Here is a 57,480-nt window from a genome sequence, read left to right as displayed (position 1 = left end):
GGACGCGGTGTCGGCCTCCCTGTCCTCCACGGCGTCCAGCAGATGCGCGAGGCGTCCGAAGAGCCGGCCGGCTTCGGCGAGCGGCTCCGCGTTGCCGGGGCGCCCGGCCAGCACCGCCGTGTGCGCGAAGGCGGCGGCGGTGGCGGTCTCCGTCGGCTCGGTGACGGTCAGGATCGGGGTGCCGGGCCCGGCGAGTGCCTCGATACCCGCCTGCCGGTCCACTGCGTCGACGAGCACGGCGGTGTCGAACCCGACATCGGAACCGGTACGGGCACCGGCTCTGGCCCAACTGGCGGCGACCCGGCGCGCGGCGGGCGCCACCGGTTTGCGCGCCAACAGCCCGTCCCCGTCGGCCATGTGGTCGCGCACCTTGGCGGAGGCGAGCACAAGCGAGACGGCGGCCGCGAGCCGCGCTCCCTCCCCCTGCGCGACGGAGGCGGTGCGCATGCCGCGCAGCGGACAGGGTCCGGCGGTGCGGCGCCATCCGTTGGTCCGCTCGGCCTGAGCCTCCGTCAGAACCGAGATGAGCAGCCCGTCGTAGTTGGTGACCACCCGGGCGAACTGGCCGTGATCACGGCGCAGGGCGAGGCACAGCCCGCACAAGTGCGCCATCCACTGGGTCTTCAGACGCTCACTCAGCCGGTGACGGCAGGGCCTGACCATTCCGAACACGACACTCCCCCGTGCCTCGTACGACGTTGAGCCGCGCCACCGGCCCGGGCGCTCCCGCAGGCACCGGAGAGCACATTATCCGCCACCTCGTTCACCCGTACGCTCCGGCCGTCACCCGTACGCCGCGACAAATCCTATTTCACTCACAGTCAGCAGTGGTTTGCGGCAGAACCCTTGGGACACGCGGGCTCTCGACGGATTCGCTGTGCACCAGTACCGTCACGAAACCCCCGCGCGGCGCCTATCCACTTGGCGCGACATCCGCATCATGGACGACCATGGGGTTGCGGAAGGCATGAAAGACCGCTGTGAGAGGAGGCGTCCATGGGATCGGTGCGCAAGGCGAGTGCCTGGCTCGGCCTCGTCGACGACAACGATGACGAGCGTTACTACGACGACGACTACGCCGAGGGCGGCCAGGAGCAGGCCGACGCCTGGGTGACGGACCCGCGGGTGAAGGTGGCGTCCGACACGGCGGAGGAGAAGGGCCGCCGGATCGGCACGATCACCCCGGACAGCTTCCGGGACGCGAGGGCCATCGGGGAACTGTTCCGGGACGGGGTCCCGGTCATCATGAACCTCACGAACATGGAGCCCTCGGACGCCAAGCGCGTGGTGGACTTCGCGGCCGGGCTCATCTTCGGTCTGCGCGGCTCGATCGACCGCGTCTCCAACCGCGTCTTCCTGCTGACGCCCGCGAACACGGAGATCGTCAGCGGCGAGGCCGCGAACCGGCACAACGACGGCTTCTTCAACCAGAGCTGAGGCAGGGCCGCTCACCGGCCCTGCCCGCTTGGGGTCCGGTCACCGGAAGGCGTCGAGTCCGGTGAGCGCCTTGCCCAGCACGAGCTGGTGCATCTCGACGGTGCCCTCGTAGGTGAGCACCGACTCCAGATTGGTGGCGTGCCGCATCACGGGGTACTCCAGGGAGATCCCGTTGGCGCCGAGGATCGTGCGCGCGGTGCGGCAGATCTCGATGGCCTCGCGTACGTTGTTGAGCTTGCCGAAGCTGACCTGTTCGGGCCGAAGCCGTCCCGCGTCCATGCGCCGCCCCAGATGATGGGCGAGCAGAATCCCCTTGTGCAGCTCGACCGCCATGTCGGCGAGCTTGGCCTGGGTGAGCTGGAAACCGCCGATGGGCCTGCCGAACTGTTCCCTGGTCCTGGCGTACTCGACGGCGGTCTCGAAACACGACCGGGCTGCGCCCATGGCCCCCCACACGATCCCGTACCGGGCGTGGGACAGACAGCTGAGCGGGCCCTTGAGTCCGACGACACCGGGAAGGACGGCGTCGGCGGGCAGCCGCACGTCGTCGAGGACGAGTTCGCTGGTGACGGAGGCCCGCAGAGACCACTTGTGCCTGATCTCGGGTGCGGAGAAGCCGGGGCTGTCGGCGGGCACGACGAACCCCCGCATCCCCTCGTCGGTGCGCGCCCATACGACGGCTACGCCGGCGACGGACCCGTTGGTGATCCACATCTTGCGGCCGTTGAGCACCCAGTCCCCACCGTCGCGCTTGGCGTGGGTGCGCAGGGAGGCGGGGTCCGAACCGTGGTCGGGTTCGGTGAGCCCGAAGCAGCCGATGACCTCACCGGCGGCCATGCGGGGCAGCCACTGCTGCTTCTGCTCCTCGCTGCCGAACCGGTGGATGGCGTACATGGCGAGGGATCCCTGGACGGAGACGAGAGACCGGATCCCGGAGTCGGCGGCTTCAAGCTCCAGACAGGCCAGGCCGTACTGGACGGCGCCGGCGCCGGCGCAGCCGTATCCGCTGAGCGACATGCCGAGGGCGCCGAGGGAGCCCAGCTCGCGGGCGAGCTCCCGAATGCCCGGCAGCTCGCCCTGCTCGTACCACTCGGCGACAAACGGCAGTACGCGCTCCGCCGCCCAGGTCCGCACGGTGTCACGGATGGCGAGATCGTCGGCGTCCAGCAGGTCGTCGATGCCGAGCGGGTCGGCGGGGTCGAAGGACGGCGCCGTGGGGGACGCGGACATGAGCAGCCTCCGTGCACTGGAAACTAGCAGCGCTAATCACACCTGGACGGGCCGACGGTACGACGCGCCGCGCCGCGCGTCCAGTGCCGGGCGCATGTGCCGACCCTGCACCCGTGCGTGTGGGCGCCATTTCCGGCTTACACGGAGACGGGGCAGTCCGCCGGCTCCCGCGGTGCCGGAACCCCGGCGGTCAGGTCCGGCGCCGCCGGCGGCTCGCAGTGCATGGCCCGCGGCAGCCTCAGCGCCATCACCGCGCCGAGCAGCAGCAGCCCCGCACTGACCAGGAGCGTGACATGGAGCCCATGAACGAAGGAGTCGCGTGCCGCGTGGCGCAGGGCCTCGCCCCGTGCGCCGCCGAGGCGGCCCGCCACCTCGTACGCCTCCCCCAGTGAGTGCCCGGCCGCTTTCGACGCCCGCTCCGGGACTCCCGGGACCGACGACAGGCCGGGCGCGTACGCCGCGTTCATCACGCTGCCCAGCAGCGCGATCCCGATGCCCGCGCCCAGCTGGTACGACGTCTCGCCGATCGCCGCCGCCCCGCCTGCCTGCGCCTGCGGTGCCTCGCTCAGCATCGACTCGTACGCCCCGAAGAGCGTCGTCTCGAGACCGAAGCCGAGCAGCACGAAACCGCACAGCAGCAGCGGCGGGTTGTCGTGGCCGCCCATGGCCGTCAGGGTGACGACCGCCGCGGCCGTGAGGCAGAAGCCGGAGACGACCATGAGCCGTGGGCCGAAGCGGTGCAGCAGGTGCGAGCCGATCAGGCCCGCCGCCATCGCCGCGAAGGTCAGCGGCAGCAGCCGCAGCCCCGTCCCGAGTGGCGAGAAGTGCAGCACCAGCTGGAGATACTGCGCCGCGATCAGCTCCAGCCCGACCAGCGCGAGCATCGCCAGCACGATGCATCCGACCGATGTGCTGAACGCCGGGCGCGCGAACATCCGCAGATCCACCAGCGGATGTGCGCGCCGCCGCTGCCGCCGTACGAAGGCGACCAGCAGAGCCGCACCGGCCAGCAGCGGCAGCAAGGTGAAGGGGCCGAGCGGCGACTCCCCGCCGCCGAGCCTCTTGACGCCGAGGACCAGTCCGAAGAGGCCGCCCGCAGCCATGAGCGCGCCGGCCACGTCCCAGGGGCCGTTGCGGTCCCCCTTCGACTCCGGCAGCAGCAGCCGCCCGACCGGCAGGCTGACCAGCATCAGCGGGATGTTGATCAGGAAGACCGAACCCCACCAGAAGTGCTCGAGGAGGAAGCCGCCCAGCAGTGGCCCGACCGCCGCGCCCACCGCGGCCACCGCGCTCCAGATGCCGATCGCCAGCGCCCGCTCGCGCCGGTCGGGGAAGACCTGGCGCAGGATGGACAGCGTCGCGGGCATGATCATCGCGCCGCCCACACCGAGCAGCGCCCGCGCCAGGATCAGCACCTGCGCGTCCTGGGCGAGCGCCGCGACACCGGAGGCGACACCGAAGAGGGCGTATCCGAGCAGCAGGACCCTTCTGCGGCCGATCCGGTCGCCCAGCGTGCCGAAGAGGATCAGCAACGAGGCGCAGACGAGCGGATAGGTGTCGACGATCCAGAGCAGTTCTATCCCGCCGGGCCTGAGGTCCTCGGTGACGGCGGGCACCGCGACATGCAGCACCGTGGCGTCGAGGGCGACGAGCAGCAGGCTGACGCAGAGGACGACGAGGACGACCCAGCGGTTGGTACCGGCCCCGGCCGCCCGACGGCGCAGCCCAGCGGCGGCCGTGGTCGTCCCGGACATGTACGTACCTCCCAGACTGTCCCTCGCTTCGGCGGTCCACGGGTGGGGACGATCCCGCGGCTGCGGCCGGGAGGAGCGGTACTCCCGGGGCTCACGCAACGAAACGAGCAAGCCGTCAGCCTACGCGAGTACCTCCGGCGGTCGCGTGGCGGACCTCTCAGGTTCCCCCCGGAGGAGGTGTGGCGTACGCCACCCTTCCCCCGGTCCACGACACACAAGGGGGGCTTTCGGTTCCGTACGGCGTCGATAATCGAGCGCGTGACCGATCTTGCAACGCGTACGGCGCCGCCCCGCACCGGCGCCGTACGACGCGCCGCCCCCGCCCTGGTGGGCTATGCGGCCGTCCGGGCCCTGGGCCTCGTCGTGCTCGCGCTGTGGAGCGCGGCGCGCGGCACGAGCGCGCACACGCTGCTGACCGCTCGCTGGGACTCGCTCTGGTACACCCGGGTCGCGGCCCTCGGCTACGGCTACGAGGTCCGCCTTCCGAACGGCGACGTGCACTCCAACCTCGCCTTCTTCCCGCTCCTGCCGTGGCTGGAGCGGCTGGGCGCGGCGGTGACCCCGCTGTCGTACGCCGACGCGGGCCTCGTCGTCGCCACACTCGCCTCGCTCGCCGCGGCCTGGGGAATCTTCGCGGTCGCGGACCGGGTGTACGGCCCCCGCGTGGGCGTCGGTGCGGTGCTGCTGTGGGCGGTGCTGCCGGTCGGGATCGTGCAGTCGATGGCGTACAGCGAGTCCCTGTTCACGGCGCTCGCCGCGTGGGCGCTGTACGCGGTCCTGACGGGCCGCTGGGTGACGGCGGGCGTCCTCGCCTCGCTGGCCGGCCTGACCCGGCCGGTGGGCGCGGCCGTCGTCGCAGCCGTGTGGACTTCGGCGGCCGTCTCGTACGTACGGGACCGGCGCACGCCCCCGGCGGACGGCGGCTCCGCCGTCCGCCGGACCGCCGGCGTGCTCCTAGCGCCTCTCGGTGCCGCCGGCTACGTGCTGTGGGTCGGTCACCGCACCGGCAAGGGCCCCTTCGGCTACCTCGACGTGCAGGCGGGCTGGCGCAACGGCTTCGACGGCGGTTACGCCTTTGCCCGCTTCATCGCAGGCAAATTCACCTCGCTGCCCTCGGCGGCGGCCGGCGTGGGGCTGATCGCCGGGGTCGTGCTGATCATCTGGCTGTACGTGGTGTGCGTCCGGCAGGGCCAGCCGCTCCCGCTGCTCGTGTACGCGGGTGCCGTCACCGCGCTCGCCCTGTGCGCGTCGAGCTACTTCGGCTCGAAGCCACGTCTCCTGCTGCCCGCCTTCCCCCTGCTGCTGCCCCTGGCGCGGACCCTCGTCCGGGCGCGTCCGTCCAGGTCGGCGGCGGTCCTGGGCGGTCTCGCCGCGGCGTCGGCCGTCTACGGCGCGTTCTGGCTGAACGGCGCGGGTCCGCCATGATCCACTTGTCACCACATGATCCACTCGTGACCAACAGTGAGCGACCGGGGAATTTCTCCCCAGCATTCGGTGAACGAATAGACAAGCGCCATATAACGCGTACACCTGGTGATCATTGGAATTGACGGAAGTGCGCGGCCACGATTAGGGAATCCATAGTAATAAACACCCGCTGAGAGGAATCCCACATCACATCGTCATCACAACCGCAGTGAATCGGGCGGGTGGGCAGCTCACTCGCTGTAACGTCGATTGAGTGCGTACCGAACGAATGCTGAGCCGTCTGGACCGGGTCTTCGCCCGGTTGGACCGTGAGCCGGGACGGCCGGCCGACATCGATGTGCCCAGGATGAGCCGGCACCGAGTGGTTCTCTTCTCGGCAACGCTGGCCTTCTACGTGGCAATCGTGTGGGCCGTGGTCGTCTCCTCCTGGCTGGTCCGGCTGGACTGGCAGGTCATGTTCTTCCGGCCGTACCAGCAGTGGCCGCAGATTCACGCGTTCCTCGACTACTACGTGGTGCTGGGCCAGCGCGGCCCCACCGCCACGATGATCGCGTCCTGGCTGGGCTGGCGCGCCTGGCGGCAGCACACCCTGCGCCCGCTGCTCACGCTGGCCACGGCCCTGCTCCTGCTCAACATCACGGTCGGCGCCGCCAAGTACGGCATGGGCCGCCTCGGGCCGCACTACGCGACCGTCATCGGGGCGAACGAGATGTGGCGCGGCGGCGATATATTTCCCAGCGGCCACACCGCGAACGCCGTGGTGACCTGGGGCATCCTCGCCTATCTGGCCTCCACGCCGCGGGCCCGGCGCTGGCTGTCCGCGGCCTCCGCGGTGACTGCCCTCGGCGTCGGCCTCACGACGGTCTACCTCGGTACGCACTGGCTGAGCGATGTGCTCCTCGGCTGGGCCGCGGGTCTGCTGATCATGCTGGCGCTGCCCTGGTTCGAGCCGCTGATCGCCCGTGCCGAGACGAGCATCCTCGCGGCGCGGGACCGCCGGCGCAGCCGCCGTGCCACCCCGGTGCCCGCGCCTGCCCCGGTCGGCACGCCCTCACCGGTCGTCGCACCGCCGCGCCCGGCCACCGGCGAGGAGGTGCCCGTCAGGGAGCCGGTGGCCGCCGGCCGGGCGTCCCGTCCGCCGGCCTATCTGGCCCCCGGCCCGCACATGACGCGTGCGGAGCGGACCCCGGTCACACCGGTGGGCAGCCGCCGCCCGCCGCACCCGGACCGAGTGTCGCGCGGCACGGCCTCCGCCCGGCCGCTGGCGGGCGGCTGAGCAACGGACTCGCGGGGAGCGGTACGCACTCCTGCCCGCATGGCGAAGGCCCCGGCTCGCACCGAGCCGGGGCCTTCGCCATGCCCTGGGCCGCCCGGGCGCGTCTGGCCGGTCAGCCCTTCCAGCAGCGCCTGACTCTGCCGTTCTCGACCTCGAAGTTCAGCCGTCCGACGCGGTACTCCATGGTGATGACCGTGCCCGGCGGCAGCGAGCGGACCGCGCTCCAGCCGCGCTCGTGGGCGAGCCGCTCGGCCTGGTGGGCCTCCAGGCCGACGTACGCCTCCGGAGAGTCATCGGGTTCGGCGTCAGGGGTGGGATGGGGAGCCATGCCGCCACGTTAGGCCGCGGGCCCCCGGCGCGGTAGTCCCGGCGCCGCCACCCTGGCCACACATACCCCTCCGGTCACGCTTCTGTCACAGAATCACGACGCCGGTTCGCCTCGACAGGGTCACACGTATGGGCGTTCCGACAGCTGCCCGGCACCGCTTCGAACGCAATTCTGAACCAACTCGTGCGGCCTCCGAAGCGGCTCAGAATAAACCTGCGGAAAGGGCGCCGCGGAGTTCATTCCGAATTCTTTCCCATGAGATTTCGGTAAGCGCCGCACCATCTGACTCCGCATAACACATACACGGCTTCAGCACAGAATCCCCCCGTGCCGACGTGCCCGACCGCGGGACTGCCCATGCCTCACGGTGTGGGGTCGGACGAGCGACGGGCATCACCCGGAGTACGCGCCCGGGGCCGCTCCGTCCGTTCGACGGCCCGGGACAGCCGGTCCCTCGCCGTCCTGATGACGTCCGTCAGTTCGGCGGGCTCCAGAACCTCGAACTCGAAGCCAGTCATCATGACGTGAATCACCATCACATCGAGGTTCGGGGCCCCGGTGCGCAACAGACAGCTCGCGTGGGTCTCCGCCTCCAGCGTCCCCGCCGACGGCGAGATCCGCTCCGCCGCGTCGGCCAGGGGCACCAGCAGCCGTACGACGGCGTGCGCGGCGTACGCGCGGGTGGAGACCCCCTTCGACACATACGCGGCCAGGTCCTCGGCCGGCGGCGTCTGCGGGGTGAATCGGGGACCGTGCGGCGGCTTCGGGGTGATGCGGTCGACGCGGAACGTGCGCCAGTCGCCGCGGTCGACGTCCCAGGCGACCAGGTACCAGCGGCGCTCGGTGCACACCAGGCGGTACGGCTCGACCGTGCGCCGGGTCGGGGCGCCGCCGTAATCCCGGTATTCGAAGCGCAGCCGTTCCGCGTCGCGGCAGAGGTGGGCGATTTCGGTGAGGAGGGCCGGGTCGACGGCGGAGGGCAGGGGGCCGCGCATCATCGGCACGGTGAACGCGTTGAGGGCGCTCACCCGGCGGCGCAGCCGCGTCGGCAGCACCTGTTCCAGCTTGGTGAGGGCGCGTACGGAGGTCTCGCCGATGCCCTCGATGCCCTGCCCGGCCGCTGTGCGCAGTCCGACCGCCACGGCGACCGCCTCGTCGTCGTCCAAAAGCAGCGGCGGCAGCTCGGCCCCCGCGCCCAGCTGATAGCCGCCGCCGGTGCCGGGGCTGGCGTTGACGGGGTAACCCAGCTCCCGCAGCCGGTCCACGTCCCGGCGCACCGTGCGGGGGCTGACGCCGAGCCGTTCGGCGAGATCGGCTCCGGACCATTCGCGGTGGGCCTGGAGCAGGGACAGCAGGCGCAGCAGTCGTGCCGAGGTCTCCAGCATGGCCTCGAGTCTGCCAGCCTTTGCGGACAGCTTGTGTCCGCAAAGGCCGAAGCGGTCAGCCGACGGCGCTGACGGTCACCGACAGGTCGTTGTCGACCGTGTAGTACGGCCGGGCCTCCACCTCGCCGTGCTCGGCGCGCACCGCGGCCTTGGGGTAGCGGAAGACCGGTCTCTTGTCCGCGACGTCGTCGAGGAGGCGGGCGATCCGCACCCTCGGCCCCCGCTCCCCGGCCGGGCGCAGCCACAGGTCCCAGATGCCGGGGGCGAGCGGCGCGTACGGCACGGTGAAACCGAACTCCGTCTCCCGCGCGGTGACATCGGCGCGGAGCACGGACTTGCGGCCGCCGCGCGCGCGGACCTCGGCGTAGGCCTCCGGCGCGAGCCCGGTGCCGTAGACCCGGCCGCTGACTCTCAGCTCGCCACCGTCGATCCGCAGGTCACCCGCCTCGGCGTGCGGGGCGCGCAGCCAGCTGCGGACGGCGAGGGTGCCTTCCCTGGTGGTGTACGGGATGCGGACGGCGATCCTGGCGGCCATGTCGCCGGGCACCCGGTGCCCGAGGGAACGCAGATCGTTGACGCCTGGCACCAGTCGGCGGGGCTCGCCGTCGGCGAACTGCGCGTACGCCTCCCAGCGGCCTTCGGGCAGTTCGACGCTGCTGGGGAGGGCGGCGCGCAGCCGGCCGCTCTCGGCCGGGGCGAGCGGCAGCGCGACCTCCTCGCCGTCGCGGCGGCGCAGCACCAGGTGGGCCGGGCCCGGGTCGCCGGTGCCGCCGATGTCGAAGGTCAGCCCGCCCGCCGCGTCGGCGACGCTGTCGGCGCACAGGGCCGGGGCGGTGCGCTCGTGCCGGGCCCGCGGGGCCTCGGTCATCATGCGAGGTGCCCCTTCGCGCGTGCGCCGCGCCCTGCCTCCCGCACGGCCTGGGCACCGCCGGGCAGGGCCGCCCCGGTGCGCCTCCGCCCGCCACGCAGCCGGCCGCCCCGCGGAACGGTGCCGGCGCACAGGCACCGGTGCCGTTCGGCGATGCGTGCCGGGCGGAGGCGCGCGGAGTCCTCCGGCGCCGCGGCCGCCGTCCGCCGCCGTAGCGCCTCGCCGTCGGCGATATCCAGCAGGCCCGCGGCGACGGCGTCACCGGCCCCGGCGGAGCGTCCGTCGGCACCGCTGCGGATGGTCCCAAGGGGCCCGTGCGGGCAGTCGGTGGAGACGACGGACGGTACGCAGCGCACGGCCCCGACGCTCGAGACGCCGAGCCGCCCGGCCGTCGCCATCCGCTCGGCCGGGCCGTGGGTGGGGACGAGGCCCGGCGCGGGCGCGGGGTGGTACGTAGCGCGGTTCGTCCCTCCGCTCCCGGACGCGTCGTGTACCAGGAAAGAGATGTACATGCGTACCTGGATTCCCTTGGCCGCCCCCGCCGCTCGATTAGACCCGGGGGTGCGGCGGCCGGTTGGGGATCATGGCCATGTTGTGGCGGAACCGTTGTCCCATCGGTAGCCGATCCTGGGAACCTCTCGGCCCTTGAACGCGTCAGGGCTCGTACGCCAGCTGCGGCACGTCGAAGCAGGTCGCGTTCATGTCGCCCTGGCCCACCCAGCCCTTCGCGTCCTCCCAGCGTGCCACGGAGAGGCACGCCCTGCGCGTCGCCGGGGGCGTCGCCAGGCGCTCGAACGTGACGGGGAGCAGCAGCCCGTCGGCCGTGTACGGCTTCCCCGCGTTCATGAAACGTTCGACGCACGCGCGTGTGACCTCCGTGCCGCAGGACCTCGCGGCGTCCGTGAACCACATCGCCGCCGCCCAGCCCTCCAGCTGCCACTGGGAGTGCATGCTCAGGCCCCGGGTCGCGTCCCGGAACGCGCGGACGGCCCGGTCGCCGGTGTCCTCGTAGTTGCGGCTGGAGCCGGTCGCCCACAGAGCGTTGCGGCACCGTGGGGAGTCCTTGTAGTCCTCGGGGACCGTCGACGTCCAGTTCTGCACATTGGTGACCTTGGCGATGATCTTCGCTCCGATCCGGTCGAGGGCCTGGCACAACTGGGCGTTGCCGTGCGTGTCCAGGGCGTCGAAGACCAGGTCGGCGCCCTGCTGCTTGAGGTCGGCGGCGGCCGCACGGAAGTTCGGCAGCGCGAAGTCGACCTGCTCGGTGACGACCTTGTAGCCCTCGGCCGCGAGGCCCCGGGCGACGAGCCGGGCGTACGCGGCCGACGCGGACTGGTTGTAGGAGACGACGGCGGCCGTGCGGGCTCCCTGGCGCTGCTTGAAGTAGCGGTAGACCTCGGTGCCCCCGTACAGCTTCCCGCCCCAGCCCGCCGTGCCGGTGCGCGGCGCGAGGCTGCCGTAGATGCCGTACAGATGCGGATAGGTGTCGTAGGCGGCGCCGATGGGCTGGCCTCCGATGTCGGGCACGGCGGCGGCGGACACACGGGAGGCGCCCGCGTACTCGAGCGAGGTGGTGGCGACCAGGGCGACGACCCTGTCCTCGTCGATCAGCTTGCGTACGCACTCGTTGTTGCCGACACCGCTGCCGCCGTCGTCGCACGTGTGCACCTCCACGCGGCGGCCGGCGATCCCGCCGCGCGCGTCGAGGCGGTCGAAATACGCCTGGGCGCCATCACGCGGACCGGTGAACGCGGAGCTGCCGACCGGGCTGGTGGCGCTGGTGACGATGCCGACCCGGATCGGCTCGGCGCTCTGGTACCGCGACGGCGTCGAGCGGTTCTCGAAGTCGCGCTCGGGCAGCCGGCTGCCGCAGGCCGTGACCAGCAGGACCAGACCCGTGGCGAGGGCGGCGGCCGCCCGGTGAGGTGCGCGCACGGCCGGTCAGCAGCCCGGAGCGGCGCTCGCCGACGCGTTGCCGCTGAGCTGCACCAGTGCGCAGAGCGTCTTGTCGGACACCTTCCAGGTGCCGTTCTGCTCGACGGCCGTGCCGGACGCTTTCGGCAGGGCGGTGGCGCCCTTGAGGGTCAGCGAGTACGTCACGTCGGCGTCGGCCGGGGAGGTGAACTGCACCTTCTGCACGACCGCCTGGACCTGCCGGCCGCGCCGGTCACCGTTGAAGCCCCGCAGCACCGGGCCCATCCGGTCACCGTTCTCCAGCACGGCGGCCTTGTCCTCGAGGGAGACGGACGGGTCGAAGAACCTCGTCCAGTTCCGCCTGATCTGCTGCTCGGCCTCCGCCGGGTCCGAGGGGGCGGTCGGGCTGGGCGGGGCGCTCGTCGGCCGCTCGACCGAGGGTGTGGGCGGGCTGCTGCTTCCGCCACCGCTCCGGTCGCTGCACGCTCCGACGGCCGGGCCCAGGAGCAGGACGGCGACCGCCGCCCACGCCGGCGCCCGTCCGGGGCCGAGCGCCCGCCCCTCGCAGCCCCGCCCGAGGTCGCTCCCCAGAACCATGTGACTCACCACCAGGTGTCGGTCCGGGCCATGTGCGCCCGGCGCTTTCAGGGACAGCTTCCAGAAGGCATAGTGCAAGCCATCGGCTGACATGGACAGACACACGACGTGGGAGCCGCCATGCGGACTGCTCGACTGCGGACTGTGCACCCGGTCCTCTGGGCCGGGTGGGCCGCGCTCGCCGCGGGAGCGGTGCTGTGCGTCATCGGCTGGTACGGCATCTCGGGCGAGCGCTACGCGGAGCGGCAGTTGCCCTATCTGGCTTCCTGCACCGTGCCGGGCGCCGCGCTGATCATCGCCGGTTCGGTGCTCCTCACCCACGGCGGGAACGCGGCGGCCGCCGCACGCCTGGAGGAGCTGTACGCGCTTCTGGTGGCCGCCGACGCGGACGACCCCGCCGACGAGTCCGGGCGTACGGCGGACCTGCCCGTCGCGGGCGGCGGGGAGTTGCTGATGGTGCCGGGCGGCACGCTGTGGCACCGCGCGGACTGTCCCCTGGTGACCGGCAAGTCGGAGGCCGTACCGGTGGGCTCATGGAGGCGGGCGGACGGGCAGTTGAGACCGTGTCCGGTGTGCGAACCGCCCGCGACCGGTCCGGACGGCTGAGGGCGGACGGCTCATGGCCTCGTTCACCTACGACCTCACCCTCGCCGGTCTCTCGGTCGGCAGCGCCGCCGCGCTCACCGGGATCGGGCTGGTGGTCACCTACCGGGCGACCGGAGTGCTGAACTTCGCGCACGGCGCGATCGCGATGCTGTGCGCGTATGTGCTGCGGCAGTTCACCGTGGAGTGGGGCTGGCCGCTCGCGCTGGGCGCGGCGGTCACGCTCCTTGTCGTGGCGCCGGGCATCGGCGTGGTGCTGGAACGCGTCGTGTTCCGGCCGCTGTCGATGCTCGGCGGGGATCCGGCGCGGACGCTGGTCGCGTCCATCGGGGTGTTCGTGCTGCTGGTCGGCGGGGCGGAGCTGGTGTGGGGTCCGGGCGCGCGCGCGGACGCGCCGACGCTGGTGTCCGCTGATCCCTGGGGACAGTTGGCGGTCGCGGTGGTCCTGGCCTCCGGTGTCACGGCGGTGACGCGCTGGACGCGTTTCGGGCGGGAGCTGCGCGCGGTGGTCGACGACCGCTCGCTGGCCGTCCTCGGCGGCGTCGACGCGGACCGGGTGGCAGCGGCGGGCTGGGCGTTCGGCGCGTTCACGGCGGGGCTGACGGGCGTGCTGCTCGCGCCGTACGTGCGTCTGGACCCGTTCGGAATGTCCCTGCTGGTGATGGAGGTGGTGGCGGTCGCGGTGGCGGCCCGGATGCGCAGCCTGACCGTGGCGGTCGTGGTGGCGCTGGGCATCGGCGTCGCGCAGAGCCAGCTGACGCGGCTTCACCCGTCGGGCTGGCGCGAACCCCTGGTGCAGGCGGTCGGTGCCAACCTCTTCGTGGTGGCGCTGCTCGCCGGGGCCCTGGTGCTGCCCGGCATCGGCACGCGCGACGCCCTGCCGCGCACGGCGGCCGTCCGGGTGCCGAGCCCGCCGGGCGCCTGGATCGTGGCGGTGGTGCTGTTCCTGCTCCCGCTCGGCTTCGCGGGCTCGGACCTGCACACGTCGGTCCAGGTGCCCGCGTTGTGCGTGGTGCTGCTGTCCCTGGTGGTCGTCAGCGGGCGCGGTGGCCAGATCTCGCTGGGGCAGGCGGCGTACGCAGGCCTGGGCGCCCTGTTCACGGCGCTGCTCGCGGCGGGCCGCTTCCCGGGCCTGCCCCGGCTTCCCGAACTGGCGGCGCTCGCGGTGGCGGTGGTCCTGATCGCGCCCCTGGGTCTGCTGACCGGCTGGCCCGCGATCGGCCGCCGGGGCCTGGCACCGGCACTGGCGACGTTCGCCGTGGGCGTGGGGGTGAGCCGCTTCGTCTTCGCACAGCCTTACGCGACGTCGGGCCTGTCGCTGAACCGCCCGGCGGGCTTCGACGGGGACCGGGCGTACTACCTGCTCGAACTGGTCCTCCTGGCAGTGGCGTTGTCGGCGGCGCTCGCGCTGCGCCGGGGCCGCACGGGCCGGGCGCTCGCGGCCATGCGGGACCATGAGGCGGGGGCTTCGGCGGCGGGCGTCCGGGTTCCTGCGCTCAAGGTGCTGGCCTTCGTCTCGGGCGCGGCGCTGGCCGCGCTCGGCGGCGGCATGCTCGGCATGGGTCTACGAGCCTTCGACCCCGGGGTGTACGACCCCGTCCGCGGCCTGCTCTGGTTCGCCGCGGTGGTGGTACTGGGCGCGGACAGCGTCCTCGGCGCCCTGGCCGCCGCGGCCCTGCTGGTGGGCCTCGACGCGGGTGCGCGGGGCGGGATCGCGGCGGCGCTGATCGGCGTGCTCGCGCTCCTCGTCGGCCGCTTCCCCGACGGCCCGTACGAGGCCCTGCGCACGGCGACGTCCCGTCTCGGCCCGCGTCACCGCCCGAGGCTCACGCCGTTGGGGGCGCGGGTGCGCGGGAGGCTGCGGGGGCCGCTGGGCTCCCGGGCGCCTGCGGCGCCGGTACCGACCGCCCTCGACACGGGAGACGAGCCGGGGAACCGAACACGAGCCCGCGCGGACCGCACACGGACCGGCTCAACGGACGGGGCACGGGCCGGCGGGACCGGCACGACCGACGTGACCGAAAGACGAGGGGCCGAGGGGCGCGGAACCGGCAGGGCCGACGCAACCGAAGGACGCGCGACCGACGGACGCGAGACCGGCACGACCGACGTGACCGAAGCGCACGGGACCGAGGGGCGCGAGACCGACGGGACCGACAGGGCCGCCGGGACCGGCACAACCGCCGGGACCGGCACGACCGAAAGACACGGCACCGGCACGACCGAACGGCGTGGGACCGGCACGACCGGCAGAACGCAGGCCGGTGCAGCGGGCCAAGCGCCGGTCGGCGTGGTCCACCACCCCCCAGTCCGCCCGGCCGGCCGCCGGGCACGGACCGGTGGGGAGCCCTTGCCCCGCCCCCGCAGCGGTCGCTCCCGGCCGCTGCCCGCCCCCGGCATCGGTTCCCGGGCGGGCGGCGGGAACGGTGCTCCCCTGCTCTCCGCCCGCCGGCTCCATGTCCGCTACGGTGGCTTCACCGCGCTCGACGGTGTCGATCTCGACGTCCGGCCCGGCCTGGTCACCGCCGTAGTCGGGCCCAACGGCGCCGGAAAGAGCACCCTGTTCCACTGTCTCGCCGGGACCGTGCGCCCCGCGCGCGGGAAGGTGCTCCTCGGTGAGCGAGACATCACCCGGCTGGCCGCGCACGCCCGCACCCGGCTCGGCATCGCGCGGACCTTCCAACAGCTGGCGGTCTTCCCTTCGTTGACCGTGGCCGAGAACGTCAGGGTCGGTGCCGAGCAGGGACGCCTCGCCGATCCGGGCGCGGTGGAGCGCTCCCTGCGGCTGCTCGGCCTCGACGGCCGGGTACGGGCGCTGCCGGCGGCAGGGCTGCCGACGGGCACCCTCCGGCGCGTCGAACTGGCCCGGGCACTCGCCGCAAGCCCCCGCGTCCTGTTGCTCGACGAACCCGCGGCCGGACTCGACTCCGCCGAGATCACCGCCCTGGCCCGGGTGCTGCGGGCGCTCGCCGCGGACGGCACCGCACTGCTCGTCGTGGAGCACGACCTCGACCTGGTGGCCGACCTCGCCGACGTGGTCCATGTGATGACCGCGGGCCGCGTCGTCGCCTCCGGGCCCGCCGGCCGCGTACTGGAAGGCGGCGGGTCATGAGCGTCGCCCTGCGCCACGCGCGCGTGCGCTACGGCCCCCTCGAGGCCCTGCACGGCGTCACGCTGATGGCGCCCGGTCCCGGTCCGACCGTCCTGCTGGGCCGCAACGGCTCCGGCCGTACGACCGTGCTGCGCGCCCTCGCCGGTCTCGTCCCGCTGTCCGGCGGGGCCGTCGTCTGGGACGGGACCGAGGTGACCCGGATGCCCGCCTACGAACGGGCCCGGCGCGGAATGTGCCTGGTCCCGGAACGAGGGGCGGTCTTCGGTTCCCTGACGGTCCGCGAGAACCTGGAGCTGGCCGCGCCGGACATCGCCGCTGCCCTCGGCGCCTATCCGCAGCTGGGGCCACTCCTGCCCCGTCGCGCCCGAACGCTCTCCGGCGGCGAGCAGCGCATGCTCGCGCTCTCCCGCGCCCTGCTGGCACGCGCGCGCGTGGTGCTCGTCGACGAGCCGGCCCAGGGCATGTCGCCGGAGGTCGCGGCCCGTACGTACCAGCTGCTGGGCGCCCTCGACGCCTGTGTGGTCCTCGCCGAACAGCGGCTGCCCCCGGCGCTCGGGGCGCCGGCCGGCCGTACCGTCCTCGTCCACGAGCTGCGCCGCGGAACGCTGGTGTTCAGCGGGGAGGCGGCGGAGTTCGGCAACCGTGACCCTGAACCGCGACGACGTGGGCCCTGACGCCGCGGCACGGCGTCAGGGCCCACGATGCACGGTCAGATGGCGAGCCGCTGCCCGGGCACGATCATGTCCGGGTCACCCCCGATGACCGACTTGTTGCGCTCGTACAGCCGCTGCCAGGTGGTGCCGTACCGCTCGGCGATATCGCTGAGGGTGTCGCCGCTGCGGACGGTGTAGTGGCCGTGGCCGCCGCGGGAGGACCCGCGACCGGTGTGGCCCGTCGAGCGCTCCGGCGCCTTCCACGTCTGCTTCGACGGGGCGGATTCGGTGGTCGTGGAACGCGAGGACGAGCTCGAGGCGGCCTCGCCGCCCGACGCGGCGGGCGCGCTGCCGCCCGCTCCGGCGCGCCCCGAGCAGACGGGCCACGCGCCCCAGCCCTGAGCGTTCTGCACCTTGGTGGCGACGGTGATCTGCGCCTGCTCGGAGGCCTGGTCGGCGGTCGGGGCGTAGGCCGTACCGCCGTACGCGCGCCAGGTGCCGGCGGAGAACTGCAGTCCTCCGTAGTAGCCGTTGCCGGTGTTGATGTGCCAGTTCCCGCCGCTTTCGCACTGGGCGATGCGGTCCCACACTCCCCCGTCGGCCGCGGCGGCGTCGCCGGTCGCGGCGAGCAGTCCGAGCGGTGCGAGCAGGGCCGCGCCGGCGAGGACCGCCGTCGTACGAGTCGTACGGGTCTTACGGGTGTTATCGGCACATTCGGACATGTAATTCCCTCTCCACGAACCCGGGATCCCCCAAGGCGGGGCGCATCGGTCCGCGCATGGAGCGCGGTCGTCGCGCGCCGCCCCGTCCACCGGAAGTGGTGCTGCGCGCCGGCTGTGCGGCGCGGCCGGTGGACGTACCCCGGGCGGTGCTCGTTGCACACGGCGGAGGAATCTAGGCAGGTCGGCCGCCTGGCATCAACCAACCCCTTGTCGTTCCAGGCCAGTTCGCCGTTACCGAAGGTATCGTCAATTTTCGGCCACCCATTTCATTCGCCGATTTCGTGATTTGTCGACCAGCAGGTCCGACGATCTGTGAGTCACCTCACGGAGGCAACTTCCCTTGGTCTCATACACGTTGGCGTGGAGTGACAGATTCCGCGCAAGGCCTCACCCTGCGCATCGGATGGTTCGATTCCGTTCGCTCCCGGGCGTGACTCCGGCCACAGATCGCCCGTTGTCATCTTCATGAGCCGGGGACCGCCGGGCTCATGGGCCGGGAGCCACCCGGCACCGTCACGCACCGCATCCCGAGGGAGCCACCCGTGCCGCGCATGCTCGACGTCAGCGACGCCGTACGCGCCGAGATCGGCGACGAAGAAGCCGATCGGCTGCTCGCCGGAGAGAACGCCCCGGGCAGTTACGACTGCACCTCCTGCCGCACCCCGGGCGACTCCGAGCAGGAGCGCACCAGCACCGTTCTGTTCATCGGCGAGGAGACCGCCGTCCTCGCCTTCGCCCACGCCACCTGCCTGCCCTCCCAGGTCGTCCAGGTCACCGAGGAGCAGTTGCAGGGCGCCGTCCGTTCCATCGCCGCCGACGAGGGAATGGCCACGGCCGTGCCCGAGCAGGCGGTGCTGGGGGTCACCAGCGGACTGGTCCTGATCGCCGGGGAGTTGCACCCGGCACTCGTGGTGGAGCCGACCGCTCCCATCGTGCGCCCGGGCACGACCGGAGCAGGCGACGACTTCCTGCCCCTGCTCATCGAGCAGGGCTTCATGCCGCTGCCCGCGATCGAGTCGGTGCCGCCCGTGCTGCACGGCTGGTCGGTGCTGCTCGCCATGGGCCAGCTGCACGCCGTGCTGCAGCCCGGCAGCAACGGCGGGCAGCCGGTCGCCTGGTGGCAGGCGCACCAGCCGCTCCAGGTCACCGAGGGGTGGCGGGCGGCCGCCAACAAGCACCAGCAGGTGCTGATGTTCGCGGCACCGGTCGGTTCGATCGGCCGCCAGCCGCGCGAGGACCTGCTGCGTGACGCCCTGGACAAGGCTGCGGCGAACGGGAAGCTGGTGGCCGCCACCCTGCCACTGGCAGGCACCTGAGCCCCGCGGGGCGCACGGTCTCCGGGAGCGCTGGGCCGGCCTGCTGAACCGGCGTATCCGACCGCATCCCCTGGGCGGCGGGGTCGTTGGCACCTACGTGCACGCATATGACGTCCCCCGCCGCCAGTCCTATCAGCCCATCCCCTCCCGGCGAGTGGGCCAGGACCCCTCGGGCTGCTCATCGGCCACACCGATCTACGACGAGCTCTACGCCGAGTACGTCAAGTCCTTCCGGGCGTTCCCGGGCGACCGCAGCGGCGAGGAGGACATGGGCTTCACCGCGTTCTCCAACCCGCGGCACGACGCGGGCTCGTACGGCAGCGGGACGTACGGCACACACCACGGCACCCCCCAGCACGCGACGGGCCACCTGGCCGCCCACCATGGTCACTCGGCCGTAGCGACCGCCGTCTGGCAGCAGGTGGCGCAGCAGGCCAGGGGCATGCACCACGTCCCGGCGCTGCCGCCCGCGCCTCGCAGAGGCCTGTGAGCAACCCTCGAGGAGAACCTGAAGAGCACGGAGGAACGCGGAAGAGCGTGGAAGAACGCAAGGGGGCGGCCTCCCCGGAGGCCGCCCCTTTCGCGCTTCCCTACTTCTTCCTGCCGCGCTTCTCGCGCACGCGCACCGAGATGTGGATCGGCGACCCCTCGAAGCCGAACTCCTCGCGCAGCCGGCGCTCGATGAACCGGCGGTAGCTCGCCTCGATGAATCCGGTGGCGAAGAGCACGAACCGCGGGGGCTTGGTGCCCGCCTGCGTGCCGAAGAGGATGCGTGGCTGCTTTCCGCCGCGGACCGGGTGCGGGTGCGCGGCGACCAACTCGCCGAGGAAGGCGTTGAGGCGGCCCGTCGGAACACGGGTCTCCCAGCCGTCCAGGGCGGTCTCGATCGCCGGAACCAGCTTCTCCATGTGCCGTCCGGTGCGCGCCGACACGTTCACCCGCGGCGCCCACGCCACCTGGCCGAGCTCGGTCTCGATCTCCCGCTCCAGGTAGTAGCGGCGCTCCTCGTCCAGGGTGTCCCACTTGTTGTAGGCGATGACGAGGGCCCGGCCCGCCTCCACCGCCATGGTGATGATGCGCTGGTCCTGGACCGAGATGGACTCGGAGGCGTCGACCAGCACCACGGCGACCTCGGCCTTCTCGACAGCCGCCGCGGTGCGCAGCGAGGCGTAGTAGTCCGCGCCCTGCTGGAGGTGCACCCGCTTGCGGATGCCTGCCGTGTCGACGAACTTCCAGGTCTTGCCGCCCAGTTCGATCAGTTCGTCGACCGGGTCACGGGTGGTGCCCGCGAGTTCGTTGACGACGACGCGCTCCTCGCCGGCGACCTTGTTCAGCAGCGAGGACTTGCCGACGTTCGGGCGGCCGATCAGCGCGATGCGGCGCGGTCCGCCGACCGCGGTGCCGAAACTTTGGGCGGGCGCCTCGGGCAGGGCCTCCAGAACGGCGTCCAGCATGTCGCCGGTGCCGCGGCCGTGGAGGGCCGAGACGGGGTGGGGCTCGCCCAGGCCGAGGTTCCACAGGTACGCCGCGTCGGCCTCGCCGCTCGGGCCGTCCACCTTGTTGGCGGCCAGCACCACGGGCTTGCCCGCCTTGCGCAGCAGCCGCACGACGGCCTCGTCGGTGTCGGTCGCGCCGACCTTTGCGTCGACGACGAAGACGACCGCGTCGGCCGCCTCGATCGCGTACTCGGCCTGCGCGGCCACGGAGGCATCGATACCGAGGACGTCCTGCTCCCAGCCGCCGGTGTCGACGACCTTGAAGCGACGGCCCGCCCACTCGGCCTCGTAGGTGACGCGGTCGCGGGTGACCCCGGGCTTGTCCTCGACGACCGCCTCACGGCGGCCGATGATGCGGTTCACCAGAGTCGACTTGCCTACATTGGGGCGGCCGACGACCGCGAGCACGGGCAGCGGGCCGTGCCCGGCCTCCTCGATGGCGCCCTCGACGTCCTCGAGGTCGAAGCCCTCTTCCGCGGCGAGCTCCATGAACTCCGCGTACTCGGCGTCGCCGAGCGCCCCGTGCTCGTACGCGTGCTCTGCCGAGCCGTCGGGCTGGATGTCGTCGTTCATGAAGTCCGTACCTCGTTCATCGTGGTGATCGGTGGACACCGCACCGCGGTGATCCACTACTCAAGTGTCGCCTAGCGCCCGGTGAGACGCCTGGCGTCTTCCAGGTGCGCGGCGAGCTGCTTCTGGATGCGCACGGTGGCCTCGTCCAGTGCCTTGCGCGTACGGCGTCCGGTGCCGTCGCCCGCCTCGAAGGGGTCGCCGAAGACGACGTCCACACGGCTGCGCAGCGGAGGCAGCCCCTTTGTCAACCGTCCCTGCCGCTCGGAACTTCCCAGCACCGCGACCGGGACGATCGGCGCCCCGCTGCGGACCGCGAAGTATGCGAGCCCGGCGCGCAGGGAGGCGAAGTCGCCCTCGCCACGGGTGCCCTCGGGGAAGATGCCGAGCACTCCCCCGTTGCCCAGCACACCGAGGGCCTGGGTGACGGCCGCGCGGTCGGTGCCCTCACGGTCCACCTTCAGCTGGCCGATGCCGCGCAGGAAGAGGCCGAGCGGACCGACGAACGCCTCCTTCTTGATCAGGAAGTGCGTCGGCCGGGGTGCCACGCCCATGACCATCGGCCCGTCGATGTTGTGGGAGTGGTTGACCGCGAAGATCAACGAGCCGGTCGCAGGCACCTTCCAGGCGCCCAGCACGCGCGGCTTCCACAGCCCGTACATCAGGGGGACGCCGATACGCCGCCCGATCTCGGCGTTGCGGACAGACGGGGCGCTCACTTCCCCGCCCGCTTCTCCTCGACGAGGGTGACGACGCACTCGATGACCTGCTGCAGGGTGAGGTCGGTGGTGTCCACCTCGACCGCGTCGTCCGCCTTCGCGAGCGGGGACGTCTTGCGGCTCGAGTCGGCCGCGTCCCGCTTGATCAGCGCCTCACGGGTGGCGTGGATGTCCGCGCCCTTCAGTTCGCCGCTGCGGCGAGCCGCCCGCGCCTCCGGGGAGGCGGTGAGGAAGATCTTCAGATCGGCGTCGGGCAGCACGGTCGTGCCGATGTCACGGCCCTCGACGACGATGCCGGTCCGGGCGGCGGAGGCGAGGGAACGCTGCAGCTCGGTGATCCGGGCCCGCACCTCCGGCACCGCGCTGACCGCACTGACCCTGGAGGTGACCTCCTGGGTGCGGATCGGACCGGAGACGTCCGTGCCGTCCACGGCGATGGTCGGCGCCGCCGGGTCGGTGCCGGAGACGATCTCCGGCTTGCCGACCACCGCCGCGACCGCCGTGGGGTCCGTTATGTCGATGCCGTTGTTCACCATCCACCACGTGATCGCCCGGTACTGGGCGCCGGTGTCCAGGTAGCTCAGCCCGAGCTGTGCGGCCACGGCCTTCGAGGTGCTCGACTTGCCCGTGCCGGAAGGGCCGTCGATGGCGACAATCACTGCCTGGGCGGTCCGGGCGGAGCCGTTTTCCACGGTGGGGACACCTTCCTGGTGCAGGGTGGCGGGTGCGGGCGGGACGCACGGGCGCCCCGCACAAGGTTACTGGCTCGCCGGACCCGGTATGACTGGCGGACGGGCCGCCGGGCTGCCCGGCCGGCTTCGGCCTACTGGCGTATCGTCCAGCCGCGCTCCCGCAGCGCCACGCTCAGCGCCGGGGCCGCGGACTGCTCCACCATCAGCTGGACCAGACCCTCCTGGCGACCGGTGGCGTGTTCGATGCGGACGTCCTCGATGTTGATGCCGGCCACGCCCGCGTCCGCGAAGATACGGGCCAGCTGGCCGGGCTGGTCGTCGATGAGGACGACCACGGTCTCGTACGCCCGCGGGGCGCTGCCGTGCTTGCCGGGCACCCGGGTCTGCCCGGCGTTGCCGCGGCGCAGCACGTCCTCGATGCCGTCGGCCCCCGCGCGCCGCTTTGCTTCGTCGGAGGACTGCAGGGCGCGCAGGGCCCGTACGGTCTCGTCCAGGTCGGAGGAGACCTCGGAGAGCAGATCTGCCACCGGGCCCGGGTTCGCGGACAGGATGTCGATCCACATCCCGGGGTCGGATGCGGCGATGCGGGTCACGTCCCGGATGCCCTGGCCGCACAGTCGTACGGCCGCCTCCTCCGCGTGCTCCAGGCGCGCGGCGACCATGCTGGAGACCAGGTGGGGCATGTGCGAGACGAGCGCGACGGCGCGGTCGTGGGCGTCCGCGTCCATGACGACCGGCACGGCACGGCAGTGCGAAACCAGTTCCAGGGCGAGGTTCAGCACCTCGGTGTCGGTGTCCCGGGTCGGGGTGAGCACCCAGGGCCGGCCCTCGAAGAGGTCGCCGGTGGCCGCCAGCGGGCCCGACTTCTCACGGCCCGACATGGGGTGCGTGCCGATGTACTGCGACAGGGCGGTTTGGTCGAGGCCGAGCGCCTCCAGCTCGCGGCGCGGCCCGCCCTTGACGCTCGCCACGTCGAGGTAGCCGCGGCCCAGGCCGCGCCGCATGGCATCGGCGAGCGTGGCGGCCACGTGCGCGGGCGGTGCCGCCACGATCACCAGGTCGACGGGTCCCTCGGGCGCCTCGTCGGTGCCGGCACCGAGCGCGGCCGCCGTACGGGCCTGCTCGGGGTCGTGGTCGGCGAGGTGCACGATGACACCGCGCGAGACGAGCGCGAGGGCCGCCGACGTGCCGATGAGTCCCGTACCGATGACGAGTGCGGTCCTCACTGGGCGATGTCCTTGCGGAGGGCGGCCGCGGCGCCGAGGTAGACGTGCGCGATGTCGGCGCGCGGCTTGTCGGACTCGATGTGGGCGAGGATGCGGACGACCCGGGGCATCGCGCCCTCGATGTCCAGTTCCTGGGCGCAGATCAGCGGTACGTCGAGGATGCCGAGCCCCCGGGCGGCGGCCGCCGGGAAGTCGCTGTGGAGGTCGGGCGTGGCGGTGAACCAGATGCTGATCAGGTCGTCGGCCGTGAGGCCGTTCCGCTCCAGCATGGCGGTGAGCAGGACGCCGACCTGCTCGTCCATGTGCCCGGCCTCGTCCCGTTCCAGTTGGACGGCGCCCCGGACCGCTCGTACCGCCACGGTGATGCTCCTCGCTGATGTACGGAAACGTCTGCCCACCAGCGTAGTCAGCCTGCGACACACGGATGCACGCCGCCCGCCTGACGAGACGCCACCTCCTTGCTTCGCCTTCCGGACATTCAATGCAAAAATGCCCAGGTGTCACATGGAGTGACGACCCGGTTGAATGGAGTGACGACATGGTGATCCGCTCGACGCGGCGCACGGTTCTGGTGACGAGCGCGGCTGTGCTCGTGGCCGGATGCGGCAACAACGGCAAGGGCACCAGGAGCGACAGCTCCGCGACGGCGTCCGTGTCGGGCACGGCATCCGGCAGCGCCACCGGCGACCCGTCAGGGAGCCCTTCCGGCGGCGCGACCGGAAGCCCGTCCGGCAGCGCGACCGTAGGGCAGGAGCTGGCGAAGACGAGCGAGATCCCGGTCGGGGGCGGCAAGATCTTCAGGGAGCAGAGGGTCGTGGTGACCCAGCCGACGCAGGGCGACTTCAAGGCCTTCTCGGCGATCTGTACGCATGAGGGCTGCACGGTCGGCACCGTCGCCGACGGCACCATCGACTGCTCCTGCCACAACAGCAGCTTCCGCATCGCCGACGCCTCGGTCGTCCGCGGCCCCGCGTCCGGCCCGCTGCTCCCGAAGAAGATCACCGTGGAGGGCGGCACGATCCGGCTGGTGTGAGCGGACCCGGACACATCAGGCGTCCCAGAGCGCCCCGAGGGTCTGCAACTCGCCGCCGTACTCGATGCGGTCCGTCCACTGCCGCGGCCAGGCCCCGGCACCGAGGTGTGCACCCGCGAAGGCGCCCGTCAGGCAGGCGATGGAGTCGGAGTCGCCGGAGGTGCAGGCGGCCCGGCGCAGGGCGGTGACGGGCTCGTCGGGGAAGAGCAGGAAGCACAGCAGACCGGTGGCGAGGGCCTCCTCCGCAATCCAGCCCTCACCGGTCGCCAGACACGGGTCGACCTCGGGCGACACTGTCCGCACGGCCGTTTGGAGGCGTTCGAGGATCTCCAGGCATTCGTCCCAGCCGCGGGCGATGAAGTGCTCAGGCGTGGGGTCCTGGGCGCGCGTCCACAGATCACCGAGCCACCGCTCGTGGTAGTGGCCGCGGTTCTCGTACGCGTACGACCGCAGCAGTCCCAGCAGGGCGGTCGGCTCGGCGCCCTGCACGAGCAGGCGTATCGCATGGGCGGTCAGGTCGGACGCGGCCAGCGCCGTGGGGTGGCCGTGCGTGAGCGCGGCCTGCAACTGGGCGGCCCCGGCCCGCTGTTCCTCGCTCAGTCCCGGCACGAGACCGACGGGCGCCACACGCATGTTCGCCCCGCACCCCTTGGAGCCGATCTGGCTGGCGTCCTGCCAGGCGCGGTGCTCGTCCTCCAGCAGGTTGCAGGCGACCAGACAGGTCCGGCCGGGTGCCCGGTTGTTGTCCGGGGACCGGTACCAGTCGGCGAACTCCTCGCGCACCGGCCGTTCCATCCGCTTCGGCGCCAGGACTCCGCGGTCCATGGCCGTCCGAAGCCCGCGCCCGAGCGCCAGCGTCATCTGTGTGTCGTCGGTGACGATCGCCTTCCTCGGCAGCTCCATCTCCCGCCACGGTCCGCACTTGGCGAGGATCGACGGCACGTCGTTGAACTCGGTCGGGAAGCCGAGCGCGTCACCGAGGGCGAGCCCGAGCAGGGATCCGGTGGCGGCGCGCCTGGCGAGGGCCGTGCTGGTCATGAGGGCCGTCCTTCCGTGGTGGGGCGGAGCAGGGGTGGGCGCAGGACGGTGGCACCGCCCGCGCGGTAGAGCGCTGCGGGCTTGCCGCGCCCTCCGGTCAGCCGGGCGGCGTCGGGGACCTGTGCGACGAAGCCCGGAGTGGCGAGGACCTTGCGCCGGAAGTTGGGCCGGTCGAGCGCGGTGCCCCACACGGTCTCGTAGACCTGCTGCAACTCGCCCAGGGTGAACTCGGGCGGGCAGAACGACGTGGCGAGGCAGGTGTACTCGAGCTTGGCGCCGACACGGTCGTGGGCGTCGGCGAGGATCCGGTCGTGATCGAAGGCGAGCGGCCCGGCGGACTCGTACGACACCCAGCGCGCCTGCGCCGCGTCGCCGCCGCCATGCGGTTGCGGAGGGTCGGGGAGCAGCGCGGCGAAGGCGACGGAGACGACTCGCATCCGGGGGTCGCGGTCGGGGTCGCTGTAGGTGCGCACCTGCTCGAGGTGGAGGCCGGAGACGTCCGCCAGACCGGTCTCCTCGGCGAGTTCCCGCCGGGCCGCGTCCTCCGCGGACTCCTCGGGCCGCACGAAGCCGCCGGGCAGCGCCCAGCGGCCCGCGTACGGCTCCTGTCCACGCTCGACGAGCAGCACGTGCAGCGCGCCCCGGCAGATCGTGAGGACGGCGAGGTCGACCGTGACGGCGGAGGGCTCGAACGCGTGCTTGTCGTAGCCCCGCACGGCACCCACCACCCTTAATAGTCGTATCGACTATAACTGGAGCGAGGTCCAAGGACAACAGCCCACGGCAGCGCGCACACAACACGTGCACAAAGAATGCGCGCACCACGGCGCGCGACGAAGACGGCCGGCCCCGGAGCGATCCGGGACCGGCCGACGCAGGACGCCGTCCGGCGGCCTACAGGTCCACCTCGCGCATCAGCATGCCGACCTCGGTGTTCGACAGGCGGCGCAGCCAGCCCGACTTCTGGTCGCCGAGCGTGATCGGCCCGAAGGCCGTGCGCACCAGCTTGTCGACCGGGAAGCCGGCCTCGGCGAGCATGCGGCGCACGATGTGCTTGCGCCCCTCGTGGAGGGTCACCTCCACGAGGTAGTTCTTGCCGGTCTGCTCGACCACCCGGAAGTGGTCGGCGCGCGCGTACCCGTCCTCCAGGCGGACGCCGTCCTTGAGGCGCTTGCCCAGGTCGCGCGGGATGGGGCCCACGATGTGCGCGAGGTAGGTCTTCCGCACGCCGTACTTGGGGTGGGTCAGCCGGTGCGCCAGCTCACCGTGGTTGGTGAGCAGGATGACGCCCTCGGTCTCGGTGTCGAGCCGCCCCACGTGGAAGAGCCGGGTCTCGCGGTTGGTGACGTAGTCGCCCAGGCACTGGCGCCCCTCGGGGTCCTCCATCGTGGAGACGACCCCGGCGGGCTTGTTCAGGGAGAAGAACTGGTACGACTGCGTGGCGACGGTCAGCCCGTCGACCTTGATCTCGTCCTTCTCCGGGTCGACCCGCAGCCCCTGCTCGACGACGATCTCGCCGTTGACCTCCACCCGCGCCTGCTCGACCAGCTCCTCGCAGGCACGCCGGGAGCCGTACCCGGCGCGCGCGAGCACCTTCTGCAGCCGCTCGCCCTCCTGCTCGGCGCCCGGGAAGGTCTTGGGGAGCTTGATGTCCTTCTTGCCCGCGTACCGTTCGCGGTTGCGCTCCTCGGCGCGCGTCTCGTACTCACGGGAGCGCGAGGGCGCCGTACGGCCGCCACCGCGCTGCGGGGACTGCTTGGGGCCGCCCTTGGCGCCGCCGCGCGCGTCCGAGCCACGCCCGGACTTGGGGCCGTCCTGTGAGGCGCCGGGGCCCACGTCGTAGCGGCGCTCCTCGGGGCGGGGCTTGCGGGGACGGCCCTGCCCCTGCCGCTCGTCCCTGTTGTTGCCGGCACCGCGGTAGTTACCGCGCCCGCCGCTCTTGCCGCTGCCGCTGCTTCGCATCAAAGTTCCGTCGTCGTGTTCGTCGTGTGGTCGTCGTCTGCGTCCGGAGCATCCAGAGCGTCCGGGTCGAACGACGGAACGCCCTCCTGGGTCTCGGCCTCGATCGCCTCCGCCTCCGGGAGGAAGGGCGCGAGTTCCGGAAGCTCGTCCAGACCGCGAAGGCCCATCCGCTCCAGGAAGTAGTTCGTCGTCCTGTACAGGATCGCACCTGTTTCGGGTTCCGTGCCCGCCTCCTCGACCAGGCCGCGCTGCAGGAGCGTGCGCATGACACCGTCGCAGTTCACTCCGCGCACCGCCGAGACGCGGCTGCGGCTGACCGGCTGACGGTACGCGACCACCGCGAGGGTCTCCAGGGCGGCCTGGGTGAGCCGGGCCTGCTGGCCGTCGAGCACGAATCGCTCCACGGCAGGGGCGAAGTCGGCCCGGGTGTAGAAGCGCCAGCCGCCCGCCACGAACCGCAGCTCGAACCCGCGCCCCTGCACGGTGTACTCGTCGGCGAGTTCCCTGAGCGCATCGGCGATCTGCCGCCGGGGACGCTCCAGGATCTTCGCGAGGTGCTCCTCGGTGGCGGGCTCGTCCACGACCATGAGGACGGCCTCCAGGGCGGGCTTGAGGTCCAGGCCGGCCACGGCGTTCAGGCCGGCCGGAACCTCGGCGGTCTCCTCGCTCATGCCTTCTCCTCCGTCTTGGCGGCACTCCGGTCCACGGCCTCGGGCGGCCGGTCGAACTCGTCCGTGACCTGCGGTGTCTCGTCCCCGTCGCCGCCCGTCCAGCGCACGGTCAGCTCCCCGAGGGCGGCCTCCTGCTCCAGCGTCACGGCCTTCTCGCGGTACAGCTCGAGCAGCGCGAGGAAGCGCGCGACGACCGTAAGGGTGTCGTCCGCGTCCTCCACGAGTGCACGGAAGCTGGCCTCGCCGAGTTCCCGCAGCCGCTCGACCACGATCCGGGCCTGCTCCTGGACGGACACCAGCGGGGCGTGGATGTGGTCGACGTACACCTGTGGTCTGGGCTTGGGCTGCATCGCCTTGACGGCGAGCCGGGCGAACCCCTCGGGCCCGATGCTGATGACGACCTCGGGCAGCAGCTCGGCGTGCTGGGGTTCGAGGCCGACGGTACGGGGATGGCGCCGCGCCTCGTCCTCGTTCCGCCGGTTGAAGATCTCGGCGATCTGTTTGTAGGCGCGGTACTGGAGGAGCCGCGCGAACAGCAGGTCGCGTGCTTCGAGGAGCGCGAGGTCGGCCTCGTCCTCAATCTCGGCGGCGGGCAACAGCCGCGCCGCCTTGAGATCGAGCAGCGTCGCGGCGACGACCAGGAACTCGGTGGTCTGGTCGAGGTCCCAGTCCGGCCCCATGGCCCGGATGTGCGCCATGAACTCGTCGGTCACCTTGGACAGCGCGACTTCGGTGACGTCGAGCTTGTGCCTCGAGATGAGCTGGAGGAGGAGGTCGAAGGGCCCTTCGAAGTTGGCCAGCCGAACCTTGAAGACCCCGTCCGCCGGTTCGGGTTCGGACTCGGCAGGGACTTCGGCGGCCGGGCGCCCCTCGGCCGAAGCTCCCGGCTCCGGGCGGGAGCCGACGGCACCCGCCGGGTCCGCCGAGCCGGACTCGGTCGCCACGGAGGCCTCCGCCTCGCCGGCCGCCTCGGTCACACCGGCCGCCTCGGTCGCGCCGGTCACCTCGATCACACCGGCCGTCCCGGTCACACCGATCACACCGGCCGCCTCCGCCGCACCGGCCGCCACGGTCACACCGGCCGCCTCCGCCGCACCGGCCGCCACGGTCACACCGGCCGCCTCCGCCGCACCGGCCGCCACGGTCACACCGGCCGCCTCCGCCGCACCGGCCGCCACGGTCACACCGGCCGCCTCCGCCGCACCGGTCACCTCGATCACACCGGCCGTCCCGGTCACACCGATCACACCGGCCGCCTCCGCCGCACCGGCCGCCACGGTCACACCGGCCGCCTCGGTCGCGCCGGTCCAAGAGGCCGCGGCAGGCGCCCGGTCGCGCGCGAGGTCCGGTTGAGGCTCCGTCTCGTCGCCGCAGGGCGCGCCCGAACCGGACGCGGGCTCCTCGGTGACGGGTTCCGGCGCGGGGTCGGCTGTGGGCGGCGCCTCTTCGGCCACACCGACGCCCGGGGCAGACGTGCCGCCGGGGGATACGGGTGAGCGGAAGTCGTCATCACGCGCGGGCGAGGAGTCCTCCTCGGCCGGCGACGTGCACTCCGCCGCAGGCGTAACGGCCCGGGGTGCAGCCCCGGGCCCGAGTCCCAGCACCCGGCGGCGCCCGGCGGAGCCGGATTCGTACGAGGTCATGGCCGTCGCAGGCTACCTGCTTACCGCCCCCGAAGCCGACGTACGAGGATGCTCGCGTCCCCCCGGGACTCCAGATCGGCCAGCACCACCGCGACCGCCTCGCGCACGATCCGCCCCCGGTCCACGGCGAGCCCGTGCTCACCGCGGAGCACGAGACGCGCGTGCTCGAGGTCCATCAGCTCCTCCGCGGACACATACACGGTGATCTTCTCGTCGTGCCGCTCACGCCCGCTGGGCCGCCGCCCGGCGGCACGCCCCCGCTTGCGCGGCTGGGCCGCAGAGGACCCGGCAGAACCTTCCTGCGCCGGCTGGCGCTCCGCGGTCGCGGAGCGCGTGCGGGACTCCCCGGCCTCCGCCTCCGCGGAATCCGCCGCGACGTGCTCATCGCCTTCCCCGTCACCGCCCTGCACGGGCACCGACGGCGGTGCGTCCTCCGCCGCGGCCGTGGCGTCGCCCTCGCCCGCGGGAGCCGGCACCCGGGCCTCGCCGTTGACCTGGCGCCTGGGGGTGGACGCCTGGAGCGCCGTTCCCCCGGTGGTACGGAACAGTTCGTCGGCCCCCGGCAGACTCACTCGGCGTGACACCGGGCGAGCACCTCCCTGGCGAGCTGGCGGTAGGCGGCGGCACCGACGGAGTTGGAGGCGTAGGTGGTGATGGGCTCACCGGCGACCGTGGTCTCCGGGAAGCGCACGGTCCGGCCGATCACCGTGTGGTAGACGTGGTCGTCGAACGCCTCGACGACGCGCGCGAGGACCTCCCGGCTGTGCACGGTCCGGGAGTCGTACATCGTGGCGAGGATGCCGTCGAGCTCCAGCTCGGGGTTGAGCCGCTCCTGGACCTTCTCGATGGTCTCGGTGAGCAGTGCGACACCGCGCAGCGCGAAGAACTCGCACTCCAGCGGCACGATCACCTTGTGCGCCGCGGTGAGCGCGTTGACGGTGAGCAGGCCGAGCGAGGGCTGACAGTCGATGACGATGTAGTCGTAGTCCGGCATCAGCGGCTTGAGGGCGCGCTGGAGGGTCGACTCGCGCGCGACCTCCGAGACCAGCTGGACCTCGGCCGCCGACAGGTCGATGTTGCTCGGCAGCAGGTCCATGTTCGGGACCGCGGTCTTCAGCAGGACCTCGTCCGCGGACATGCCCCGCTCCATGAGCAGGTTGTAGACGGTGAGGTCGAGCTCCATGGGGTTGACGCCGAGACCCACCGACAGCGCGCCCTGCGGGTCGAAGTCGACGAGCAGCACCCGGCGTCCGTACTCCGCGAGCGCGGCGCCCAGGTTGATGGTCGACGTCGTCTTGCCGACGCCGCCCTTCTGGTTGCACATCGCGATGATCTTCGCCGGGCCGTGGTCGGTCAGCGGGCCCGGGATCGGGAAGTACGGCAGCGGGCGGCCGGTCGGGCCGATGCGCTCGCGGCGCTGGCGGGCCGCGTCGGGCGCGAGCGTGGCCGCGTACTCGGGGTCGGGCTCGTATTCGGCGTCGGGGTCGTAGAAGTGCCCGTCGGGCAGTTCGTCGTAGTCGGCGAAGTGGGTGTGGACCTCGCCACTTCCGTTGCCGGCCATGGCGTTCACGTGTTGGCCATCCATGCTCTTGTGTGCTGTCTGAGCCAGGTGGGGGCTCTGGCTCTGGTGGGCTGCGAAGGTACGGACAGCGACGGAGCCGACAGCCTCGAGCCCCGTGGGGACCGCGCCCCGCGCAGGCATTCCTGGTTGACCACCCCCGGGAGTAAATGTCGACTCATTCACAAGTCGTCTTACCTCCTTGGTGACCAGGAAACTTCTAGATAGGTCAGCGTGGCACCATGCCGACGGTTGGCGACTCTATGGCGTGTCGGCGGTCCGCAGCAACACAATCCGCCGGACCCGGCCCGATGTGTCGGCAATGAAACATCCCGCTGTCAAGGGTGTCCGGGCTCCGTTCGCCAGGTTTCACCGGTGTGCGAAACGGTTAAAGGGTTGCGTTCGACGCGAGTTGAACGAGTGTCGCAAAGTGACCATACACACATCCGGCCGGACCTTGTCGGGCAAGGTCCGGCCGGCTGCGCGGTGTTGACGAGGCGAGTTGACCTATCGCCTTTTGGTGCCGGGAATTCGAACCCGGGCCGTGGCCGGTCTAGCCGAGCAGGGAGTCCAGCTCCACGTGCTCCAGGCCGTGCGCCTCGGCGACCTCCCTGTAAACCACCTTGCCGTCATGGGTGTTGAGGCCCTTGGCCAGGGAGGCGTCGCGGCGCAGCGCCTCGACCCAGCCGCGGTTGGCGAGCTCCACGATGTAGGGCAGCGTGGCGTTCGTCAGCGCGTAGGTGGAGGTGTTGGGGACGGCGCCGGGCATGTTGGCGACGCAGTAGAAGACCGACTCGTGGACCCTGAAGGTCGGCTCGGCGTGCGTGGTCGGACGGGAGTCCTCGAAGCAGCCGCCCTGGTCGATCGCAATGTCGACAAGGACACTGCCGGCCTTCATCCGGGACACCAGCTCGTTGGTGACCAGCTTCGGGGCCTTGGCGCCCGGGATGAGCACGGCGCCGATGACGAGGTCGGCCTCGAGGCAGGCCTTCTCCAGCTCGAAGGTGTTGGAGACGACGGTCTGGATCTTCGTACCGAAGATCTTGTCCGCCTCCTTGAGCTTGTTGATGTCCCTGTCGAGCAGGGTGACGTGGAAGCCCATGCCGATGGCGATCTGCGCGGCGTTCCAGCCGGACACGCCGCCGCCGATGACGACCGCCTTGGCGGCGGGGACGCCGGGGACGCCGCCGGGCAGCACGCCACGGCCGCCGGCCGCACGCATCAGGTGGTAGGCGCCGACCTGCGGGGCCAGCCGGCCCGCGACCTCGGACATGGGGGCGAGCAGCGGCAGGGCGCGGTTCGACAGCTCGACCGTCTCGTACGCGATGGCCGTGGTGCCGGACTCCAGCAGCGCGTCGGTGCACTCCTTGGAGGCGGCCAGGTGCAGGTAGGTGAAGAGGACCTGGTCCTTGCGGAGCCGGTGGTACTCCTCGGCGATGGGCTCCTTGACCTTGAGCAGCAGGTCGGCGGTGGCCCAGACCTCGTCGGCGGTGTCCAGGATCTGCGCCCCGGCCGCCACGTACTCCTCGTCCGGGATCGAGGAGCCGACGCCGGCGTCCCGCTCGACGACGACCTGGTGGCCGTTGCGCACCAGCTCGTGCACGCCGGCGGGGGTGATCGCCACCCGGAACTCGTTGTTCTTGATCTCGCGGGGGATGCCGACCTTCACGTCGATCACGGTCCTTGACTCAGAGAATGGGGGGTATTACACGACATACCCAGGCAGACAGGGCACATCAGGAGGTACCGCAGGGGAACGCGCGGCAAAGCCAGTCTAATGAAGGTGTTCCCGCTGTCTAGCCTTTCATTGCATCAATCTTCGACGGATGCACTGCGGATTTCGCAGGCGTTAGCGCCATGTGCCGGGTCCGGGTCGCTCTCCTGCTCCTCCTTGGCCAGCATGCGCTCCGCGGCCCCGCGATGCAGACGGGCCGCCGCCGGGTCGCCGAGCCGCTCCAGCGTGTCGGCCAGCCTGAGCTGCAGCGCCGCCTGCAGTCGCACGTCCTGTGCGCTCCGCGCCCACTCGACCGCCTCATGGCAGGTGTGCAGCGACTCCTCGGGCCGGCCGGCGTACTCCTGGACACGGGCCAGTTCGCTCAACGCCCGTGCATGGGCGGCCACATCGCCGTTCCTGCGGTGCCCCGCGATCGCCGCGCGCCAGTGACGCTGCGCCTCGCCGTAGCGGCCCGCGTAGGTGTGGACGGCGGCGATGCGGCCGTAGAGCCGGGCCGCCTCGGCGCGCTCGTCGCGGGCCAGCCGCTGGGCGAGGGCCCGGCCGTACCAGTCGGCGGCGCGGTCGTAGTCCCCAAGCTCCTGATGGGCACCGCCTACGGATTCCATCGCACGGCCCGTCGCATAGGGGTCGTTCGCCCGCCGTCCGGCGTCCAGCGCGGCCCGGTAGCGGGCCAGCGCCTCGACGGTACGGCCGGTCTGCGCGTCCAGGTCCGCGAGGTTCAGCAGGGCCGCCGCCTGCTCACGGGGCAGGTCGCGGCGCTCGGCGATGCCGAGGACCAGCCGGTGGATGCCGTACAGCTCGGGTGCGGCCGCCCGGGTGCCGAAGTGCGCGACCAGGGCCCTCACCAGGGCGGCCATGAGGCGACGGGCCAGGGTGTCCAGCTCCCCGTCGGCGACCGCGAGCCGGGCCGCGGCCAGCAGCGCGGGCTGCCGGATGCGCAGCCAGTCCTCGGCCGCCCGGGGGCTCGGAAAGCGCAGGGCCCGCGGCAGGCCGGCGAGCTTCTCACGGGCCTGCCGGCTGTCGGTCTCGGTGATCGCACGGCAGGACTGGAGCAGCCGTACGGTCCGCTCCAGCACCCGGGCACGGGCCAGCTGCAGCTCGGCCGGGCGGTCCTCGTTCGCAGCGAGCGCGCGCAGCAGGGGCAGCAGACAGCCGGGGACCTCGTACTGCGGCAGGGGGGAGTCGATGCCCCGCAGGAGACCGAGGGAGGCGAAGTCGTCGAGGACGGTGCGGGCGGCCTCCACCGAACAGCCGGCCAGCGCGGATGCGGTGTGCGGGTCGACGAGACCCGCGGGGGCGAGGGAGAGCAGTCGCAGCATCCGCCGGGCGGCGCTCGGCAGTCCCTCGTACAGGAGCCGGAAGACGCGGGCCAGGGGCGGCCCGTCCTCGTCCCCGCTGCGCAGATGCCGGGCGAGATCGGCGACGGCGGCCTTGGGATGCGCGCCCAGCCAGCCGCCGGCGAGGACCAGCGCGGCGGGCTGCCCGGCGCACACCTCGACAAGCCCCTCGGCGGCGCGCGGGTCCACGGTGATGCGCACCGCTCCGGTGTACCGGGTGAGCAGTTCCAGGGCGGACTTGGTGTCCAGACCGCCGAGGGTGCAGGGGCGTACGTCCGCGATGCCGGTCAGCGGGCCCCCGGAGACGGCGACGACGAGGCACTCGGGCGTGTCCGGCAGCAGCGTGTCGACCTGCTCCGCGCTCACCGCGTCGTCCAGCAGGAGCAGGGCGCGACGCTCCGCGAGGCCCTCGCGCACCGCCTGGCCCAGTTCGTCCTCGGCGGCGCCGGGCGGGGTGGGCAGGCCGAGGGCGGTCAGCAGTTCCCGGGCCGTGCGCTCGGTGGGTACGGGGGTGCCGTCGGGCTCGCTGAGGCGGGCACGCAGCACACCGTCCTCGTAATGGTGCGCGACCTGGCGGACCAGTTCCTCGGCGAGCGCGGTGCGCCCGGAGCCGGGCCGTCCCGCGATGAGCAGCACACGCGCGCGGGGGGCCTTACGACCGGAGAGGGTGTCGAGGCCCGCGCGTTCGATGTCGGCCCGGAGTTCCTTCAACTCCCGTGTACGGCCGAGAAAGTGATCGTCCGCGGCGGCGGGATTCCGCTTGCTCTCCGGGAGCTCGCCGCCGCCTGTCTCGACCGCCTGATCCGTCACGGGCCTCGCTCCCGTCCACAGCGCCCACGGGCCCGCCGGGCCTTGGGGCGGGTCGATTCCAGAGCCTAGTTCACGCTCTGCGACGATCCCGGCAGAGCATGGCGGACACATCCCCCGATCGGATCAGGCGATCGTACGACCGACGGTGCCGGACGGGCGTGCGGCCCGGGACGAGGGGCCGTTCCGTCGGCCTCAGGCCTCGAACGGCCGCGCTGGCCACGGTGCCCCGGCCGGGCGCAGGGCGTCCAGCCCGTCGCCCTGCTGCGCGGCGACCAGCGAGAGCACGCCGACGACGAGACAGGTGTTGTGGAGGTCCCCTGCCAGCACCCCGCGCACCAGCTCCTGCAGCGGCACCCTCGCCAGCTCCATTTCGGCCTCCTCGTCCTCCACCTCGAAGCGCCCGCCCTCCGCCTCGGACAGATCGCGGGCGAGGTAGACGCGTACGGCCTCGTCGCAGCCGCCGGGCGAGGTGAAGATGTCGGTCAGCACCCGCCAGTCCTCGGCCTTGACGTGCGCCTCCTCGTACAGCTCGCGCTGGGCGGCGTGCAGCGGGTTCTCACCGGGGACGTCGAGGAGACCGGCCGGGATCTCCCAGAGCTTGTGGCGTACGGGGTGCCGGTACTGCCGGATCACCAGTACGCGGCCCCGGTCGTCGAGGGCGACGACGGCGACCGATCCGGGGTGGACCTGGTAGTCACGGCGGGCGACCGAGCCGTCGGGCATGAGCACGTCGTCGGCGCGGACGGAGGTCTTCCTGCCGACGAACGGGGTCTCACTCGCCCTGACCTCCCACTCCTCGGGGGTGTCCTTGATCGTCATCTCGCCCTGTTCCTCCCACGCCCTGACGCGAACCGGGGTACGCCTCCCGAAGGACGCGTACCCCGGCCACCGTACCGCTCTTGCGTCACTCGCCGTTCTTGCTGCCGTTCTTGCGCTCGACGGCCGCCTTCACCAGCCCCGCGAACAACGGGTGCGGCCGGGTCGGGCGGGAGCGCAGCTCGGGGTGCGCCTGCGTCGCCACCAGGTAAGGGTGCACCTCGCGCGGGTACTCGACGTACTCCACGAGCTTGCCGTCCGGCGACGTGCCGGAGAAGACGATGCCCGCCTTCTTCTCCAGCTCGGCACGGTAGGCGTTGTTCACCTCGTAGCGGTGGCGGTGGCGCTCCTCGACGTATTCCTTGCCGTCGTAGACCTCGCGCACGATCGAGCCCTCGGCGAGCTTGGCCGGGTACATGCCCAGACGCATCGTCCCGCCCATGTCCCCCTCGCCCGCGACGATGTCGAGCTGCTCGGCCATGGTGGAGATCACCGGGTGGGCGGTCGCCGCGTCGAACTCGGTGGAGTTCGCGTCCGGGATGTCGGCGAGGTTGCGCGCGGCGTCGATCACGATGCACTGCAGGCCGAGGCAGAGGCCGAGCAGCGGGATCCTGTTCTCGCGGGCGTACTGGATCGCGCCCACCTTGCCCGAGACACCGCGGTCGCCGAAGCCGCCGGGGATGCAGATCGCGTCCACGTCCGACAGCTGCTTCTTCGCGCCCGCCGGGGTCTTGCAGTCGTCGGAGGTGACCCACTTGATCTTCACCCGGGCCTTGTTCGCGAAGCCGCCCGCGCGCAGCGCCTCGGTCACCGACAGATAGGCGTCGGGCAGGTCGATGTACTTGCCGACCAGGGCGAGGGTGATCTCGTGCTCGGGGTTGTGGACGCGGTCGAGCAGGTCGTCCCAGGTCGTCCAGTCCACGTCGCGGAAGGGGAGGTCCAGCTTGCGGACGACGTAGGCGTCCAGGCCCTCGGAGTGCACGACCTTCGGGATGTCGTAGATCGAGCGGGCGTCGGGGCAGGCCACGACGGCGGCCTCGTCGACGTCGCACATCAGCGAGATCTTGCGCTTGATCGCGGTCGGCACCTCGCGGTCGCAGCGCAGGACGATCGCATCCGGCTGGATACCGATGTTGCGCAGGGCCGCGACCGAGTGCTGGGTCGGCTTGGTCTTCAGCTCGCCGGAGGGGCCGATGTACGGCAGCAGTGAGATGTGCACCACGAAGACGTTGTCCCGGCCGACCTCGTGACGGACCTGACGGACGGTCTCCAGGAACGGCAGCGATTCGATGTCGCCCACCGTGCCGCCGACCTCGGTGATCACGACGTCCACCTCGTCGGTGGCCATGCGCCGGATGCGGTGCTTGATCTCGTTGGTGATGTGCGGGATGACCTGCACCGTGTCGCCCAGGTACTCGCCGCGCCGCTCCTTGGCGATCACGGTGGAGTAGACCTGCCCTGTAGTGACATTGGCGGAGCCGTCCAGGTCACGGTCGAGGAAGCGCTCGTAGTGTCCGATGTCCAGGTCGGTCTCGGCGCCGTCGTTGGTGACGAAGACCTCACCGTGCTGGAAGGGGTTCATGGTGCCCGGATCCACGTTCAGATACGGGTCGAGCTTCTGCATGACGACGCGCAGACCCCGTGCCTTGAGCAGCATGCCGAGGCTGGACGCCGTCAGGCCCTTGCCGAGCGAGGAGGCGACACCCCCGGTGACGAAGATGTGCTTGGTCGTCGTGGATTTGGGCGGCATGGCCAAGAGGGGGCTCCCGTGGTCGCGGTATGAGGTGCGGTGCGGCTGTTCCTCCGAGGGATCTTCGGAATCCTCCGGGGGGTGCCGTCGCTGCGGTTCGGGGGTTTCGAGCCCACCGGTCCACGGGCTACCAGCGTATCAGCGCCAGGAGGCGACTGCTTCCGGCCACACTCCGCACACGTGTCACCATGGACGCGCGGCAGTCCCTCGTGGCCCACTCGTTCGGACCAGCCGCGTTGCCCGGAGGGGCACGCGGATCACCGAGGTGCGTCGTATCCTGCTCGGACACTCGCTGCCGAGCACTCCCGGCGAACGGCACCACCCCCGCCCGTCACCGGAAACAACAAGAGCTCGTCAGTTCGTTGAACATCGACTGCTTCATTTCCGAATGGGTCGGTGAACAACGGCGTTCTCACCGACCCCATGACCGCAAAGAGCGACCGCCCCGCCTGGGGCGACGTGGCCGTTCGACTGGAGTTGCATTGGCCGGGCGCATCGAAGACTACGCACTCATTGGAGACATGCAGACCGCGGCGCTGGTCTGCCGGGACGGCACCGTGGATTGGCTGTGCCTGCCCCGTTTCGACTCCCATGCCGTCTTCGCGGGCCTGCTCGGCACGGAGGAGCACGGCTTCTGGCGCCTGGGGCCGGCCCATGCGGCGGACGCCCAGCCTCCGACGGCGACCCGGCGGTCCTACCGGGGCGAGTCCCTCATCCTCGAGTCCGAGTGGGACACCCCGCGCGGCACGGTCCGGATCATCGACTTCATGCCCCCGCGTGACGGCGCCCCGCAGCTGATCCGGATCGTGGAGGGCGTCACGGGCCGGGTGCCGATGCGGTCGGCGCTGCGGATGCGGTTCTCGTACGGACGCGTGGTGCCCTGGGTGCACAAGCACGAGGGACGCACGGTGGCCGTCGCCGGCCCCGACTCCGTGTGGTTCGACACGCAGGCGGAGACCTACGGAAAGTCTCTGACCACATACGCGGACTTCACCGTCGCGCCGGGTGACCGGATCGCGTTCACGATCTCGTGGCAGCCCTCGCACAAGGAGCCGCCACCGATGCCGGAGCCAGAGCAGTCACTGGAGGCGACCGAGGAGTTCTGGCGGGAGTGGGTCGAGCACTGTACGTACCACGGCCCCTACCGTGAGGCCGTCATCCGTTCCCTGATCACGCTCAAGGCGCTCACCTACGCTCCGACGGGCGGCATCGTGGCCGCGCCCACGACCTCGCTGCCGGAGGAGGTCGGCGGCGTACGCAACTGGGACTACCGCTACACCTGGCTGCGTGACGCGGCGATCACCCTGTCCTCGCTGCTGCGCACGGGATACCGCGAGGAAGCCCGTGCCTGGCGCGAGTGGCTGCTGCGGGCCGTGGCCGGGGACCCCGAGAACCTGCAGATCATGTACGGCATCGCGGGCGAACGGGAACTGGGCGAGGCCGAGTTGGACTGGCTGCCGGGCTACGAGAACTCGGCGCCGGTGCGCGTCGGCAACGGCGCCGCGCACCAGCTGCAGCTGGACGTGTACGGCGAGGTCACCGAGGCCCTGCACCTGGCCCATATGACGGGTCTGGCGCGCAACGACTACGCCTCCCTGCTCCAGCTGAGGCTGATCCGCTACCTGGAGCAGCACTGGGACGAGCCGGACGAGGGCATCTGGGAGGTGCGCGGGCCGCGCCGTCACTTCGTGCACTCCAAGGTCATGGCCTGGGTCGCGGTCGACCGCACGATCAAGCTGATCGAGTCCGGGGACGCCGACGGCCCCCTGGAGGAGTGGCGCGAGCTGCGCGACGACATCCACCGGGACGTGTGCGAGAAGGGCTACGACAAGGAGCGCAACACCTTCACGCAGTCGTACGGCTCCAAGGAGCTGGACGCCTCGCTGCTGCTGATTCCGCAGATGGGCTTCCTGCCGCCGGACGACAAGCGTGTGATCGGCACGATCGAGGCGATCCAGCGCGAGCTGTCCACGGCCGACGGCTTCATCCTGCGCTACCCCACCTCGGGCGAGGAGGAGGGCGTGGACGGCCTGCCGGGCGACGAGGGCGCGTTCCTCGCCTGCTCATTCTGGATGGCGGACGATCTGGCGATGATCGGCCGCGTGGACGAGGCCCGCAAGCTCTTCGAGAAGCTGCTCGCCCTGCGCAACGACCTGGGTCTGCTCGCCGAGGAGTGGGACCCGCGCCTGCAGCGCCAGGTCGGAAACTTCCCGCAGGCCTTCAGCCACGTCCCGCTGATCGACACCGCGCTGCGCCTGACCGCGTCCGGCGCGTACGGCGGCTGAGCCCGGCCTCGTACGCCGTCCCCGAAGTTGCACGGGACCGGTGCGCCCCGCCCGCCTAGGCTGAAGGCAGTCTGTCCGTCCCCTGCGGGAAGGGGGCGGCTGTCATGGCTGCCCTGTCGAAGGCGGGCGCGGCGCTCGCCGCGCTCCGCGCCGATCTGGCGGGCGAGGTCTTCGCCCCCGGTGATCCGGGCTACGACGAGGCCCGGACCGTCTTCAACGCGCGGATCGACCGCCGTCCGGCGGTGGTCGCGCGGTGCCGGGGCGAGCCCGATGTCGTCCGGGCCGTCCGCTTCGCCCGGGATCTGGACCTGAAGATCGCCGTGCGCGGCGGCGGCCACAGCGTCGCGGGCATGGCCGTCAACGACAACGGCGTGGTCGTCGATCTGCGCCGGATGCGCCGGGTCACGGTCCGTCCCGGCTCCGCCACGGTACGGGTCGAGGGCGGTGCCCTGATGAGCGATCTGGACCGCGCCACCCGGCCCCATGGGCTCGCGACCACCGGCGGCCGGATCTCCACGGCCGGGGTCGGCGGCTTCGTGCTCGGCGGTGGCAGCGGCTGGCTGGACCGGCTCTTCGGCCCCGCCGTCGACAACCTGCTCGGTGTGGACCTGGTGACCGCGGACGGCGGCATCCTCCACGCGAGCGACGGGGAGAACTCCGAGCTGTTCTGGGCGCTGCACGGCGGCGGCGGCAACTTCGGCGTGGCCACCGCGCTCACCCTCAGGCTGCACGAGCTGTCCGAGTTCTCCGTCGCCCTGATCCTGTTCCCGCCGGAGCGGGGCCCGGAAGCCGTCCGGCTGCACCGCGACCTCATCGCCGGCGGACCGCCGCAGGCGAGCGGCGCCGTACTGCGGCTGACCGGCCTGCCCGAACCGTTCGTGCCCGAGTACCTGGTGGGCAGGCCACTGTGCGGTGCGCTGGTCACCTATGCCGGCGACGCGGACGGCCTGCGCGGGCTCGTCCGCCCGCTGCCGGCGCTGCCGCACGAGTCCCTCGCCCTGGGCGCGATGCCGTACGCGGAACTCCAGCGCATGTTCGACACGCCGCCCGGGATGCGGAACCACTGGTCGTCGGAGTATCTGACCGGGCTGCCCGACGAGCTGATCGACGGCCTCTGCGCCCGCGCGATGCCCGCTGCCATGGCCTGCCGGCAGATGCTGTTCCCGCTCGGCGGGGCGCTCGGCTCCGGGCCACCCACGTACCCGGTCCCCCACCGGGACGCGACCTGGGCCGTGCAGCCGTTCGCGCGCTGGGAGGACCCCGAGGACGACGAGCGGGCCCTCCGGTGGGCGGAGGACCTGCACGCCGATGTCCGGCCCTGGCGGACCGGCGCCGTCCGCGTCGGCCTGATCGGGGACGAGGGCAGGGACCGGGTGGTGGCCGGCCTCGGCACCGGCGACCTCAACCGGCTGGCACGGGTGAAGCGCCGGTACGACCCGGACAACGTGTTCCGGTACAACCACAACATCCCGCCGGCCTGACGCCGGCCGACGGTGCGCCTCGGGCGTGCGCGCGGGTAGCGTCGGCGCATGGACAGCCGTTTCACCCCTCAGGGCGCCCAGAGCACCGGAATCACCGTAGAGCGGGCGCTGGAGCTGCCTGGGCTGCGCAACGGGCTTCCGGAGGTGCTGGCCGGCGCCGACCGGCTGCACCGCACGGTGCGCTGGGTGCACGCGGGCGAGGTCCCCAACATCGCCTCGCTGCTCAAGGGCGGCGAGCTGCTCCTGACCACGGGATACGGCTTGGGCACCCGTCCCGCCGACCAGCGCGCGTTCGTCCGGACGCTGGCCGAGCGCGGCATCGCGGCCCTGGTGGTGGAGCTGGGCCCGCGCTTCAGCCGACTGCCCGCCGCCCTCGTCGAGACGGCCCGGACGGCGGGGCTGCCGCTGGTCCAGCTGCACCGCGAGGTGCCGTTCGTGGCGGTCACCGAGGAGATCCACACCGAGATCGTCAACGGCCACTACGCGCTGCTCCAGCGGGCCGAGGAGGTGCACCGCCGCTGCACCGAGGCGCTGCTCGGCGGGGGCGGGGTGCCCCAGGTCCTCGGCATCCTGTCCGACTTCAGCGACAACCCGGTGTTCCTGGAGACCGCCGACGGACAGCTCCTGTACGCAGCCGGGACCGGGCCCGCGGACACGGACCCGCTCCAGGTGTGGGAGGGGCTGCGCGGCCAGCACAAGGACGAGCCTCCGGCCGGGACGACCCTGGTGGACGTGCCGGGCGGCGGAGCCGGCACGGGTTCCGTACGGGCCCGGCTGGTGTTGCTGCCGGTCAGCGCACCGCTGGCGCCGGTGCACCGCATCGCCGCCGAGCGGGCCGCGGGCATCCTGGCCGTCGTGCTGATGCAGGCCCGCCAGGAGGAGGAGCTCGCGGCGCGTGGGCGCGGCGACTTCCTCACCGATCTCGCCGAGGGCCGGATCGCCGCGGAGGACGCGCCCGCGCAGGCCCGGGTGCTGGGCTTCAAACCGGGCGGCAGCCCGCTGCTGCCGGTGGTGATGCGGCTGGCGGACGGCCCGTCGCCCGGCGGCGGGGGCTGGGCGGTCCTGGCGCGGGCGGTCGCGGAAGAGCTGGCCTCGGTGGGCGTACCGGCCCTGCTCGGCGTACGACCGGTGGAGGGCCGGGTCCCGCTGCTGCTCGGCCTGCGTTCGGAGTCGGAGCGCCCGGCGGTCGCCGACCGGGTGGCCGCGGCGCTGCGCGCCGGTGTGGAGCGGGCGGGCATGCAGCGGCCGGGCGCGCGGCCGCCGGTCGTGGTGGTCGGTGCAGGTGGCGGCTGGGCGGCGGCGTCGGCGGGGCTGCGGCACGCGGCGGAGACGGCGACGGCGGCGCAGGGGCTGCCCGAGCGCCCCTGGTACGACGCCCGCCGCCTCGACATCGACCTCCTGCTGTGGCGGCTGCGCGAGCACCCGGACCTGGCGGCCTTCGTGGACCGGGCGATCGGCCCGCTGCGCGACCACGACCGTCGCTCCAAGCCGCCGTTGCTGCCCACCCTCGAGACCTATCTGGCGCATGCCGGCCGCAAGGCGGAGACGGCCCGCGAACTGCATCTGAACCGGCAGACCCTCTACAACAGGCTGGCCCGGATCGGGGAGTTGCTGGGCACGGACCTCGACGACCCGCAGACGGTCCTGGCACTGAGCCTGGCACTGCGGGCGCGTCGGCACGTGCCCTAGATGTAGGGCCGGGCCTGGGTCAACTCGTCGTAGACGCTCAGCACCTGGGCCACGGTCTCGTCCTCCGTCGGCCAGGTGGCGGCCTGCTGCGTGCCCCTGTCCTTCAGCAGGTCGCGGCGCACGGGGTCGTCCAGAAGCCGTACGACGGCGTCGGCGAGGGCGTCCGCGTCTCCGTAGGGGACGAGTTCCGCGGCCTCGCCGACCAGTTCGCGGATGCCGCCGACATCGGTGGCGACCAGCGGCACCCGCGCGTGCAGGGCTTCCTGGGCGAGGACGGACCGGGACTCCCAGCTGCTCGGCAGCAGTGCGAGGTCGGCCGCGGCGAGCAGCTCGCCGACGTCCTCGCGCCGGCCGACCAGCCGCACCGGCAGCTCCTCGTCCTCGATACGCCGCTGGAGCACCGTCCGCAGCGGCCCCTCCCCGGCGATCACGACCAGGGGAGCCGGATCGAGGCGGCGCCAGGCGCGGGAGGCGTCGAGCAGGACGTCGTACCCGCGGTGCCGGTCGAGGGCGCCGACGGCCATGAGGAACGGCCGGCCCGTGGCGCCGAGTTCGGCGCGGATCTTGGGCCTCAGCCGGTCGGGGTCGTCGTGGTCGTCGGGCTTGCGCGGCGCAGGCAGGGCGACGGCGGCGAGCCTGGCGTCACGGGCGCCACGGCGGCGGGCCCGGTCGACCAGGTCGGACGACGTGCCGAGGACGACGGACGAGGCGCGGGCGACACGGCGCTCGAGGAGGCGCAGGACATGGGCGCGGGGGCCCTCGGCGTGCGCGCGGGTGTGCCAGGTGACGACGAGGGGAACACGGCGCCCGCTGAGCGCGAGCGCGGCGCGCAGCCCGGCGTGCAGTCCGTGCGCGTGCACCAGGTCCGCCTCGGCACAGACGACACGGAGCGCGGCCAGGGAGGTGGGTTCCGTGCTGCGGGGCACGGGAACGTGCCGGGCGCCGACGCCGGTGAACTCGTAGATGCGTTCGGCCTCGACGGGGGCGCACACGGTCACGCGCACGCCCCGGGCGACCAGGCCCGACGCCAGCGTACGCACATGCGCGCTGCTGCCCGCGCTGCCCCCGCCGAGCACCTGTACGGTGCGCAGCGGCGATCCGCCGTGCGGTGAGTGGCTGCTCGCAAGGCTCACGTGGCCGGGGCTCCTGGTTCGGCGTCGGACGGTCACGAAGAAACGTACAGAAGGATCGCGCGGTGGGGGTGGACCGCGCCAAGCGGCTCCGGAGGAGAGCGGGTGCGTGCCTGGACTTCTCCGGGATCGCTCAGGTGCTCCGCGGACGACTCAAGGATGCCAGGGCGCGGGGGTGTTGCGGCACCGGCGGGTGGGCGCGACGGTGGCGGAGCGGGCGGCCGGGGGCGGCCGGGTCACTCACACGGGTGAGGAGCGTAGCGAATTCGAGTGGCTTGTGGAGGGGAGCGCCCGGGTCGGGGCCACGCCCCACGACCTGGCGGCCTCGCTCACTTTCGCCCCGTACGCCGCCGCGGCCACGAACGCCGCCGCGTGCGCAACCAGTCCCAACCGGCCTCCCCCACTGTCGGCCCCACTCGAGCGGGGGGACCCCCATCCGGCCGCAACGGCCGTGCCGAGCAAGGCGCCGAGGGCGTGCGCCCCGGTGTCGCCGAGCATCACACGCTCCCCGAGGTCGTCCGGAAGGAGCGAGGCTGCGGCCCCGGTCGCCACCGCGCACAACTCCCCCGAGGCGCCCTTGCGCAACAGCCCGGGAGCACCCAGCACGAGCACGGCCCCGGCGGCACGCCCCGGCCGCACGTCCACGAGATTGACGAAGTGCGCGGCCCCTGCGATCACCACGCCCGCGAGCACCTTGTCCAGGGGCCGCTCCTGAAGGGCGGCCCCCGCCACGAGCGCCCCCGCGGAGATCCCGAACAATTTCACGGCACCGCTGGTGACCTCACCGTCCCGCAGGGCGCAGAGATGCGCCCGGAACCCCCGCCGGGGATCCCCGGCGCCGGCGATGTCGTCGTAGGCACCGCAGACTCCGGCAACCAGCACGGCGAGTCCGGCCGCGGGACGGACCCGCCCGGCCCCGAGCGCGGCGGCCACGCCGGACGCGGGCCCCGCGTAAAGTCCGACGGTCCGCCCCGCGTGGTTCTTCCGCTCCCAGCGGTCCCGCCCGCCCGGCGCCGCGGCACGCAGGGCGGCCGTTGCGGCACGGGTGACGGCCGCGGCGCTCGCGAAGGTGACGGTCCGGCGCATTCCCATGATCATCCAGCGAACTCCTCGGGGGTTCCGCCGACGCCTCCCCCTACGCGTCCGCCCGCGCAGTCGCCAGCAGTTCCTCCGCGTGCGCCCGTGCAGTCTCGGAGTCCTCCTGACCCGCCAGCATGCGGGACAGTTCACGGACCCGGTCCTCGCCCTCCAGGACCTTCACCCCGGAGCGGGTCACCGACCCGTCGTTCGTCTTCTCCACCAGCAGCTGCCGATCGGCGAACGCCGCCACCTGCGGCAGATGCGTGACGACCACGACCTGCGCGGTCTTGGCGAGCCGCGCGAGCCGACGGCCGATCTCGACCGCGGCCTTGCCGCCGACACCCGCGTCGACCTCGTCGAAGAGGTACGTCGGCACGGGGTCCGTCCCCGCGAACACGACCTCCACCGCGAGCATCACACGCGACAGCTCACCGCCCGACGCGCCCTTGGCAATGGGCCGCGGCGGCGCGCCGGGATGGGGTGCGAGCAGCAGCTCGACCTCGTCGGCACCAAAGGGCCCGTAGGCGACCGTACGCCCGCCGACCTCGACACCGTCGGGATCGTCCGTCTGCCGGATCTCGAACGACACGCGCGCGTGCGGCATGGCGAGCGAGGCCAGCTCGGCGGTGACGGCGGCGGCGAACCGCTCGGCGGCCTCCGTGCGCGCGTCCGTCAACGCCTGTGCGAGCCCGCCCAGTTCGCCCCGCAGGCCGTCCCGCTCGGCGGTGAGCTCGTCGATCCGCTCGTCGTCGCCGTCCAGTTCGGTCAGCCGCGCGGCGCTCTGCTCGGCCCACGCCAGGACGGCATTGATGTCCTCGCCGTACTTCCGGGTCAGCGCGCCCAGCGCGGCCCGCCGTTCCTCCACGGCCGCCAGTCGCCGCGGATCCGCGTCCAGGTCGTCGGCGTACCCGGCCAGCTCGCCCGCCACATCGCCCAGCAGGATCCCGATCTCCCCGATGCGGTCGGCGAGGCCCGCCAGCGCCGGATCGTGCGAGCGCACCGTTTCCAGGGCCCGGTGCGCACCCGCGACCAGCGTGGCCGCGTCGACGCCCTCGGGGTCCTCCGGGTTGCCCGCCAGCGCCGCGTGCGCGGCCGTCGCCGCCGAAGCGAGCGCCTCCGCGTGCCCGAGCCGCTCGGCCTCCTCGGCCAGCTCCACGTCCTCGCCGGCCCGGGGCTCCACGGCCGCGATCTCCTCGAGCCCGAAGCGCAGCATGTCGGCTTCCTGGGCCCGCTCACGGGCACGTGTGACGATCTCCTCCAGTTCGGCGGAGAGCGCCCGCAGCCGACGGTAGGCCTCGCCGTACTTGGCGAGCGGCACCGCGACGGCGTCCCCCGCGTACCGGTCGAGCGCCTGCCGCTGGCGGGACAGCTTGAGCAGCCCCTGCTGGTCGGTCTGCCCGTGCACGGCGACCAGTTCGTCGGCCAGCTCCGCGAGCATGCCGACGGGCACGGAACGCCCGCCCAGATGCGCCCGCGAGCGTCCCTCGGCGGAAACGGTACGGCTGATGAGCAGCGCCCCGTCGTCCAGCTCGGCGCCCGCCTCTTCGGCGCGTACGGCGACGGAGGCGCCCTCGGGCATGGCGATCCGCCCCTCCACGACCGCGTTCTTCGCACCGATCCGTACGAGCGCCGGGTCCGCGCGCCCGCCGAGCAACAGGCCGAGACTGGTGACGACCATGGTCTTGCCCGCACCCGTCTCACCGGTCACGGCGGTGAAGCCGGGCGACAGCTCGACGACCGCGTCGTCGATGACTCCGAGCGACCGTATCCGCATCTCCTCCAACACGGAGAAGACCTTACGAGGTCGGGGTGGGGATGTGCGACGGGCCCCGGCCCGCTTGTGCGAAGCCGCAGGTGGCGGAAGTACACCGAGCGGGCCATATCACCCCCTGGAGGTACCCGCAGCGGTCAGTGGGGCGGCGCCCCTCGCCATCCGGACACCGGCAGCGCGAACTTGGCCACCAACCGGTCCGTGAAGGAGGCATGGTGCAGCCGGGCGAGCCGCACCGGCACCGCCCCCCGCCGAACCTCCACCCGCGCGCCCTGCGGCAGCTCCACCATCCGCCGCCCGTCGCACCACAGCACACCGTGCGGCGTGTCCGGCTGCACCTCCACGGCGAGAACGGAGTTCGGCGAGGTCACCAGCGGCTTGGCGAACAGCGCGTGCGCACTGATCGGCACCATCAGCAGCGCCTCCACCTCCGGCCACACCACGGGCCCGCCCGCGGAGAAGGCGTACGCCGTCGAACCGGTGGGGGTGGCACACACGATGCCGTCGCAGCCGAACCCGGTCACCGGCCGCCCGTCGATCTCCAGGACGACCTCGAGGAGCTTCTCGGCGGAGACCTTCTGCACGGCCGCCTCGTTGAGCGCCCAGTCGGTGTGCACGATGTCACCGTTCTTGTGGACGACGACATCGACGGTCATGCGCTCCTCGACCTCGTACGCCTTCATCACCACCCGGTCGACGACCCGGTCGAGGTCGTCTCGCTCGGCCTCGGCGAGGAAGCCGACCCGGCCGAGGTTGACGCCGAGCATCGGCACCCCGGAGGCGCGGGCGAACTCGGCGCCGCGCAGCAGGGTGCCGTCACCGCCGAGCACGATCAGCAGCTCGCACCCGTCGAGGCACTGCGGAGTGGCCTCCTTGACGAGTTCCACCTCGTCCGGCAGGGGCAGGTCGGCCGCCTCGGCCTCCAGTACCCGCACCCCGATCCCGAAGTGCAGCAGCCCCTTGACCACGAGCTCGGCGCTGCGGATGGCCGCGGGCCGCCCGGTGTGGGCCAGCAGGAAAACAGTACGAGCTCGGTTCTGTGTCAACGCGGCCCCTCCGCCACTGCACGGTCAACGTCGGCCGGGTCCAGTGCGGGTGCTCCGGCTCGCAGCCACAGAAAGTACTCGACATTGCCCGAGGGTCCGGGCAGCGGGCTCGCTTTCACGCCTTTCACTCCGAGCCCCAGTTCGGCGGCCCGTTCGGCAACCCCGCGCACGGCTTCGGCGCGCAGTTCGGGACTGCGTACGACACCGCCGCTGCCGAGCCGTTCCTTCCCCACCTCGAACTGCGGCTTGACCATCATCACCAGATCGGCGTCCGGCTTCGTGCACCGCACCAGGGCAGGCAGCACGAGTCCGAGCGGGATGAAGGACAGATCCCCCACGACAAGATCCACAGGCTCCCCATCGATCGCTTCGAGCGTCAACTCGCGTACGTTCGTACGGTCCTTGACGGTGACGCGTTCATCGCTCTGGAGGGACCAGGCCAGTTGTCCGTAACCGACGTCGACGGCGACGACGTGGGCGGCACCCGTGCGCAGCAGGACATCGGTGAAGCCCCCGGTGGACGCCCCGGCGTCCAGCGCCCGACGCCCCTCGACCTCGAGGCCCTGCGGAACGAAGGCCGCCAGGGCGCCCGCGAGCTTGTGTCCGCCCCGGGACACATAGTCGGGGTCGCCCTCGTCCTGTGCGACCACGATGGCGGCCGCGGTCTCCACCTGGGTGGCGGGCTTGGTCGCGACGGTCTTGCCGACGGTGACCCGGCCCGCGGCGATCAGCTGGCTGGCGTGCTCGCGCGAGCGCGCCAGCTTCCGGCGGACCAGCTCCGCGTCGAGACGACGGCGTGCGACTCCTGCCACGGTGGGTTCAGCTCCTGTGCTCGTAGTGCCCTGGGGGCGCCGGAGGTCCCGGGCGGGCGTCGAGCGCGGTCAGCGCGTCACGCAGCCCCCCATGTACATCCTCGTACACCTCGATGTGCCCGTCCGTGGCGAGGTGGTCCGCGTCGGCCAGGCGCTCCAGCTGGGCGTCGACGTCGGCGTTGCCGGTGGGGGTCCGGGGCACGTTCAGCGGGGCGGGAGCGGCGGGGTCGTATTCCGGCGCGTACGCGGTGTCGGCCGGAACATCCGATGCAGGTTCCACGGCTTCCGCGGGGACCTCGACCTCGGGCACAGAGTCGCTCATGCCCCGACGCTACCCCGAAGCACTGGGGTACCGTCGCTCACGATGGCGACGATTGAGGAGTGCCGCAGCGCACTCGACAAGCTCTCGGACAACCTGGCGGGCGCTGACGGGGACGTACGCGCGGCCGCCGCCCTGGACCGCTCGCTCAGCTGCCGTGTCACCGACCTGGACATCACCTTCGTCGGCCGCCTCACGGACGGCCGGATCGAGGTGCTCCACACGGTGCAGGGACCGCCACGCGAAAAGGCTCAGATCAGACTGACGATGACCGGCGACGATCTGGTGGCGATGGTCGACGGCGAGCTGAACTTCGCCAGGGCCTGGGGCGCGGGCCGGGTGAAGCTGGAGGCGGCCCTGCTCGATGTGTTTCGCCTCCGGAAGCTTCTGTAGACCCGAACAGGCGTGCGGCCTCAGGAAGCCTTCTCGGCCGCCGCGCGCGCACGTGCCCTGCGTGCCGCCGGCACCACCAGCGGCGTCCCCGTCTCCGGGTCGTCGAAGACCCGGCAGCGCAGCCCGAAGACCTCCTCGACCAGTTCGGCCGTGACGACGTCGTTCGGGGCGCCCTCGGCGATGACCCGTCCGCCGCGCAGCGCGATCAGATGGGTGGCATAGCGGGCGGCGTGGTTGAGGTCGTGCAGGACGGCGACCAGGGTGCGTCCCTGTTCCTCGTGCAGTTCGGCGCACAGGTCGAGCACGTCGATCTGGTGCTGGATGTCCAGATAGGTCGTCGGCTCGTCCAGCAGCAGCAGCGGCGTCTGCTGGGCGAGGGCCATGGCGATCCACACGCGCTGCCGCTGGCCACCGGAGAGCTCGTCGACATAGCGGTCGGCCAGTTCGGCGACGCCGGTCCGCTCCATCGACTCCTGAACGACCCGCTCGTCCTCGCTCGACCACTGGCGCAGGATCCCCTGGTGCGGATAGCGGCCCCGGCCCACGAGGTCGCCGACGGTGATCCCGTCGGGCGCGATCGAGGACTGCGGCAGCAGGCCCAGGGTCCGTGCGACCTTCTTCGCCGATATCGACTGGATGACCTGCCCGTCGAGCAGTACCCGCCCCCTGGACGGCTTGAGCATCCGGGACAGGGCGCGCAGCAGCGTGGACTTGCCGCAGGCGTTGGGGCCGACGATCACGGTGAAGGAGTTGTCGGGGATCTCCACGGACAGCTCTTCGGCGATCATGCTCTGGTCGTAGGCGAGGGTGACATGGTCGGCGGAGAGACGGTGCACAGCGCTCCTTGTGTCGTTCGGATCCGGTCCGCCTGCGGCGCTCATATGCGACCCGCCCGGCGCTCGGTGACCAGCAGCCACAGCAGATACAGGCCACCGAGGACCCCGGTGACCACACCCACGGGCAGCTGGTCCGCGCCGAAGGCCCGCTGGGAGGCCCAGTCGGCGACGATCAGCAGGGTGGCGCCCATGACCATGGAGGGCACCAGGTTCGGTCCGGGCGCGCGGGTCAGGCGGCGGGCGAGCTGAGGCGCGGTGAGCGCCACGAACCCGACCGGGCCCGCGGCGGCGGTGGCACCGGCGGTGAGCATCACCGCGGACACCATCAGCAGCAGCCGTACGCGCTCGACGCGGACCCCGAGGGCGTACGAGACGTCGTCGCCCATCTCCGTCATCCGCAGCCCCCGGGCGTTGCCGAGGACGAGCGGTAGGAGGGCGGCGCACAGGACGAGCAGTGGCCAGACCTGGTCCCAGTCGCGGCCGCCGAGGGATCCGGTCATCCAGACGACGGCGCGGGCCGCGTCGACGATGTCGGCCTTGGTGAGCAGATAGCCGTTGGCCGCCGTGACGACCGCGGAGACGCCGATGCCGACCAGGACCAGACGGTAGCCGTGCACGCCCTGCTTCCAGGCGAGCAGGTAGATGGCGAGGCCGGTCGCCAGGCCGCCGGCGAGCGCGCCCAGGGCGACCTCGGTGGCGCTCCCGGAGAACAGCACGATCACCACGAGCGCGCCTGCCGTCGAACCCTGCCCGAGGCCCAGCACATCCGGACTGCCCAGCGGATTGCGGGAGATGGACTGGAAAAGTGCGCCGCCGAGCCCGAGCGAGGCGCCGACCAGCAGACCGACGAGCACACGCGGCAGCCGCAGTTCGGTGACGATGAACTCCTGGCGCGGATCGCCGTAGCCGGCCAGCGTCCTGAGGACGTCCCCGGCCGGGATCGAGAAGTCGCCGGTGCCGATCAGCAGGATGCTCGCGGCGAGCGCGGCGGCCACCAGCAGCGCGACGACCGCGAGGGCGCGCGGGTCGAGCCGCACGGACAGTCCGTCCCGGACACGCAGGGCCGGGGTGCGGGTGGTCTTCACAGCTGTGCCGTCCTGCGCCGTCGTACGAGGAGGATGAAGACCGGGCCGCCGATGACCGCGGTCACGATGCCGACCTGGAGTTCGGCGGGCCGGGCGACGACGCGGCCGATGACGTCGGCGCCGAGCAGCAGCACGGGCGACAGGACGGTTGCGTACGGCAGGATCCAGCGCAGGTCGGGGCCGGTGAAGGACCGTACGGTGTGCGGGACCATCAGCCCGACGAACACGATCGGCCCGCAGGCGGCGGTCGCGGCCCCGCACAGCACGGTCGCCGCGGCCATGGACAGGGCGCGGGTGCGGTGGAGGTTCGCGCCGAGGGCACGGGCGGTGTCGTCGCCCATTGCCAGGGCGTTCAGCGGCCGGGCCAGGGCCAGCGCCAGGACCGTACCGGCCACGAGGAACGGCACGACCTGGGTGATGGTCGCGTCGGTGGCCGAGCCCAGCGAACCGACCGTCCAGAAGCGCATCGTGCCGAGCGCCGCGTCGTCCGTGATCATCACCGCCTGCAGATAGCCGTAGAGCGCGGCGCTGATCGCGGTGCCGGCGAGCGCGAGGCGCACCGGCGTCGCGCCCCGGCTGCCGCCGAGGAACCACACCAGGGCACCCACGGTGGCGGCGCCGAGGAACGCGAACCAGACATAGCCGCTCAGGCTCGTGACGCCGAGGAACGTGATGGCGGTGACGACGGCGGCCGACGCGCCCGCGTTGATGCCGAGCAGTCCTGGGTCGGCCAGCGGATTGCGGGTGAGCGCCTGGAGAACGGCCCCGGACAGACCGAGCGCGGCGCCGACGAGCAGCCCCAGCACCGTGCGCGAGAGCCGGTCGTCGACCACGACGTCCGCGTACGTCCCCGAGTCGTGGAAGAGGCCGTGCCAGACCTGGGCCGACGATAGCCCTTTCGCACCGATCGCGATGCTCGCCAGTGCGACGAGCACCAGGACCACGACCGAGGCCAGGAGCCCAACGGCCCGTATCGCCCGATGAGTTGGGGGCACGGGGGCGGTTTCCGCGCGCGGTTCGGGAGGACTGTCGACCAACACGAAGTTAGGTTAGCCTACCCTTTATGGCGGGGTCGACGCCGGTCCTGTTTCCGGTTCGGCGTCGGGTGCTGTTCCGGTTCGGCATCGGGTGCGCCCGGAGGCCGCCCCCATGGGCTCACAATCCCAGTCGCGCCAGTGCCTTCCCGCCCTCCAGCTCGCACGAGCCGTCACCGGCGGCCGTCCAGGCCGCCGCACACAGCGCCCGCAGCCCGTCCATGGCCTCGCCCTCCCCCTCCAGCTCCAGCCGCTCCGACCCCGCCGTCGCCGTCCAGCCACCGCAGCGGAACCCGTCATCCACCGCGGAGACCTCCGGCTGCCCGGTCAGCAGCCCGCGCAGATCCGCGTCCACGTACGTCGGCCGGTGCTGCGGCGGCGCGGCGAGCAACCGTGCACCGTCGGTCACACCCGTCAGCACGAGCAGCGAGTCCACCCCACCGTTGAACGCGCCCTCGATGTCCGTGTCCAGCCGGTCCCCGACCACCAGGGGCCGCTCGGCGCCGGTGCGCAGGATCGTCTCCCGGTGCATCGGCGGCAGCGGCTTGCCCGCCACCTGCGGCTCGGCACCGGTCGCGATCCGTACGACCTCCACGGCCGCCCCGTTCCCCGGCGCGATCCCGCGCGCGCTCGGGATCGTCAGATCGGTGTTGGACGCGAACCACGGCACCCCGCGGGCGACGGCGTACGACGCTTCCGCGAACCGCCCCCAGGACAGCTCGGCCCCGCCGTACCCCTGGACCACGGCCACCGGGTCGTCGTCGGCCGACTCGACGGGAACGAGCCCCCGCTCCCGCAACGCGACACGCAACCCCTCCCCGCCGACGACCAGCACCCGCGCCCCCGCGGGCACCTTCTCGCTGATCAGCCGGGCGACCGCCTGCGCCGACGTGATGACGTCGGGGCCCTCCGCCGGTATCCCCAGCTCCGTGAGGTGCGCGGCCACCGCTTCCGGCGTGCGCAGCGCGTTGTTCGTGACGTACGCGAGATGCATCCCGCCGGAGCGGGCGGCGCCGAGCGACTCCACGGCGTGCGCGATCGCGTGCCCGCCCGCGTACACCACCCCGTCAAGGTCGAGCAGCGCCGTGTCGTACGCCTCACTCAAGGGCCGCGCGCTGCCCTCGGGCCACGTCCTGGCGGTCTGGCTCATTCCGCATCGCTCCTCGTTAGCTCGCTTTCCCCCGATCATCGCGCATGGCGCCGGGACACTTACCATGCACCAATGAACACTGCAGGTCCTGGGGACGTACCGGTACGCAAAGGCCTTGAACTGACTCCCTTCCGGGGCCTGCGCTACGACCCCGACCGCGTCGGCAGCCTCGCCGCGGTCACCTCCCCGCCGTACGACGTCGTCGTACGGCCCGACGGGTTGCTGCACCTCGAGTCCGCCGATCCGTACAACATCGTGCGCCTGATCCTTCCCCAGGCGGCCACCCCCGCCGCACGCAACAAACAAGCGGCCGAAACCCTGCACCACTGGCTCACCGAGGGCGTCCTGACGGCCGACGCCGAGCCCGGCCTGTACGTCTACGAGCAGCACGGCGGCGGTCTGCTGCAGCGCGGTGTCATCGGCGCCCTGCGCGTGTCGGAGCCCTCCGAGGGTGTGGTCCTCCCCCACGAGGACGTCATGCCGCATGTGATCGCCGACCGGGCGGCCCTGATGCGGGCGACCTCCGCCAACCTCGAACCCCTGCTGCTCACCTACCGCGGCAACGGATCGGAAGCGGGTGCGACCGCCGTCATCGAGCGCACGGCGCAGCGCCCGCCGCTGCTCTGCACCACCACGGAAGACGGTTTCAGCCACCGTCTGTGGGCGGTGACGGATCCGGCCGAACTCGCCGAGATCCAAGGGGATCTGGCCCGGCATCAGGCCCTCATCGCGGACGGCCACCACCGCTGGGCGACGTATCTGCGTCTACGCGCGGAGCACGCCTCTCCCAGCCCCTGGGACTACGGGCTGGTCCTCCTGGTGGACACGGCCCGCTACCCGCTCAGGGTCCGCGCCATCCACCGCCTCCTGCACCGCCTCCCGGTGTCCGAGGCGCTCTCCGCGCTGTCGGGCCTGTTCCGCGTACGTCACCTGCGGATCCCCCTGACCGAGGCCCTGGCGGCACTGGCCGACACGGCCTGCGCCGGAAACGCCTTCCTGCTGGCGGGCGACGGTGCCTTCCATCTGGTCGACCGGCCGTCCCCGGACCTCCTGACCCGCACGGTTCCGGCGGACCGCCCGGAAGCCTGGCGCACCCTGGACGCCACGGTCCTGCACGCCGCGCTCCTGGAGAACGTCTGGCGCATTCCCGAGGACTCGCCGGAGCACATCGCCTACATCCACGACACCGCCGCGACGGTGGAGAAGGCCGAACGTGACGGCGGCACGGCCGTGCTGATGCACCCCGTCCGCGAGGAGGTCGTACGCGAACTGGCGCGGCAGGGCGTGACGATGCCGCGCAAGTCGACCTCGTTCGGCCCCAAGCCCGCGTCGGGTCTGGTGCTGCGGGCCCTCACGTCCTGACAACCGGAAGGGGCGGGGTCGCTGCCCTGCCCCTTCCCTCGGCTGCACCCGATGACGTCAGCTCTTGTCGTCCTCGACGTCCCCGGACTCGCTCCCGCTCTCGCTCTCGCTCTTGCTCTCGCTCTCGCTCTCGCTCTCGCTCTCGCTCTCGGCGGAGACTTCCCGGGACTCGACGTCGGGCTCGACGGCGTCATGGCTCTCATCGAGCACGTCGACGAACTCCACGCCGTCCAGCTCGGCAAGCCGGTCGGACGCATCTGTGCTGCCGTCCTTGTCCGACTCGACCGCCTTGGCGAACCACTCGCGGGCCTCGCTCTCCCGGCCGACGGCGAGCAGCGCCTCGGCGTACGCGTACCGCAGCCGTGCGGTCCACGGCTGCACGGCGTTGGAGGCCAGCTCCTGGCTCTGCAGCGTCACGATGGCGGCGTCGAGCTGCCCCATGTCACGGCGCGCTCCGGCCGCGACGAGCCGCATTTCGACCTGACCGGCCTTGTCCAGCTTGTGCACCTCGGGGGCACCAGCCATGTCCAGCGCCTTCTCGGGCCGACCCAGACCGCGCTCGCAGTCGGCCATGACGGGCCACAGATCGATGTTCCCGGTCATACGCCGCGCGGCCCGGAACTCGGCGAGGGCCTCGCTGTACTTCTGGCTTGCGTACGCGGCGAAGCCGGCCGCCTCGCGCACGGCGGCGACACGGGACGCGAGACGCAGCGCCACCTTGGAGTACGCGTACGCGCGCTCGGGTTCCTCATCGATGAGCCTGGCGACCATCACCAGGTTCCTGGCGACGTCGTCGGCGAGCGTCTTCGGCAGGCTCTGCAGCTCCTGCCGTACGTCCTTGTCGATCTCCTCGCCGGTGACGTCCTCGGGGATCGGCAGCCGCTTGATCGGCTCGCGGTCACGGTCGCGCTCCCGTTCCTCGCGGAAACGGCCGCCACCGCGACGGTCGTCACCGCGCCGGTCGTCCCGCCCGCGGAAGCCACCGGGGCGGCCGCCGCGGTCGTCACGACGGGGGCCGCGCGCACCGCGGTCGTCCCGTCCGCGGAGGCCACCGCGGTCACCTCGGCTGTCGTCCCGGCGGTAGCCGCCACGGTCACCGTCGCGCCGGTCGTCACGACGGGGCCCGGACGGCCGGTCGTCACGACGGTCGTCACGACGGGGCCCGGACGGCCGGTCGTCACGACGGCCGTAACCGCCGCGGTCGCCATAGCCGCCTCGATCGCCATAGCCGCCTCGATCGCCGTACCCCCCACGGTCGTCACGGCGGTCGTCCCGACGGAAACCGCCGCGGTCGCCGCGATCCTCACCACGGTGGTCGTCGCGCCGACCGTAACCGCTGCGCTGGTCGTCACGGCGGAAACCGCGGTCCCGGTCGTCACGACGGTCATCGCGCCGGTCATCGCGCCGGAAGCCGCCGCGGTCGTCGTCACGGCGGCCGTAGCCACCGCGGTCGTCGTCGCGCCGGAAGGCGGGGCGGTCACCGTCACGGCGGAAGCCACGGTCACGGTCGCGGTCGTCACGGCGGGGCCCGGTCGGCCGATCGTCACGCCGGAAGGGCGGACGGCCCCCGCGGTCGCGGTCGTCGCGGCGGAAGCCGCCGCGGTCACCACGATCGCCGCGGTCGCCGCGATCCCGGTCGTCACGCCGGTCGTCACGGCGGTAGCCGCCACGGTCGTCGTCACGGCGGTAGCCGCCACGGTCGTCGTCACGGCGGTGGCCACCACGGTCGTCGTCACGGCGGTCATCACGGCGGTGGCCGCCACGGTCGTCGTCACGGCGGTCATCACGGCGGTGGCCGCCACGGTCGTCGTCACGGCGGCCGTAGCCACCGCGGTCGTCACGCCGACCGTATCCGGCGCGGTCGTCGCTGCGGCGCGGCCCCCCGCGGTAGCCGCCGCGGTCACCACTGTCCCGGCGGCGTTGGTCGCGCTCCGGACGCTCTTCGGGAGAGTTGGGGGACATGGTGACTCCTGTCTTCGGTACCGCAAGTCATTCTCGCGCAGCCGGGTACCCGGCGCGCCCTGGAAAAACAAAAAGGACCCTTGGCCCCAGCGAGTCGCTGGGACCAAGGGTCCTCCAAAGATTGTTCGGCGGTGTCCTACTCTCCCACAGGGTCCCCCCTGCAGTACCATCGGCGCTGTAAGGCTTAGCTTCCGGGTTCGGAATGTAACCGGGCGTTTCCCTCACGCTATGGCCACCGAAACCCTAATGGGTTCGAGCGAACAAGCACACTCTTCAGTTGATGTTCTACTCAAAGCCGACAACGGATCGTTGTCTCAGAACTAACACAGTGGACGCGAGCAACTGAGGACAAGCCCTCGGCCTATT

Annotated in this window: 51 protein-coding genes and 1 rRNA gene (1 of these 52 only partly in view); 14 read left to right on the top strand and 38 right to left on the bottom strand. The window is 72.2% G+C overall.

Translation table 11 applies throughout. The annotated features are described in order from the left end of the window. A protein-coding gene (locus AAW14_RS13665; RefSeq protein ID WP_265563609.1) for a DUF5685 family protein crosses the window boundary here: on the bottom strand, positions 1-672 show its 5' portion. It extends 600 nt beyond the left edge of the window; 672 of the gene's 1,272 nt are visible here — the first part of the coding sequence; it begins with the start codon at positions 670-672; the stop codon falls past the left edge of the window. Between the two features lie 324 nt (positions 673-996). On the opposite strand from AAW14_RS13665, the gene AAW14_RS13660 reads away from it, so the two are divergent. After that, positions 997-1,437, top strand: a complete 441-nt coding sequence (locus AAW14_RS13660) for a cell division protein SepF (protein WP_265563606.1) — start codon at positions 997-999, stop codon at positions 1,435-1,437. A 39-nt stretch (positions 1,438-1,476) separates the two neighbouring features. Here the strand turns inward: AAW14_RS13660 and AAW14_RS13655 are convergent, their stop codons facing one another. Together AAW14_RS13655 and AAW14_RS13650 are read right to left on the bottom strand one after the other, a co-directional pair. After that, a complete protein-coding gene (locus AAW14_RS13655) occupies positions 1,477-2,667 on the bottom strand; it encodes an acyl-CoA dehydrogenase family protein (RefSeq protein WP_265563604.1) in 1,191 nt (396 codons plus the stop codon). Positions 2,668-2,804: 137 nt separating this feature from the next. Next, a complete protein-coding gene (locus AAW14_RS13650; protein WP_265563602.1) occupies positions 2,805-4,421 on the bottom strand; it encodes an MFS transporter in 1,617 nt (538 codons plus the stop codon). A 258-nt stretch (positions 4,422-4,679) separates the two neighbouring features. Here AAW14_RS13650 and AAW14_RS13645 point away from each other — a divergent pair, with 258 nt between their 5' ends. Beyond that, a complete protein-coding gene (locus tag AAW14_RS13645) occupies positions 4,680-5,846 on the top strand; it encodes a glycosyltransferase family 39 protein (protein ID WP_265563600.1) in 1,167 nt (388 codons plus the stop codon). 256 nt (positions 5,847-6,102) lie between these two features. Next, a complete protein-coding gene (locus tag AAW14_RS13640) occupies positions 6,103-7,125 on the top strand; it encodes a phosphatase PAP2 family protein (protein ID WP_265563597.1) in 1,023 nt (340 codons plus the stop codon). A 112-nt stretch (positions 7,126-7,237) separates the two neighbouring features. On the opposite strand, the gene AAW14_RS13635 is transcribed toward AAW14_RS13640, so the two are convergent. The 6 genes from AAW14_RS13635 to AAW14_RS13610 all read right to left on the bottom strand — a co-directional run bounded on the left by AAW14_RS13635 (position 7,238) and on the right by AAW14_RS13610 (position 12,217). Further along, on the bottom strand, positions 7,238-7,453 hold the full coding sequence (locus AAW14_RS13635) for an I78 family peptidase inhibitor (protein WP_265563595.1): 216 nt from the start codon (positions 7,451-7,453) through the stop codon (positions 7,238-7,240). 362 nt (positions 7,454-7,815) lie between these two features. Beyond that, complete coding sequence (locus tag AAW14_RS13630; protein WP_265563593.1) at positions 7,816-8,838, bottom strand: helix-turn-helix transcriptional regulator; 1,023 nt, start codon at positions 8,836-8,838, stop codon at positions 7,816-7,818. A gap of 55 nt (positions 8,839-8,893) precedes the next feature. Then, a complete protein-coding gene (locus tag AAW14_RS13625) occupies positions 8,894-9,709 on the bottom strand; it encodes a hypothetical protein (protein ID WP_265563592.1) in 816 nt (271 codons plus the stop codon). Beyond that, complete coding sequence (locus AAW14_RS13620) at positions 9,706-10,218, bottom strand: hypothetical protein (protein ID WP_265563590.1); 513 nt, start codon at positions 10,216-10,218, stop codon at positions 9,706-9,708. The genes AAW14_RS13625 and AAW14_RS13620 overlap by 4 nt, the downstream gene beginning before the upstream one ends. A 142-nt stretch (positions 10,219-10,360) precedes the next feature. Next, on the bottom strand, positions 10,361-11,641 hold the full coding sequence (locus tag AAW14_RS13615) for an ABC transporter substrate-binding protein (protein WP_265563588.1): 1,281 nt from the start codon (positions 11,639-11,641) through the stop codon (positions 10,361-10,363). 6 nt (positions 11,642-11,647) lie between these two features. Further along, positions 11,648-12,217: a hypothetical protein gene (locus AAW14_RS13610; RefSeq protein WP_265563586.1), complete on the bottom strand. Its 570-nt coding sequence runs from the start codon at positions 12,215-12,217 to the stop codon at positions 11,648-11,650. A gap of 120 nt (positions 12,218-12,337) precedes the next feature. On the opposite strand from AAW14_RS13610, the gene AAW14_RS13605 reads away from it, so the two are divergent. From AAW14_RS13605 to AAW14_RS13595, 3 genes are read left to right on the top strand one after another with little or no spacing between them, the layout of a single operon-like run. Next, positions 12,338-12,823: a hypothetical protein gene (locus AAW14_RS13605; RefSeq protein WP_265563584.1), complete on the top strand. Its 486-nt coding sequence runs from the start codon at positions 12,338-12,340 to the stop codon at positions 12,821-12,823. A gap of 13 nt (positions 12,824-12,836) precedes the next feature. After that, positions 12,837-15,932, top strand: coding sequence for an ABC transporter permease subunit (locus tag AAW14_RS13600; protein WP_265563582.1), 3,096 nt, complete (start codon positions 12,837-12,839; stop codon positions 15,930-15,932). Continuing rightward, positions 15,929-16,606 (top strand): ATP-binding cassette domain-containing protein, encoded by a 678-nt coding sequence (locus AAW14_RS13595; protein ID WP_265563580.1) that lies wholly within the window; start codon positions 15,929-15,931, stop codon positions 16,604-16,606. The genes AAW14_RS13600 and AAW14_RS13595 overlap by 4 nt, the downstream gene beginning before the upstream one ends. Before the next feature lie 35 nt (positions 16,607-16,641). Here the strand turns inward: AAW14_RS13595 and AAW14_RS13590 are convergent, their stop codons facing one another. Continuing rightward, positions 16,642-17,307 carry a transglycosylase family protein gene (locus AAW14_RS13590; RefSeq protein ID WP_265563578.1) on the bottom strand — a complete coding sequence of 222 codons (666 nt, stop codon included), beginning with the start codon at positions 17,305-17,307 and terminating at the stop codon, positions 16,642-16,644. A gap of 542 nt (positions 17,308-17,849) precedes the next feature. Here AAW14_RS13590 and AAW14_RS13585 point away from each other — a divergent pair. Continuing rightward, positions 17,850-18,623, top strand: coding sequence for a hypothetical protein (locus AAW14_RS13585; RefSeq protein ID WP_265563576.1), 774 nt, complete (start codon positions 17,850-17,852; stop codon positions 18,621-18,623). Positions 18,624-18,720: 97 nt separating this feature from the next. After that, the gene (locus AAW14_RS13580; protein ID WP_265563574.1) at positions 18,721-19,113 is read left to right on the top strand and encodes a hypothetical protein; all 393 of its coding nucleotides are present in this window, start codon (positions 18,721-18,723) and stop codon (positions 19,111-19,113) included. Positions 19,114-19,213: 100 nt separating this feature from the next. Here the strand turns inward: AAW14_RS13580 and der are convergent, their stop codons facing one another. The 5 genes from der to aroH all read right to left on the bottom strand — a co-directional run bounded on the left by der (position 19,214) and on the right by aroH (position 23,685). Then, positions 19,214-20,692 carry a ribosome biogenesis GTPase Der gene (gene der / locus AAW14_RS13575; protein WP_265563573.1) on the bottom strand — a complete coding sequence of 493 codons (1,479 nt, stop codon included), beginning with the start codon at positions 20,690-20,692 and terminating at the stop codon, positions 19,214-19,216. Positions 20,693-20,763: 71 nt separating this feature from the next. Next, positions 20,764-21,351, bottom strand: coding sequence for a lysophospholipid acyltransferase family protein (locus AAW14_RS13570; RefSeq protein WP_265563803.1), 588 nt, complete (start codon positions 21,349-21,351; stop codon positions 20,764-20,766). Between the two features lie 53 nt (positions 21,352-21,404). Beyond that, positions 21,405-22,100, bottom strand: coding sequence for a (d)CMP kinase (cmk, locus tag AAW14_RS13565; protein ID WP_265563571.1), 696 nt, complete (start codon positions 22,098-22,100; stop codon positions 21,405-21,407). 131 nt (positions 22,101-22,231) lie between these two features. Further along, a complete protein-coding gene (locus AAW14_RS13560; RefSeq protein ID WP_265563569.1) occupies positions 22,232-23,326 on the bottom strand; it encodes a prephenate dehydrogenase in 1,095 nt (364 codons plus the stop codon). Then, positions 23,323-23,685 (bottom strand): chorismate mutase, encoded by a 363-nt coding sequence (aroH, locus tag AAW14_RS13555; protein ID WP_265563567.1) that lies wholly within the window; start codon positions 23,683-23,685, stop codon positions 23,323-23,325. Before aroH ends, AAW14_RS13560 begins: the two co-directional genes overlap by 4 nt. Positions 23,686-23,864: 179 nt before the next feature. On the opposite strand from aroH, the gene AAW14_RS13550 reads away from it, so the two are divergent. Beyond that, entirely contained in the window at positions 23,865-24,359 is a 495-nt protein-coding gene (locus AAW14_RS13550) for a Rieske (2Fe-2S) protein (RefSeq protein WP_265563565.1), read from the top strand. A 15-nt stretch (positions 24,360-24,374) separates the two neighbouring features. Here the strand turns inward: AAW14_RS13550 and AAW14_RS13545 are convergent, their stop codons facing one another. The 11 genes from AAW14_RS13545 to AAW14_RS13495 form a co-directional block, all read right to left on the bottom strand. Continuing rightward, on the bottom strand, positions 24,375-25,397 hold the full coding sequence (locus AAW14_RS13545) for an ADP-ribosylglycohydrolase family protein (protein ID WP_265563563.1): 1,023 nt from the start codon (positions 25,395-25,397) through the stop codon (positions 24,375-24,377). Beyond that, positions 25,394-26,113, bottom strand: coding sequence for an NUDIX domain-containing protein (locus tag AAW14_RS13540; RefSeq protein ID WP_265563560.1), 720 nt, complete (start codon positions 26,111-26,113; stop codon positions 25,394-25,396). Before AAW14_RS13540 ends, AAW14_RS13545 begins: the two co-directional genes overlap by 4 nt. 178 nt (positions 26,114-26,291) lie before the next feature. Then, on the bottom strand, positions 26,292-27,359 hold the full coding sequence (locus AAW14_RS13535) for a pseudouridine synthase (RefSeq protein ID WP_265563559.1): 1,068 nt from the start codon (positions 27,357-27,359) through the stop codon (positions 26,292-26,294). Further along, entirely contained in the window at positions 27,359-28,030 is a 672-nt protein-coding gene (gene scpB / locus AAW14_RS13530) for an SMC-Scp complex subunit ScpB (protein WP_265563557.1), read from the bottom strand. Before scpB ends, AAW14_RS13535 begins: the two co-directional genes overlap by 1 nt. Further along, positions 28,027-29,007 carry a segregation and condensation protein A gene (locus tag AAW14_RS13525; RefSeq protein WP_416223299.1) on the bottom strand — a complete coding sequence of 327 codons (981 nt, stop codon included), beginning with the start codon at positions 29,005-29,007 and terminating at the stop codon, positions 28,027-28,029. The genes scpB and AAW14_RS13525 overlap by 4 nt, the downstream gene beginning before the upstream one ends. 686 nt (positions 29,008-29,693) lie before the next feature. Further along, complete coding sequence (locus AAW14_RS13520; RefSeq protein ID WP_265563555.1) at positions 29,694-30,257, bottom strand: hypothetical protein; 564 nt, start codon at positions 30,255-30,257, stop codon at positions 29,694-29,696. After that, positions 30,242-31,375 carry a ParA family protein gene (locus tag AAW14_RS13515; RefSeq protein ID WP_265563552.1) on the bottom strand — a complete coding sequence of 378 codons (1,134 nt, stop codon included), beginning with the start codon at positions 31,373-31,375 and terminating at the stop codon, positions 30,242-30,244. The genes AAW14_RS13520 and AAW14_RS13515 overlap by 16 nt, the downstream gene beginning before the upstream one ends. A gap of 409 nt (positions 31,376-31,784) precedes the next feature. After that, the gene (gene ald, locus AAW14_RS13510; RefSeq protein ID WP_265563550.1) at positions 31,785-32,909 is read right to left on the bottom strand and encodes an alanine dehydrogenase; all 1,125 of its coding nucleotides are present in this window, start codon (positions 32,907-32,909) and stop codon (positions 31,785-31,787) included. 134 nt (positions 32,910-33,043) lie between these two features. Beyond that, entirely contained in the window at positions 33,044-35,113 is a 2,070-nt protein-coding gene (locus AAW14_RS13505; RefSeq protein WP_265563548.1) for a tetratricopeptide repeat protein, read from the bottom strand. Between the two features lie 192 nt (positions 35,114-35,305). After that, positions 35,306-35,932 (bottom strand): NUDIX domain-containing protein, encoded by a 627-nt coding sequence (locus AAW14_RS13500; RefSeq protein ID WP_265563546.1) that lies wholly within the window; start codon positions 35,930-35,932, stop codon positions 35,306-35,308. Between the two features lie 85 nt (positions 35,933-36,017). Next, complete coding sequence (locus AAW14_RS13495; RefSeq protein WP_265563544.1) at positions 36,018-37,679, bottom strand: CTP synthase; 1,662 nt, start codon at positions 37,677-37,679, stop codon at positions 36,018-36,020. Between the two features lie 482 nt (positions 37,680-38,161). On the opposite strand from AAW14_RS13495, the gene AAW14_RS13490 reads away from it, so the two are divergent. From AAW14_RS13490 to AAW14_RS13480, 3 genes are all read left to right on the top strand, one after another. After that, positions 38,162-39,964, top strand: a complete 1,803-nt coding sequence (locus AAW14_RS13490; protein WP_265563542.1) for a glycoside hydrolase family 15 protein — start codon at positions 38,162-38,164, stop codon at positions 39,962-39,964. A gap of 104 nt (positions 39,965-40,068) precedes the next feature. After that, the gene (locus tag AAW14_RS13485) at positions 40,069-41,445 is read left to right on the top strand and encodes an FAD-binding oxidoreductase (RefSeq protein WP_265563540.1); all 1,377 of its coding nucleotides are present in this window, start codon (positions 40,069-40,071) and stop codon (positions 41,443-41,445) included. Between the two features lie 48 nt (positions 41,446-41,493). Continuing rightward, positions 41,494-43,134 (top strand): PucR family transcriptional regulator, encoded by a 1,641-nt coding sequence (locus AAW14_RS13480; protein ID WP_265563538.1) that lies wholly within the window; start codon positions 41,494-41,496, stop codon positions 43,132-43,134. Here AAW14_RS13480 and AAW14_RS13475 read toward each other — a convergent pair. The 6 genes from AAW14_RS13475 to AAW14_RS13450 all read right to left on the bottom strand — a co-directional run bounded on the left by AAW14_RS13475 (position 43,131) and on the right by AAW14_RS13450 (position 49,295). Next, entirely contained in the window at positions 43,131-44,267 is a 1,137-nt protein-coding gene (locus tag AAW14_RS13475) for a glycosyltransferase family 4 protein (RefSeq protein ID WP_265563536.1), read from the bottom strand. The genes AAW14_RS13480 and AAW14_RS13475 overlap by 4 nt on opposite strands. A gap of 237 nt (positions 44,268-44,504) precedes the next feature. Then, the gene (locus tag AAW14_RS13470; protein ID WP_265563534.1) at positions 44,505-45,362 is read right to left on the bottom strand and encodes a hypothetical protein; all 858 of its coding nucleotides are present in this window, start codon (positions 45,360-45,362) and stop codon (positions 44,505-44,507) included. Between the two features lie 37 nt (positions 45,363-45,399). After that, a complete protein-coding gene (recN, locus tag AAW14_RS13465; RefSeq protein ID WP_265563798.1) occupies positions 45,400-47,118 on the bottom strand; it encodes a DNA repair protein RecN in 1,719 nt (572 codons plus the stop codon). A 134-nt stretch (positions 47,119-47,252) separates the two neighbouring features. Then, positions 47,253-48,161 carry an NAD kinase gene (locus AAW14_RS13460; RefSeq protein ID WP_265563532.1) on the bottom strand — a complete coding sequence of 303 codons (909 nt, stop codon included), beginning with the start codon at positions 48,159-48,161 and terminating at the stop codon, positions 47,253-47,255. Further along, on the bottom strand, positions 48,158-48,973 hold the full coding sequence (locus AAW14_RS13455) for a TlyA family RNA methyltransferase (protein ID WP_265563530.1): 816 nt from the start codon (positions 48,971-48,973) through the stop codon (positions 48,158-48,160). Before AAW14_RS13455 ends, AAW14_RS13460 begins: the two co-directional genes overlap by 4 nt. A gap of 7 nt (positions 48,974-48,980) precedes the next feature. Beyond that, entirely contained in the window at positions 48,981-49,295 is a 315-nt protein-coding gene (locus AAW14_RS13450; RefSeq protein WP_265563528.1) for a hypothetical protein, read from the bottom strand. Positions 49,296-49,337: 42 nt separating this feature from the next. On the opposite strand from AAW14_RS13450, the gene AAW14_RS13445 reads away from it, so the two are divergent. Then, positions 49,338-49,685, top strand: coding sequence for an SCP2 sterol-binding domain-containing protein (locus AAW14_RS13445; protein WP_265563527.1), 348 nt, complete (start codon positions 49,338-49,340; stop codon positions 49,683-49,685). 20 nt (positions 49,686-49,705) lie between these two features. On the opposite strand, the gene AAW14_RS13440 is transcribed toward AAW14_RS13445, so the two are convergent. The 4 genes from AAW14_RS13440 to AAW14_RS13425 all read right to left on the bottom strand — a co-directional run bounded on the left by AAW14_RS13440 (position 49,706) and on the right by AAW14_RS13425 (position 53,790). After that, positions 49,706-50,566, bottom strand: coding sequence for an ABC transporter ATP-binding protein (locus AAW14_RS13440; RefSeq protein ID WP_265563525.1), 861 nt, complete (start codon positions 50,564-50,566; stop codon positions 49,706-49,708). After that, a complete protein-coding gene (locus AAW14_RS13435; protein WP_265563523.1) occupies positions 50,563-51,606 on the bottom strand; it encodes a FecCD family ABC transporter permease in 1,044 nt (347 codons plus the stop codon). Before AAW14_RS13435 ends, AAW14_RS13440 begins: the two co-directional genes overlap by 4 nt. Next, positions 51,603-52,646 (bottom strand): FecCD family ABC transporter permease, encoded by a 1,044-nt coding sequence (locus AAW14_RS13430; protein WP_265563521.1) that lies wholly within the window; start codon positions 52,644-52,646, stop codon positions 51,603-51,605. Before AAW14_RS13430 ends, AAW14_RS13435 begins: the two co-directional genes overlap by 4 nt. Positions 52,647-52,761: 115 nt before the next feature. Then, positions 52,762-53,790, bottom strand: a complete 1,029-nt coding sequence (locus AAW14_RS13425; RefSeq protein ID WP_265563520.1) for an HAD hydrolase-like protein — start codon at positions 53,788-53,790, stop codon at positions 52,762-52,764. 72 nt (positions 53,791-53,862) lie between these two features. On the opposite strand from AAW14_RS13425, the gene AAW14_RS13420 reads away from it, so the two are divergent. Beyond that, a complete protein-coding gene (locus AAW14_RS13420; RefSeq protein ID WP_265563517.1) occupies positions 53,863-55,152 on the top strand; it encodes a DUF1015 domain-containing protein in 1,290 nt (429 codons plus the stop codon). Positions 55,153-55,209: 57 nt separating this feature from the next. Here the strand turns inward: AAW14_RS13420 and AAW14_RS13415 are convergent, their stop codons facing one another. Continuing rightward, positions 55,210-56,031, bottom strand: a complete 822-nt coding sequence (locus AAW14_RS13415) for a tetratricopeptide repeat protein (RefSeq protein WP_265563796.1) — start codon at positions 56,029-56,031, stop codon at positions 55,210-55,212. Positions 56,032-57,237: 1,206 nt separating this feature from the next. After that, a 5S ribosomal RNA gene (gene rrf, locus AAW14_RS13410) occupies positions 57,238-57,354 on the bottom strand. Positions 57,355-57,480 lie beyond the last annotated feature (126 nt).

The organism is Streptomyces hygroscopicus (genome assembly GCF_026168105.1).
GTDB classification, from domain to species: Bacteria; Actinomycetota; Actinomycetes; order Streptomycetales; family Streptomycetaceae; genus Streptomyces; species Streptomyces hygroscopicus_D.
The sequence above is the reverse complement of the archived record's forward strand: the minus strand, read 5'-3'. Positions and strand labels throughout refer to the sequence as shown.

Bases quoted from the DNA above. Each gene is read 5' to 3' on its own strand.
- AAW14_RS13660 (WP_265563606.1), top strand. From the start codon at position 997: ATGGGATCGGTGCGCAAGGCGAGTGCCTGGCTCGGCCTCGTCGACGAC.
- AAW14_RS13655 (WP_265563604.1), bottom strand. From the start codon at position 2,667: ATGTCCGCGTCCCCCACGGCGCCGTCCTTCGACCCCGCCGACCCGCTC.
- AAW14_RS13650 (WP_265563602.1), bottom strand. From the start codon at position 4,421: ATGTCCGGGACGACCACGGCCGCCGCTGGGCTGCGCCGTCGGGCGGCC.
- AAW14_RS13635 (WP_265563595.1), bottom strand. From the start codon at position 7,453: ATGGCTCCCCATCCCACCCCTGACGCCGAACCCGATGACTCTCCGGAG.
- AAW14_RS13630 (WP_265563593.1), bottom strand. From the start codon at position 8,838: ATGCTGGAGACCTCGGCACGACTGCTGCGCCTGCTGTCCCTGCTCCAG.
- AAW14_RS13625 (WP_265563592.1), bottom strand. From the start codon at position 9,709: ATGATGACCGAGGCCCCGCGGGCCCGGCACGAGCGCACCGCCCCGGCC.
- AAW14_RS13620 (WP_265563590.1), bottom strand. From the start codon at position 10,218: ATGTACATCTCTTTCCTGGTACACGACGCGTCCGGGAGCGGAGGGACG.
- AAW14_RS13610 (WP_265563586.1), bottom strand. From the start codon at position 12,217: ATGGTTCTGGGGAGCGACCTCGGGCGGGGCTGCGAGGGGCGGGCGCTC.
- AAW14_RS13605 (WP_265563584.1), top strand. From the start codon at position 12,338: ATGCGGACTGCTCGACTGCGGACTGTGCACCCGGTCCTCTGGGCCGGG.
- AAW14_RS13600 (WP_265563582.1), top strand. From the start codon at position 12,837: ATGGCCTCGTTCACCTACGACCTCACCCTCGCCGGTCTCTCGGTCGGC.
- AAW14_RS13595 (WP_265563580.1), top strand. From the start codon at position 15,929: ATGAGCGTCGCCCTGCGCCACGCGCGCGTGCGCTACGGCCCCCTCGAG.
- AAW14_RS13590 (WP_265563578.1), bottom strand. From the start codon at position 17,307: ATGTCCGAATGTGCCGATAACACCCGTAAGACCCGTACGACTCGTACG.
- der (WP_265563573.1), bottom strand. From the start codon at position 20,692: ATGAACGACGACATCCAGCCCGACGGCTCGGCAGAGCACGCGTACGAG.
- AAW14_RS13570 (WP_265563803.1), bottom strand. From the start codon at position 21,351: ATGTACGGGCTGTGGAAGCCGCGCGTGCTGGGCGCCTGGAAGGTGCCT.
- AAW14_RS13550 (WP_265563565.1), top strand. From the start codon at position 23,865: ATGGTGATCCGCTCGACGCGGCGCACGGTTCTGGTGACGAGCGCGGCT.
- AAW14_RS13545 (WP_265563563.1), bottom strand. From the start codon at position 25,397: ATGACCAGCACGGCCCTCGCCAGGCGCGCCGCCACCGGATCCCTGCTC.
- AAW14_RS13535 (WP_265563559.1), bottom strand. From the start codon at position 27,359: ATGCGAAGCAGCGGCAGCGGCAAGAGCGGCGGGCGCGGTAACTACCGC.
- scpB (WP_265563557.1), bottom strand. From the start codon at position 28,030: ATGAGCGAGGAGACCGCCGAGGTTCCGGCCGGCCTGAACGCCGTGGCC.
- AAW14_RS13515 (WP_265563552.1), bottom strand. From the start codon at position 31,375: ATGCCTGCGCGGGGCGCGGTCCCCACGGGGCTCGAGGCTGTCGGCTCC.
- AAW14_RS13500 (WP_265563546.1), bottom strand. From the start codon at position 35,932: ATGACGATCAAGGACACCCCCGAGGAGTGGGAGGTCAGGGCGAGTGAG.
- AAW14_RS13495 (WP_265563544.1), bottom strand. From the start codon at position 37,679: ATGCCGCCCAAATCCACGACGACCAAGCACATCTTCGTCACCGGGGGT.
- AAW14_RS13485 (WP_265563540.1), top strand. From the start codon at position 40,069: ATGGCTGCCCTGTCGAAGGCGGGCGCGGCGCTCGCCGCGCTCCGCGCC.
- AAW14_RS13480 (WP_265563538.1), top strand. From the start codon at position 41,494: ATGGACAGCCGTTTCACCCCTCAGGGCGCCCAGAGCACCGGAATCACC.
- AAW14_RS13470 (WP_265563534.1), bottom strand. From the start codon at position 45,362: ATGATCATGGGAATGCGCCGGACCGTCACCTTCGCGAGCGCCGCGGCC.
- recN (WP_265563798.1), bottom strand. From the start codon at position 47,118: ATGCGGATACGGTCGCTCGGAGTCATCGACGACGCGGTCGTCGAGCTG.
- AAW14_RS13450 (WP_265563528.1), bottom strand. From the start codon at position 49,295: ATGAGCGACTCTGTGCCCGAGGTCGAGGTCCCCGCGGAAGCCGTGGAA.
- AAW14_RS13445 (WP_265563527.1), top strand. From the start codon at position 49,338: ATGGCGACGATTGAGGAGTGCCGCAGCGCACTCGACAAGCTCTCGGAC.
- AAW14_RS13440 (WP_265563525.1), bottom strand. From the start codon at position 50,566: ATGAGCGCCGCAGGCGGACCGGATCCGAACGACACAAGGAGCGCTGTG.
- AAW14_RS13425 (WP_265563520.1), bottom strand. From the start codon at position 53,790: ATGAGCCAGACCGCCAGGACGTGGCCCGAGGGCAGCGCGCGGCCCTTG.
- AAW14_RS13420 (WP_265563517.1), top strand. From the start codon at position 53,863: ATGAACACTGCAGGTCCTGGGGACGTACCGGTACGCAAAGGCCTTGAA.